The 47,697-nt window shown below is 71.4% G+C and carries 39 protein-coding genes and 3 pseudogenes (1 of these 42 cut by a window edge); 24 read left to right on the forward strand and 18 right to left on the reverse strand.

What is annotated here, in order from left to right; genetic code table 11:
* The 4 genes and pseudogenes from ACIBAG_RS44240 to ACIBAG_RS44255 all read right to left on the reverse strand — a co-directional run.
* Positions 1-347, reverse strand: partial view of a CitMHS family transporter gene (locus tag ACIBAG_RS44240; protein ID WP_399113634.1) — the beginning only. The gene continues 1,117 nt to the left of window position 1, outside the view; only the first 347 of its 1,464 coding nucleotides appear in the window; it begins with the start codon at positions 345-347; the stop codon falls past the left edge of the window.
* Between the two features lie 135 nt (positions 348-482).
* Positions 483-2,734 (reverse strand): annotated as a pseudogene (locus ACIBAG_RS44245) (molybdopterin oxidoreductase family protein).
* Between the two features lie 155 nt (positions 2,735-2,889).
* Positions 2,890-3,504 (reverse strand): TetR family transcriptional regulator, encoded by a 615-nt coding sequence (locus tag ACIBAG_RS44250; protein WP_399113635.1) that lies wholly within the window; start codon positions 3,502-3,504, stop codon positions 2,890-2,892.
* A complete protein-coding gene (locus tag ACIBAG_RS44255) occupies positions 3,501-4,118 on the reverse strand; it encodes a hypothetical protein (RefSeq protein ID WP_399113637.1) in 618 nt (205 codons plus the stop codon). Before ACIBAG_RS44255 ends, ACIBAG_RS44250 begins: the two co-directional genes overlap by 4 nt.
* A 161-nt stretch (positions 4,119-4,279) precedes the next feature.
* Between ACIBAG_RS44255 and hmgA the strand changes: the two genes are divergently transcribed.
* The 3 genes from hmgA to ACIBAG_RS44270 are packed head-to-tail and all read left to right on the forward strand — an operon-like array spanning position 4,280 to position 7,610.
* Complete coding sequence (gene hmgA, locus ACIBAG_RS44260; RefSeq protein ID WP_399113639.1) at positions 4,280-5,632, forward strand: homogentisate 1,2-dioxygenase; 1,353 nt, start codon at positions 4,280-4,282, stop codon at positions 5,630-5,632.
* 59 nt (positions 5,633-5,691) lie between these two features.
* Positions 5,692-6,441, forward strand: coding sequence for a GntR family transcriptional regulator (locus ACIBAG_RS44265; RefSeq protein ID WP_399113640.1), 750 nt, complete (start codon positions 5,692-5,694; stop codon positions 6,439-6,441).
* Positions 6,442-6,467: 26 nt separating this feature from the next.
* Complete coding sequence (locus ACIBAG_RS44270; protein WP_399113642.1) at positions 6,468-7,610, forward strand: type ISP restriction/modification enzyme; 1,143 nt, start codon at positions 6,468-6,470, stop codon at positions 7,608-7,610.
* On the opposite strand, the gene ACIBAG_RS44275 is transcribed toward ACIBAG_RS44270, so the two are convergent.
* On the reverse strand, positions 7,607-8,323 hold the full coding sequence (locus ACIBAG_RS44275; RefSeq protein ID WP_399113643.1) for a TetR/AcrR family transcriptional regulator C-terminal domain-containing protein: 717 nt from the start codon (positions 8,321-8,323) through the stop codon (positions 7,607-7,609). The genes ACIBAG_RS44270 and ACIBAG_RS44275 overlap by 4 nt on opposite strands.
* A 63-nt stretch (positions 8,324-8,386) precedes the next feature.
* On the opposite strand from ACIBAG_RS44275, the gene ACIBAG_RS44280 reads away from it, so the two are divergent.
* Both ACIBAG_RS44280 and ACIBAG_RS44285 read left to right on the forward strand, forming a co-directional pair.
* Entirely contained in the window at positions 8,387-9,340 is a 954-nt protein-coding gene (locus ACIBAG_RS44280; RefSeq protein WP_399113645.1) for an ATP-binding cassette domain-containing protein, read from the forward strand.
* On the forward strand, positions 9,337-10,119 hold the full coding sequence (locus ACIBAG_RS44285; RefSeq protein ID WP_399113646.1) for an ABC transporter permease: 783 nt from the start codon (positions 9,337-9,339) through the stop codon (positions 10,117-10,119). Before ACIBAG_RS44280 ends, ACIBAG_RS44285 begins: the two co-directional genes overlap by 4 nt.
* A gap of 170 nt (positions 10,120-10,289) precedes the next feature.
* Here the strand turns inward: ACIBAG_RS44285 and ACIBAG_RS44290 are convergent, their stop codons facing one another.
* The 3 genes from ACIBAG_RS44290 to ACIBAG_RS44300 form a co-directional block, all read right to left on the reverse strand.
* Entirely contained in the window at positions 10,290-10,559 is a 270-nt protein-coding gene (locus tag ACIBAG_RS44290) for a hypothetical protein (protein WP_031486171.1), read from the reverse strand.
* A gap of 126 nt (positions 10,560-10,685) precedes the next feature.
* Positions 10,686-11,504: an anti-sigma factor domain-containing protein gene (locus ACIBAG_RS44295; protein ID WP_399113647.1), complete on the reverse strand. Its 819-nt coding sequence runs from the start codon at positions 11,502-11,504 to the stop codon at positions 10,686-10,688.
* Complete coding sequence (locus ACIBAG_RS44300) at positions 11,501-12,043, reverse strand: sigma-70 family RNA polymerase sigma factor (protein ID WP_399113649.1); 543 nt, start codon at positions 12,041-12,043, stop codon at positions 11,501-11,503. Before ACIBAG_RS44300 ends, ACIBAG_RS44295 begins: the two co-directional genes overlap by 4 nt.
* A 230-nt stretch (positions 12,044-12,273) precedes the next feature.
* On the opposite strand from ACIBAG_RS44300, the gene ACIBAG_RS44305 reads away from it, so the two are divergent.
* The 4 genes from ACIBAG_RS44305 (at position 12,274) to ACIBAG_RS44320 (ending at position 18,963) form a co-directional block, all read left to right on the forward strand.
* Positions 12,274-13,809 (forward strand): DUF4331 domain-containing protein, encoded by a 1,536-nt coding sequence (locus ACIBAG_RS44305; RefSeq protein ID WP_399113651.1) that lies wholly within the window; start codon positions 12,274-12,276, stop codon positions 13,807-13,809.
* Positions 13,810-13,924: 115 nt separating this feature from the next.
* Positions 13,925-15,508, forward strand: coding sequence for a tetratricopeptide repeat protein (locus ACIBAG_RS44310; RefSeq protein ID WP_399113653.1), 1,584 nt, complete (start codon positions 13,925-13,927; stop codon positions 15,506-15,508).
* Entirely contained in the window at positions 15,505-17,271 is a 1,767-nt protein-coding gene (locus tag ACIBAG_RS44315; protein WP_399113655.1) for a nickel transporter, read from the forward strand. Before ACIBAG_RS44310 ends, ACIBAG_RS44315 begins: the two co-directional genes overlap by 4 nt.
* 63 nt (positions 17,272-17,334) lie before the next feature.
* Entirely contained in the window at positions 17,335-18,963 is a 1,629-nt protein-coding gene (locus ACIBAG_RS44320) for a serine/threonine-protein kinase (RefSeq protein WP_399113656.1), read from the forward strand.
* A gap of 17 nt (positions 18,964-18,980) precedes the next feature.
* Here ACIBAG_RS44320 and ACIBAG_RS44325 read toward each other — a convergent pair whose 3' ends face one another.
* The gene (locus ACIBAG_RS44325) at positions 18,981-19,790 is read right to left on the reverse strand and encodes an SGNH/GDSL hydrolase family protein (protein ID WP_399113657.1); all 810 of its coding nucleotides are present in this window, start codon (positions 19,788-19,790) and stop codon (positions 18,981-18,983) included.
* Positions 19,791-20,109: 319 nt separating this feature from the next.
* On the opposite strand from ACIBAG_RS44325, the gene ACIBAG_RS44330 reads away from it, so the two are divergent.
* The 7 genes from ACIBAG_RS44330 to ACIBAG_RS44360 all read left to right on the forward strand — a co-directional run bounded on the left by ACIBAG_RS44330 (position 20,110) and on the right by ACIBAG_RS44360 (position 29,938).
* On the forward strand, positions 20,110-21,315 hold the full coding sequence (locus ACIBAG_RS44330; protein WP_399113658.1) for a S8 family peptidase: 1,206 nt from the start codon (positions 20,110-20,112) through the stop codon (positions 21,313-21,315).
* 178 nt (positions 21,316-21,493) lie between these two features.
* The gene (locus ACIBAG_RS44335; protein WP_399113660.1) at positions 21,494-21,919 is read left to right on the forward strand and encodes a hypothetical protein; all 426 of its coding nucleotides are present in this window, start codon (positions 21,494-21,496) and stop codon (positions 21,917-21,919) included.
* A gap of 1 nt (position 21,920) precedes the next feature.
* Positions 21,921-23,018, forward strand: a complete 1,098-nt coding sequence (locus ACIBAG_RS44340; protein ID WP_399113661.1) for a GNAT family N-acetyltransferase — start codon at positions 21,921-21,923, stop codon at positions 23,016-23,018.
* 393 nt (positions 23,019-23,411) lie between these two features.
* Positions 23,412-24,239 carry a glycosyltransferase family 2 protein gene (locus ACIBAG_RS44345; protein ID WP_399113662.1) on the forward strand — a complete coding sequence of 276 codons (828 nt, stop codon included), beginning with the start codon at positions 23,412-23,414 and terminating at the stop codon, positions 24,237-24,239.
* Entirely contained in the window at positions 24,236-25,252 is a 1,017-nt protein-coding gene (locus ACIBAG_RS44350) for a glycosyltransferase family 2 protein (RefSeq protein WP_399113663.1), read from the forward strand. Before ACIBAG_RS44345 ends, ACIBAG_RS44350 begins: the two co-directional genes overlap by 4 nt.
* On the forward strand, positions 25,249-26,049 hold the full coding sequence (locus ACIBAG_RS44355; protein WP_399113665.1) for a polysaccharide deacetylase family protein: 801 nt from the start codon (positions 25,249-25,251) through the stop codon (positions 26,047-26,049). Before ACIBAG_RS44350 ends, ACIBAG_RS44355 begins: the two co-directional genes overlap by 4 nt.
* Entirely contained in the window at positions 26,042-29,938 is a 3,897-nt protein-coding gene (locus tag ACIBAG_RS44360; RefSeq protein ID WP_399113667.1) for a lipopolysaccharide biosynthesis protein, read from the forward strand. Before ACIBAG_RS44355 ends, ACIBAG_RS44360 begins: the two co-directional genes overlap by 8 nt.
* Positions 29,939-30,359: 421 nt before the next feature.
* On the opposite strand, the gene ACIBAG_RS44365 is transcribed toward ACIBAG_RS44360, so the two are convergent.
* Positions 30,360-31,772, reverse strand: coding sequence for a xylan 1,4-beta-xylosidase (locus tag ACIBAG_RS44365; protein ID WP_399113668.1), 1,413 nt, complete (start codon positions 31,770-31,772; stop codon positions 30,360-30,362).
* Positions 31,773-31,967: 195 nt separating this feature from the next.
* Between ACIBAG_RS44365 and ACIBAG_RS44370 the strand changes: the two genes are divergently transcribed.
* Together ACIBAG_RS44370 and ACIBAG_RS44375 are read left to right on the forward strand one after the other, a co-directional pair.
* A complete protein-coding gene (locus ACIBAG_RS44370) occupies positions 31,968-33,062 on the forward strand; it encodes a DUF5925 domain-containing protein (RefSeq protein WP_399113670.1) in 1,095 nt (364 codons plus the stop codon).
* A gap of 35 nt (positions 33,063-33,097) precedes the next feature.
* A complete protein-coding gene (locus tag ACIBAG_RS44375) occupies positions 33,098-33,871 on the forward strand; it encodes a DUF72 domain-containing protein (RefSeq protein WP_399113671.1) in 774 nt (257 codons plus the stop codon).
* A 42-nt stretch (positions 33,872-33,913) separates the two neighbouring features.
* Here ACIBAG_RS44375 and ACIBAG_RS44380 read toward each other — a convergent pair whose 3' ends face one another.
* Entirely contained in the window at positions 33,914-34,282 is a 369-nt protein-coding gene (locus ACIBAG_RS44380; RefSeq protein WP_399113673.1) for a GntR family transcriptional regulator, read from the reverse strand.
* A 71-nt stretch (positions 34,283-34,353) separates the two neighbouring features.
* On the opposite strand from ACIBAG_RS44380, the gene ACIBAG_RS44385 reads away from it, so the two are divergent.
* Both ACIBAG_RS44385 and ACIBAG_RS44390 read left to right on the forward strand, forming a co-directional pair.
* Positions 34,354-35,283 carry a GNAT family N-acetyltransferase gene (locus ACIBAG_RS44385; RefSeq protein ID WP_399113675.1) on the forward strand — a complete coding sequence of 310 codons (930 nt, stop codon included), beginning with the start codon at positions 34,354-34,356 and terminating at the stop codon, positions 35,281-35,283.
* On the forward strand, positions 35,264-35,767 hold the full coding sequence (locus ACIBAG_RS44390; protein WP_399113677.1) for a DUF402 domain-containing protein: 504 nt from the start codon (positions 35,264-35,266) through the stop codon (positions 35,765-35,767). Before ACIBAG_RS44385 ends, ACIBAG_RS44390 begins: the two co-directional genes overlap by 20 nt.
* A gap of 196 nt (positions 35,768-35,963) precedes the next feature.
* On the opposite strand, the pseudogene ACIBAG_RS44395 reads toward ACIBAG_RS44390, so the two are convergent.
* Positions 35,964-36,599, reverse strand: a pseudogene (locus ACIBAG_RS44395) (class I SAM-dependent methyltransferase); the annotation flags it as partial.
* A 149-nt stretch (positions 36,600-36,748) separates the two neighbouring features.
* Here ACIBAG_RS44395 and ACIBAG_RS44400 point away from each other — a divergent pair.
* Positions 36,749-36,886 (forward strand): hypothetical protein, encoded by a 138-nt coding sequence (locus tag ACIBAG_RS44400; protein WP_399113678.1) that lies wholly within the window; start codon positions 36,749-36,751, stop codon positions 36,884-36,886.
* A gap of 34 nt (positions 36,887-36,920) precedes the next feature.
* Here ACIBAG_RS44400 and ACIBAG_RS44405 read toward each other — a convergent pair whose 3' ends face one another.
* A complete protein-coding gene (locus ACIBAG_RS44405) occupies positions 36,921-37,370 on the reverse strand; it encodes a GNAT family N-acetyltransferase (protein ID WP_399113679.1) in 450 nt (149 codons plus the stop codon).
* Between the two features lie 180 nt (positions 37,371-37,550).
* Between ACIBAG_RS44405 and ACIBAG_RS44410 the strand changes: the two genes are divergently transcribed.
* A complete protein-coding gene (locus ACIBAG_RS44410; RefSeq protein ID WP_399113688.1) occupies positions 37,551-38,570 on the forward strand; it encodes a lytic polysaccharide monooxygenase in 1,020 nt (339 codons plus the stop codon).
* A 128-nt stretch (positions 38,571-38,698) separates the two neighbouring features.
* On the opposite strand, the gene ACIBAG_RS44415 is transcribed toward ACIBAG_RS44410, so the two are convergent.
* Together ACIBAG_RS44415 and ACIBAG_RS44420 are read right to left on the reverse strand one after the other, a co-directional pair.
* Positions 38,699-39,571 carry an esterase/lipase family protein gene (locus ACIBAG_RS44415; protein ID WP_399113680.1) on the reverse strand — a complete coding sequence of 291 codons (873 nt, stop codon included), beginning with the start codon at positions 39,569-39,571 and terminating at the stop codon, positions 38,699-38,701.
* Positions 39,572-39,744: 173 nt separating this feature from the next.
* The gene (locus ACIBAG_RS44420; RefSeq protein WP_399113682.1) at positions 39,745-40,191 is read right to left on the reverse strand and encodes a MarR family winged helix-turn-helix transcriptional regulator; all 447 of its coding nucleotides are present in this window, start codon (positions 40,189-40,191) and stop codon (positions 39,745-39,747) included.
* 100 nt (positions 40,192-40,291) lie between these two features.
* Between ACIBAG_RS44420 and ACIBAG_RS44425 the strand changes: the two genes are divergently transcribed.
* Positions 40,292-40,666 (forward strand): cupin domain-containing protein, encoded by a 375-nt coding sequence (locus ACIBAG_RS44425; protein ID WP_399113683.1) that lies wholly within the window; start codon positions 40,292-40,294, stop codon positions 40,664-40,666.
* Between the two features lie 15 nt (positions 40,667-40,681).
* Here the strand turns inward: ACIBAG_RS44425 and ACIBAG_RS44430 are convergent.
* From ACIBAG_RS44430 to ACIBAG_RS44440, 3 genes and pseudogenes are all read right to left on the reverse strand, one after another.
* Positions 40,682-41,557 (reverse strand): annotated as a pseudogene (locus ACIBAG_RS44430) (DNA polymerase thumb domain-containing protein); the annotation flags it as partial.
* A gap of 201 nt (positions 41,558-41,758) precedes the next feature.
* Positions 41,759-42,739, reverse strand: a complete 981-nt coding sequence (locus ACIBAG_RS44435) for a DNA polymerase thumb domain-containing protein (protein WP_399113684.1) — start codon at positions 42,737-42,739, stop codon at positions 41,759-41,761.
* Positions 42,736-46,188, reverse strand: coding sequence for a DNA polymerase III subunit alpha (locus ACIBAG_RS44440; RefSeq protein WP_399113685.1), 3,453 nt, complete (start codon positions 46,186-46,188; stop codon positions 42,736-42,738). The genes ACIBAG_RS44435 and ACIBAG_RS44440 overlap by 4 nt, the downstream gene beginning before the upstream one ends.
* Positions 46,189-46,455: 267 nt before the next feature.
* On the opposite strand from ACIBAG_RS44440, the gene ACIBAG_RS44445 reads away from it, so the two are divergent.
* Positions 46,456-47,502 carry a DUF3533 domain-containing protein gene (locus ACIBAG_RS44445; protein ID WP_399113686.1) on the forward strand — a complete coding sequence of 349 codons (1,047 nt, stop codon included), beginning with the start codon at positions 46,456-46,458 and terminating at the stop codon, positions 47,500-47,502.
* Positions 47,503-47,697 lie beyond the last annotated feature (195 nt).

The raw sequence follows: 47,697 nt of genomic DNA on the forward strand, positions 1-47,697 counted from the left end.
GTCGAGCCGTCGCCGTCGAGCGAGACGATCGCGGCGAGGATCGCCGTGCCGACGACGATCCGCATCGGGTCGGCCTTGGCGAACTTCAGAATCCCCCGGACGATCGGGTCGAAGAGGCCGACATCGATCATCACACCGAAGTAGACGATCGCGAACATCAGCATCGCCGCGGTGGGAGCGAGGCTGGTGACGCCTTCGATGACGTAGTCACCGAGCTTGGCGCCCTTTCCGACGAACACGCAGAACAGTGCCGGAATCAGCACGAGCGCCGCGATCGGCGACATCTTCTTCATCATGATCAGGACCAGGAAGGTCGCGATCATGGCGAAGCCAAGGATGGTCAGCATGAGTGGATACCTAACGTTCGCCCTTGAACGACCCCACCAGGGCCGGCGGTGGGACGACGTTAGGTCCCCTCAAACAGCGTTAACAAGACGTTGACATGCGAGCAATAAGCGCAAAACTCCAGGTCAGAGCTTTGCTCAGGTCAGAGGCGTGATCTTTTCGGCCATCGGGAGCAGTTCGACCGGCACCCCGTTGAGCACCGCATTGCCGGAGAGCGGGTCGAGCAGGCTGCCGTCGAGGAGCTGGTTGACGTTGACGCCGGGCTCCTTCAGCGCATGGTTCAGCCGGGTGCCGGGCCGGTCGTGTCCCCAGCCGTGCGGCAGGCTGACGACGCCGGTACGCACGCCGTCGGTGACCTCCGCGGGGCGGTGACCTCTCCGCCGGCGCCCTTGATCCGCACGGGCGCCCCGTCCGTGACGCCGAGCCGTTCGGCGTCCTCCGGGTGGATGTGCAGGGTGCAGCGGTTGGTCCCGCCGGTGAGGGCGGGCACGTTGTGCATCCAGCTGTTGTTGGACCGCAGATGGCGGCGGCCGACGAGGACGATGCCCTCGGGACGCTCGTGCAGGGCCTGCCTCAGGCGCGGCAGATCGTCGACGATGGGCCGCGGCAGCAGCTCGATCTTGCCGCTGGTCGTCTTCAGCGGCTGCGGCAGCCGGGGGCGGAGCGGGCCGAGGTCGATGCCGTGCGGATGCGCCAGCAGCGTCCGCAGGTTCAGCCCGTCGGGTCGTACGCCGAAGCCGTCGCCGTACGGGCCGAGGCGCAGCATCATGTCCAGTCGGCGCTCGGGGCCGGTGTCACCGTCGAGCCGCGCGGCGAGCTCCTGGGGGTCGCGGCCGTGCACCGGGGAGTGCGCTTCCTTCACCGCCTTGCCGAGGGTCTGCCCGATGACGAGGTCGTCGACGGCCGTCGGCTCGGCGCCGTGCATCCCGGTCGCGGCGAGGATCAGCCGCGCCAGGATCTCGGTCTCGGCCATGCGGCCGGGCTCCAGCGGGACGGCGGGCCGGTTGTAGCGGACCTGGTTGCGGACGGCGAGGGTGTTGAACGCGAAGTCGTGGTGCGGGCTCTGCGAGGGCGGGGGTGGCGGCAGCACGACGTGGGCGTGGCGCGAGGTCTCGTTGAGGTAGGGGTCGACGCTGACCATGAAGTCGAGCGAGTCGAGGGCCTTGTCGAGCCGGTCGCCGTCGGGCACCGACAGGACGGGGTTGGCGGCGACCGCGATGACGGCCCGGATCGGCTCGCCCTCCTCGGTCGCGGTGTCGATCTCCTCGGCCAGCGCGGAGATCGGCAGCTCGCCCTTGGCCTCGGGGTGCCGGCTGACCCTGGAGTGCCAGCGGCCGAGCGCGAAGCCGTGGCCGGGTCCGGCGGGGCGGGGTGTCCGGTCGGTGGCCGCCTGCGGGAAGAGGGCGCCGCCGGGGCGGTCTAGGTTGCCGGTCAGGATGTTCAGTACGTCGACCAGCCAGCTGGCGAGGGTGCCGTGCGGGACGGTGCAGCTGCCGATGCGGGCGTAGACGGCGGCGGTCGGCGCGGCGGCCAGTTCGCGGGCGAGGGTGCGGATCAGGACGGCCTCGACGTCACAGGCCTCGGCGACGGCCTCGGGGGTGAAGTCCCGTACGGCGTTGCGGAGTTCGTCCAGACCCTGCAGATGCGGGGTCAGCTCGCCCGGCTCCACCAGGCCTTCCTCGAAGAGCACGCACGCCATCGCCGCAAGGAGCAGGGCGTCCGTGCCGGGGCGGATCGCGATGTGCCGGTCGGCGAGCTTGGCGGTGCGGGTGCGGCGCGGGTCGATGACCGTGAGGGTGCCGCCGCGGGCCTTGAGCGCCTTGAGCTTGCCCGGGAAGTCGGGTGCGGTGCACAGGCTGCCGTTGGACTCCAGCGGGTTGGCGCCGATCAGCAGCAGGTGGTCCGTGTGGTCGAGGTCGGGTACGGGGATCGCCTTGGCGTCGCCGAAGAGCAGTCCGCTGGAGACGTGCTTGGGCATCTGGTCGACGGTGGACGCGGTGAAGATGCTGCGGGTGCCGAGGCCGGCGAGCAGCACCGGCGGGTAGAGGGCGCCGGCCATGGTGTGCACGTTGGGGTTGCCGAGGACGACACCCACCGAGTTCGGCCCGTACCGCTCGACGACGGGGCGGATCCCGGCGGCCACCGCGTCGAAGGCCTCCTCCCAGGTGGTCTCGCGCAGCTCGCCGTCCCTGCGCACGAGCGGGGTGCGCAGCCGGTCGGGGTCGCCGTCGACGGCGCCGAAGGAGGCGCCCTTGGGGCAGATGAACCCCTTGCTGAACACGTCGTCGCGATCGCCGCGGGCACCGGTGACCCGGGTTCCCTCGATGGTGAGGGTCAGGCCGCAGGTGGCCTCGCACAGAGGGCAGATGCGTAGTGCGGTGCGGGACACGGGTCCTCCCGAGGTGGCGGCGGCGGTGACGCGCGGACTCGGGGCCGAGCATACCGACCGGTATGCCTGGAGGGGAGTCCCCGCCGGGCGTGAGGTCGCGAATCCGCGAGCCGCCGTCCGAGAGGCTCAGCGACCGGGACGGTCACTGGGGACGGTCAGTCCAGTACACGCGCCAGATACGCCCGCAGCATCTCCCGCGCCTCCTCGATGATCCGCTCGTCGCCCTCCGGTGCCATCCGGAAAGCGAGGTGGACCAGCGTGTCGGCGGTCTCGACGGCGATGAGGAAGGTGCGGCGCAGATCGTCGTCCGGCTCGCGGTCGAGATAGCCCGAGAGCAGCTCGGTGAGGCGGTCGGCGACACGGCGGTTGGGTTCGCTGCGGGTGCCGACCGGGATCTGGTTGCCGAAGTCGACGAGGGAGAAGCCGGGCGCGGTGCGCTTCATGGCCAGGTACTCGTCGAGTACGACGTCCATGGCCGCACGCCAGCCGCCGTCCCCGCGCTCCTTGAGGCGCTCGGTGACGCGGGCGGTGAAGCGCTCGAGGTTGCGCTGGGCGAGGGCGTCGGCCATCTGCCGCTTGTTGCCGAAGAAGCGGTAGACCGAGCCGATGGGGACGCCGGCACGCTGGGCGACGGCCCGGGTGCTCAGGTCGTCGTAGCCGACCTCGTCGAGGAGGTCGGCGCACGCGTCGAGGATCCTGGTGAGCCGTTCGGCACTGCGCCGCTGCACGGGCGCCCGGCGAAGCGATGCTGGGTGGGGCACGGTGTTCATGATGCCTTTCCGGCTCGGTCCGGTGAACCCTGCCCCCCGGTACGGGAGCGGGCACCCGGCGCACTCAGTGCCGTTCGGGACGGATTCGATCCCGGCGCGGACGTCGCGGTCGTCTCCGCCTCCGACGCCGTGAGGGCGGCCGTGCTCTCGACGGGGTCGCCGTCCACGGCCCACACCGTGCCGTCGTCGGCGTACAGCCGGACGGTGACCTGGTGCGTGCCGCGCGGGACGAGGCCCTGCGCGAGGCGGTACTCGGGGGTGCGCAGCCTGGCGACGAGCCGGTCGTCCAGGAAGAGGTACGCCAGCCCGTGGCCGGCCACCGCGCGTGCTTTCGTGCCGGCGGGCGTGAGGCGGAAGCCGCGCAGGGTCAGCCGTACGTCCCAGCCGCCGGCCGGATCCGGCTGCACCTCTATGCCGACCTCGGGGGCGTCGCCCTCACCCGCCTCGCGGTAGTGCCGCCCCTCGTCGTCGGTGTCGTCGAGGACCTCGCCCACCGGGGAGGACGACACACCGTCCTCCTGTTCCCGGGCAGCACCGGAGTCGCAGCCCACGGCCCCGGACAGCAGCAGGACACAGACCGCGAGCGCGGCGAGCAGGGTCCGTGTCCACGACATGACCGGGAGACTAGAACACCCCTCCGACAGTCGGATCCACCTTGAGTCTGGTCGGGGTCGGGTTCCGGTCGTACCTCCAGAGGAGGACCGCCCGATCCCTTGCGCCCACGAAACCGCAATCCTACGGTGTTGCATAGGAATCAGATCTCAAGGGAGCGATCATGAGCGATGGGGGTACCTCCCGCGCCGGCGTGTCCGAGCGCGAGGGAGCGCGGAAGACCGCGGAAGGGCTGACCTACCTGTCCGGTTTCGGCAACGAGCACAGCTCGGAGGCGGTGCCCGGCGCCCTGCCCGAGGGCCGCAACTCACCCCAGCGGGCCCCGCTGGGCCTGTACGCGGAGCAGTTGAGCGGTACCGCTTTCACCGAGCCGAGGGCCCACAACCGCCGCTCGTGGCTGTACCGAATCCGCCCGTCGGCCGCCCACCCGGCGTTCACGCGCACGGACAACGGCGCGGTCCGTACCGCGCCCTTCACCGAGTCGGTGCCCGACCCGAACCGCCTGCGCTGGAACCCCCTGCCCGAGCCCGCCCCCGGCACCGACTTCCTCGCCGGCCTGTGGACCCTGGGCGGCAACGGCGACGCGACCCAGCGAACCGGGATGGCCGTGCACCTGTACCACGCCAACTCCTCGATGGAGCGCGTCTTCAGCGACGCGGACGGAGAGCTGCTGATCGTGCCGGAGCGCGGCGGGCTGCTGCTGCGTACGGAGTTCGGGCTGCTGCATGTGGAGCCGTCACATGTGGCGCTGATCCCTCGTGGGGTGCGCTTCCGTGTGGAGCTGCTGGATGCCTCGGCGCGCGGTTATGTGTGCGAGAACTATGGGGCGCCCTTCCACCTCCCCGACCTCGGCCCGATCGGCGCCAACGGCCTCGCGAACGCCCGTGACTTCATGGCGCCCGTGGCTGCGTACGAGGACGCCGAAGGGCCCGTGGAGGTGGTGAACAAGTTCTGCGGCAACCTCTGGACGGCGACGTACGACCACTCTCCCCTCGACGTGGTCGCCTGGCACGGCAACCATGTGCCGTACGTCTACGACCTTCGCCGTTTCAATGTGATCGGCACCATCTCCTACGACCACCCCGACCCGTCGATCTTCACGGTGCTGACGTCCCCGTCGGACACACCGGGCCTCGCGGGCGTCGACTTCGTGGTGTTCGCCCCGCGCTGGCTGGTGGGCGAGGACACCTTCCGGCCGCCGTACTTCCACCGCAACGTGATGAGCGAGTACATGGGCCTCATCGAGGGCGCCTACGACGCGAAAGCGGAGGGTTTCGTGCCGGGCGGCGGCTCGCTGCACAACATGATGTCGGCGCACGGCCCGGACCGGGAGACGTTCGACCGCGCGAGCGCGGCGGAGCTGAAGCCGCAGCGGATCGACGACGGTCTGGCCTTCATGTTCGAGACCCGCTGGCCGGTGACGCTGACCCCGCAGGCGGCGGGGGCGCAGCACCTGCAGCGCGGCTACGACGACGTCTGGCAGGGCCTGGAGCGCCACTTCCGCCCGTCGCACTGACCATCCGGTGCCCCGGCCACCCGTTGCACTGACCGATCCGCGAAAGGTACGGATAGCCCGTGACCTCCTTCGCCCCGGACTCGATCGTCCTGAACCGCAAGCTGCCGCTCTGGTACCAGGTGTCGCAGTCGCTGCGCGCCTCGATACTGGGCCGCCACCCGCACGACCCGCTGCGCCTGCCCACCGAGGAGCAACTGGCCGAGCACTACGGCGTGAGCGTGCTGACCATGCGGCAGGCGTTGAAGGAGCTGGAGGACGAGGGCCTGATCACGCGCCACCGCAGACGCGGCACGTTCATCGAGCCGGACGCCCGCCGGGGCGCCCCCGTGCGGCTGCTCGGCTCGGTGGACGCGATCGTGGCCCAGCAGTCCGGCATGACGACCGAACTGCTGGAACACGGCCACGCGCCGGTGCCGGGCGAACTCGCCGAGTACTTCCCGGACGTCGACGAGGTGGCGACGTACCACCGCCTGCGCAGCGACGAGAAGTCGGGCGAGCCGACCAACCACGCCCGTAACTACGTCCGCCCCGAACTGGCCGCGCGCATCGACCTGGACGACCTGGTCCGCTGGCCGATGACCAAGGTGCTGCGGGACGCCGTCGGGGCGGACATCAGCCGCATCACGGACACGGTCGAGGCCCGCCTGGCCGACCCGGAGACGGCACGCCTGCTCCAAGTCCCGCTGCTGAGCCCGATCCTGCACTACACGGGCGTGACATACGACTCGGACGGCCGGGTCCTGGACGCGGTGGTCATCCACTACCGGGGCGACCGCTTCTCCTTCACGGTGACCCTGGAGGCCAACTGACCCCGCTGTCGCACCCAGGTCGTACGATGCCCAGCGTGACGCACGACGACGCTCCGCTGCTCGCGGACCTCATGCCGTGGTCCGTCGCACCGCCGCGGCTGGGCCGGGGGTGGCCGACGGGCCCCGACGCGGCGTCCCTGAAGGCTCGCTGGGACGCCTTCGTGAAGGCCGAGGGCCCCGACCGGGAAGCCCTGCTGGAGCCGACGCGCTCGCGCACCCTGCACTCGGCGGTCGGGCAGTTGCCCGGCCAGTCATCCGGCACGGAGAAGCTGCTGCGCGCCTCGGGCCCCTGTCCTGAGCCGGTTCGCGTGCTGCACGCCCCCTTCGACGAGCAGTGGCTGATCCCGGACCACCGTCTGATCGACGCGGCCCGTCCCGAGCTGTGGCGGGTGGCGGACGAGCACCAGGTCTTCGTCCTTCAGGCGCCGGAGTCACCCCTGCTGGCGACCTCCCTGCTCCCGCTGGTCCGCCCGGGCCGTATCCACCCGCTGTACCGCCGCCCCGGCGGCACGGAACCCAACCTGGCTCCGGGTCTCCTGGAGCACCTCCGCGACCGGCTCGGCGCACCGGTCGAGCCGCTGGACTTCCTCGCCTGGACGCTGGCGGCCGTACGCCCGGATCTCACCGTTCCGCTCACCGGCGAGCCCGAACTCTGGGCCCGCGGCGTGGAGTCGGGCCACCGCGCGCTGTGGCTGATGCGCCGAAACGGCGACCGCCCGAAGCTTCCCGGCGGCCGCCGCCCGTACGTCCGCGCGCCGCTCCCCTCCCGTCCGCTGACGCTCGAGTACGACCGCGACGAGGAGGCCCTGCTGCTGGACGAGGGCCGCATCTCACCGGTCCCGCCGCAGGCCTGGGACTTCGAGGTGGCCGGCGTGAAGGTCCTGGAGCAGTGGTTCACCGCGCGCGTCCTGGAGCCCGAGCCGGGCACCCTGGTCGCCATCCGCCCGGCGACATGGCCGCAGACCTGGACGTCGGAGCTGCTGGAGCTGATCACGGTGCTGGCCCTGTTGGCGGAACTCCGGCCACTCCCCGAGGAGTTGACGAACCCGATCACGGCGACCGACCTCCACAAGGCGGGAGTCCTGCCGGCCCCGGCATCGGCCCGCAGGCCGGCGTCGGTGCTGGACGGGCCCGAGGAGGGGCCGGAGGGGCAACTCGCCCTGATCTAACGAGGGCCGGGGTCGAAGGCGTCCAGCACCCGCTCGATCGCCCGCCCGAATACCGCCTCCAGATCGATCGGCCCGCTGTCCTCCATGAAGGCCGCGGCGAGACGCGGATACTTGCCGGTGGCGACCTGACTGCCGAGATACGCGATGCGGACCGCGTTCTCCTCCTCCTCGGACCAGGGCATCGAGCGGGTGCGCTCGGCGGTGGCGATCTCGTTCGCGGTGTACGTCGTCACGACGCCGTTGAGCAGCGCGACCAGCTCCATCTTCACGCCGTACGGAACGTCGAGGGGTTCGAGGCAGGCGAGGCAGTGCTCCAGGTAGCGCAATGTGTTGGGACTGAAGCCGTACACCCCTGACATCAGCCGCGGCACCCAGGTGTGCCGGCGCATGATGGCGCGGGTCTCCCGTGCGTTGCGGACCATGTCGGCACGCCAGTCGCCCGAGGGCTCCCGGATCTCGTGCTCGGCGCCCACCGCGTCGATCATCAGCTCGTACAGGTCCTCCTTGCGGGGGACGTAATTGTACAGCGACATCGTCCCGCAGCCCAGCTCTGCCGCGACCTGCCGCATGGACACGGCGTCCAGCCCGCCGGCGTCGGCGATCTTCACCGCCGCGGCCGCGATGTCCGCACGCGTGAACGCGGGCCTGGGACCGCGCCCGGTCCGCTCGGGTCGCGCCCAGATCACCTGGGGTTCGGCCGCCTTGCCCGCCATCGATCATCACCTCGACCACCATCCTAGTTACGTACAGCGTACGTAGTGCGCTATGGTCGGGGCATGACTTCTACGTACGCTGTACTTAGTGAAGGTCTGGAGAAGCGGTTCGGCGAGGTCCACGCCCTGCGCGGGCTCGATCTGGCCGTCGCGCAGGGCACCGTCTGCGGGCTCCTGGGACCCAACGGCGCCGGCAAGACGACGGCCTTGAGGCTCCTCACCACCCTCCTGCGCCCGGACGCGGGCTCGGCCCGCATCGCCGGGCACGACCTGCTCCGGGACCCGGCGGCCGTCCGCCGCCGCATCGGCGTCACCGGCCAGTACGCCTCGGTCGACGGCGACCTCACCGGACGCGAGAACCTCCGGCTGTTCGCCCGGCTGCACCGGGTGCGGGGGCCCGCCGAGCGGGCCGGCGAGCTCCTGGACCGCTTCGGGCTGACCGAGGCGGCCGACCGGCCGGCGTCCACCTACTCGGGCGGCATGCGGCGCCGTCTCGACCTGGCGGCGAGCCTCGTCCGCCGCCCGGACGTGCTGTTCCTCGACGAGCCCACGACCGGCCTGGACCCCGCCAGCCGCAATCGGATCTGGGACGCCGTACGGGAGCTGACCGCCGACGGCACCACCGTGCTGCTGACCACGCAGTACCTGGAGGAGGCCGACCAACTCACCGACGACATCGCCCTGCTGGGCCGGGGGCGGGTCGCGCACACGGGTTCACCGGCCCAGTTCAAGGCGGTCATCGGCGCGCACGTCGAGGTCGTCGTGGCTGACGTCGACGTCATGGTGAAGGCGGCCGCGGTGCTGGATCAACTCACCGGGGCGGAACCGTCGTTGGATCACGAGCGGCGCGCCGTCGGTGCCGTCACCCGGGACGTCACGCTCACGCTTCCCCGCCTGGTGCGCGAACTCGACGCGGCGGGCGTGCCGTTGCTCGACGCGAGCCTCCAACCCCCCACCCTCGACGACGTGTTCCTGCGGCTCACCCAGGAAGACCAGGAAGAGGAGCGTGCGGCATGAGCACCCTGGCCTACGACGGCGGCGCGATGCTGGGCCGGCAGCTGCGGCGGATCCGGAACAACCCGGGTCTGCTGATCCTGACCCAGACGATGCCGATCACCATGCTGCTGTTCTTCGGCTACGTCTTCGGCAGCGCGCTGGCGATGCCCGGCGCGCAGTACCGGTCCTTCCTGGTGCCGGGGCTGCTGGTGGCGACCGCGGCGAACGGGATCATGACCGGCATGTTCCAGGCCGCCCAGGACACCCACCGGGGCGTGATGGACCGCTTCCGGACGCTGCCGATGAGCCGGGCCGCCGTACCGCTGGGGCAGGCCGCCGCCGACCTGGTCGTGACGGCAGCCGGGACCGTGCCGTTCCTGCTGGTCGGGCTCGCGGTGGGCTGGCGGATCGAGGGGTCCGCGTTCGAAGCGGGGGCCGCTCTGGGGCTGTTGCTGCTGTTCCGGTTCGCGACGACGTGGGTCGGGATCTTCCTCGGGCTGCTCACCCGGAACGAGGAGGCCGCCGGTCAGCTCGGCGGGGCGACCTTCCTGCTGCCGCTGCTGTCGAACGCGTACATCCCGGCCGACGGCCTGCCGGGCTGGTTGCGCACGCTCGCCGAGTGGAATCCGATCAGCGCGGTCACCACGGCCCTGCGGGACCTCTTCGGCAACGCACCCGTGCCGGACGGCGCCGCCTGGCCGGTCGCGCATCCCGTCGCCGGGTCACTGGTCTGGTGCGCGCTGCTGATCGGGGTGTTCGCACCGCTCGCGGTGCGCCGGTACGCGCGGGGCGAGCGGTGAAGCCGGAAGACTGAGGGGAGTTGAGGGATGTGCCCGCGCCCGGGTGGTGGCACAGTCCGGGCACCGCTGCCTGCCGTTGGGGATGACGGCGGCAGCGGCGGTACGGCGCCGGAGACAGTGTGAACTGTCGGGCGCGGGCCTGTGAGTCGGTCGAGGAACGCCGGTACGAGTCAGCGTCCGCCGAACAGCGAACGGCGGAGCCGACGCAGCGGGGCGAAGAGCGAGACGCGGCGCACCCGCGCACCCTGGTCGCTGCGCGCCTGGGTGGTGTCACGAGTGGTCAGCTCACGCATCAGCGAGGTCGCCTCGGCCGCCTCCGTCTGCGGCACGGCGGGACCCGCCAGCACCGACAGATGGCGGTCGAGGCGCGAACTGGTCGCGCTGCTCCCGCAGGTGATCGCAGGGACCCTGGCCCTGCTGCGCACTGTTATCTGATCCATGTCACTCCCCACCCGTACGAGTCCACCCGGCCCGGGCAGGTTAACCCTATCGCCCCGGCGGGGCACTCGTGTATCGCGGTCACAGGATTCACCTTCCCCGTAAGGGTGTTGACGACTCGTCTTTGATTACTCTCCGAATCCGACCGATTTCAGGGCGAGTTGGACAACGGGCTGGCCGGTGGGTTGCGGCGAGCCTCCGTTCGGCTCCACCGTCACAGCCAGTGACGTCGCCGATGTGTCGAGACCGGATGCGACCAAGGGCGTGTCGCCGTCGAAAAGCCCGAGAGAACGCGGTTGTACATCCGGGCGCATGAGCCAGAGCTGGTGCACTCGGCCGCTGGGCAGATCGCCGTATCCGCTGAGAGTGACGATCGCACGCCCCTCGGATGCGGAGGCGACCACTCCGATCGTCCGGCCCTCCGCGTCCTCACCGGAGGTCGCCCGGGCGTCGGGAGCCGCCAGAACGTTAGCGATCTCACTCGCCCGGGCCCGCTGGGCGTCCAGCTGGTCCTGCGTCCGGTTCGCCTGGACGGCGAAGAGGGAGGCGACGACGAGGGCCGCGGCGGCGGTGGCCGTGGCGAACGGCACGAGCAGCGGGCGCGTCCTGGTCGCACGGGTGCGCGGCGGCGGCTGGTTGCCCCACACGTGCGGCGGCAACTGCGTCGCACGCGCGCGTGCCGGTTCCCGCCCGGCGGACTCCTGCGGAGTCGTCCGTACGGCGGCCAGCACGCGGTCGCGCATCGCGGCCGGCGCCGGGGCGGCCGCGGACCAGGCGAGGCGGACGGCGTCCTCGGACAGGACCCGCACCTCGGCGGCACAGCTGTCACACTCCCGCAGGTGCTTCTCGAACCGGAGCCGCTCACCGGGTTCCAGGGCGTCGAGGGCGTACGGGGCGGCGAGGGAGTGCAGGTCCTCGCGCCGCAGAAGGCGGTCGACGAAGCTCACGCGGTACCTCCCAGACATTTGCGCAGCTGGGTGAGTCCGTCGCGCATTCGGGTCTTGACCGTGCCCAGCGGCAGGGAGAGCCGCTCGGCCACTTCACGGTAGGTGTAGCCCTCGTAGTAGGCGAGGGTGACGGACTGACGCTGCAGCGCGGTGAGACGGTCCAGGCAGCGGCGCACCCACTCGCGTTCGAGGCCGGCCTCGACCTCCTCGGCGACATGGTCGAAGGCCGGGTGGTTCGCGCGCAGGGCCTCGCGCTGCTCGCGCTCGCCGGCCGCGCGGGCGCTGCGCACCCGGTCGACGGCTCGGCGGTGGGCGAGGGTGAGGATCCACGACAGTGCGCTGCCCCGTCCCGGGTCGAACTTCGCGGCGGACCGCCACAGTTCGAGCAGCACCTCCTGCGCCACCTCCTCGGACTGCGCGGGATCGCGCACCACGCGCCGCACCAGCCCGTACACCGGCCCGGAGACCAGTCCGTACAGCTCCTCGAACGCCTTCTGGTCACCGCCCGCAACGAGCACCAACAGCTCGTCCGCCTCCAACTCGTCTCCCCCTCCCGCGAGGCCGCAGCGCGGCCGTCTCGTCCCACGAGGCATTCGCAACGAACCCACCTCCGGATGGGGTTACGGATCAGCGTGCCGAAAACGCGGGTCGTGCGCCGATGAAACAACTTTCCAGTTCCGCCGTAAGAACGCTTGGGATTCGACCAATCCACCCTGGCGACGGCTCCGAATCGGGTTCGTCAGGCAAGTTGGCACTGAGGACGGACGGCATGACACCTATTTCCAGGAGCGGTGCGGGACGCAAGGGCCTCGCGACCCTCGTATGTGGTGCGCTGGCCGCCGGAGGGCTCGCAGCCGCCGGCGTCGCCGCGCTGGCACCGGGGGCGGCCTCCGCCTCCAGCCACCGGGAGGCCCCCCTGATCTCGGGGACCCCGCAGTACGACAACACGGACGTGTACGCGTTCGTCAGCCCGGACAAGCCGGACACGACGACGATCATCGCGAACTGGATCCCGTTCGAGGAGCCGGCCGGCGGTCCGAACTTCTTCACGTTCGCCGAGGACGCGCAGTACGACATCCACATCGACAACAACGGTGACGCGCAGGGCGAGTTGCTCTACCGCTTCACCTTCGACACGCACATCAAGAACAAGAAGACGTTCCTGTACAACACGGGCCCGGTCGAGAGTCTGGACGACCCGGACCTCAACATCACGCAGACCTACGACATCGAGCTGATCAAGCTCAAGGACCAGTACCCGGTGTCGAAGACGAAGGTCGCCAACGACGTACCGGTGGCGCCGTCCAACGTCGGCAAGGCGTCCATGCCGGACTACGCCAAGCTGCGCGAACAGGCCGTCCACAAGCTCGCGGGCGACGCGACGTCGTTCGCCGGCCAGGCCGACGACCCGTTCTTCCTGGACCTCAGGGTCTTCGACCTCCTCTACGGCGGGAACCTCTCCGAGGTCGGCAACGACACGCTCAAGGGCTACAACGTCAACTCCATAGCCCTGCAGGTCCCGAACCACATGATCGCGGAGTCGGCGGACCAGCCGATCGTCGGCATCTGGTCGACGACCCAGCGCAAGAACGCCAAGGGCCACTTCGAGCAGGTCTCGCGCCTCGGCAGCCCGCTGGTGAACGAGGTCGTCAACCCGCTCAAGGACAAGGACAAGTTCAACGCGTCCGCGCCCTGGGACGACGCCCAGTTCCTGAAGAACGTCACCAACCCCGAGCTGCCGAAGCTCATCGAGGCGATCTACAAGATCCCGGCGCCCAAGGAGCCCCGCAACGACCTGGTGGATGTCTTCCTGAAGGGCGTCAAGGGCCTCAACCAGCCCCCGCACGTCACGCCCTCCGAGATGCTGCGCCTGAACACCTCGATCAAGCCGGCCGCCGAACCCAAGCGGCTCGGTGTCCTCGACGGCGACAACGCGGGCTTCCCGAACGGCCGCCGCCTCACCGACGACGTGATCGACGCCTCGCTCCAGGTCGTCGAGGGTGAACTCCTCGGCGCCAAGAACGACTTGGGCGACGCGGTCGACAAGAACGACAAGGACTTCGAGAAGGCCTTCCCGTACGTCGCCCTGCCGACCGAGGGTTCCCGCGGCCCGCTCGCCAAGGGCACGGACGGCGAGACCGACGTCCGCAGCCAGCTCGGCGACGCCCTGCAGCCGGCCGGCGCCGCCGGCAGCACCGACGACCGGACGCTGATCGCCGCGTCGGCGGGCGCCGGCGCGCTCGGAGTCCTGCTGATCGGCGCGGGCCTGGCCTGGTGGCGCCGGATGCGGGAGCGGGCGTACTAGGGCCTTCGGCCTCAACAGAGCTGGCGCGGCCCGCGAAGTACTCATCCCCCACGGCGCGGGCCGCGCCGCCGGTCCCGGCAACTTCAGTCAGCGGCAAGGCATTTGAGGAGAGGGAATGGTTCCGCGTACGAACGACAGCGCGCCGGAGAACGAGGAGACCGCCGATGAGCGCGTTGCCGCCGTGCGGCGGATCCAGCCCGTCCGGCGTTTGAGGACGAGGCCCCTCAAGGGCCGAAGCGGAGGTCCGGGGGCGGCAGCCCCCGGCGGGGTCGAAGGGGCAGCGCCCCTGGAGGACGGGAAGGGCAGGGGCGGCGGGGGCGAGAAAACCGGCCTTCAGCGCATCACCGCCGTACGCCGCGCCGCCGCAGCCGCACGCCGCCACCGCACCCTGCACCTCGCCGGATGCGCCGCCCTGCTGGCCGTAGCTCTCACCGCCGGATCCATAGCGTTCGGCGCCGTGAACGACAGCGGCCCGACCGACGTCGCCTCCGCCTCCGCCGCCGTCTCCCCGGGCCTCCTCGCAACCGGCGACCTCGACGCCGGCATCACCTCCCTCCAGGCCCACCTCCGCGACCAGCCAAGGGACTTCACCGGCTGGGCCACCCTCGGTCTCGCCTACGTCGAGCAGGCCCGCACCAAGGGCGACCCCTCCCGCTACCCCCAGGCCGCCCAGGCCTTCGAGCGGTCACTCGCACTGAAGGACGGCAACGACCAGGCCCTCGCCGGCCGCGCCGCCCTCGCCGCCGCCCGCCACGACTTCGAGGACGCCCTGAAGTACGCCGACCAGGCCCTGAAGGTGAACCCGTACAGCGAACGCGCCCTGTGCACCCGCGTCGACGCCCTCGTCGAACTCGGCCGCTACACCGACGCGTCCAAGGCCGCCGACACCGCCGACGACCGCCGCCCGGGCATCCCGGTCTTCACCAGGTACGCGTACGTCCACGAGCTGCGCGGCGACGTCCGTACGGCTCGACGCGTGCTCGACCAGGCACTCTCCTCCGCGGTCACCCCCGGCGACATCGCGTACGTCGCCACCCAGCTCGGCCAGCTCGCCTGGAACCAGGGCGACTACGACACGGCCCTCACCCACTACGCCCGCGCCCTCGCGGCGGACGAGAACTACGTCCCCGCCCTCGAAGGCCGCGCCCGCGCACAGGCGGCGAGCGGCGACAGGGCCGGCGCGCTCAAGGGTCTGAAGGACGTCGTCGCCCGCTACCCCCTCCCGGGTCCGCTCGTCGAACTGGGCGAGCTGTACGAGGCGTCCGGCGACCAGGCCGAGGCCGACGACCAGTACGCCCTCGTCGACGCCTGGACAGCCCTCGCCCGCGCCAACGGCGTCAACGCCGACCTCGACACCGCCCTCGCGGCCGCCGACCACGGCGACAAGGCGTCCGCCCTGCGCGCCGCCCGCGCCGAGTGGGAGCGCCGGCAGACCGTGCACACCGCGGACGCCCTCGCCTGGGCGCTGCACGTCAACGGCAAGGACGCCGAAGCCCTCCCCTACGCCCGAAGGGCCACGGCCACCGGCTACCGAAACGCCGCCTTCCACTACCACCGCGGCATCATCGAGCGCGCCACGGGCCACACCGAGGACGCCCGCGAGAACCTCCGAGCCGCGCTGGAGCTGAACCCCGGCTTCTCCCCGCTGGGCGCCCGGGAAGCCCGTACGGCACTCAAGGACCTGGAGGCGGCCAAGTGACCCCTCGTCGGCTGTTCGCCTCCGGCGCCGCCGTTCTCACGGCGGCCTGCGCGCTCACGCTGTTCCCCGCAACGAGCGCAAGCGCGCATCCCCTCGGCAACTTCACCGTCAACCGCTACGACGGCCTCGTCGCCGCCCCCGGCGAACTGCGCGTCCACCATGTCGAGGACCTCGCCGAGATCCCCGCGACCCAGGCCGGGCCGGACATCGAGAAGGCGGGCATGACGGCGTGGGCCCGGGAGCGCTGCGAGAAGGCGGCGCAGGGCAGCGAGGTCACCGTGGACGGCCGTACGGTCGATCTGACGCTGAACAGCAGCCACGCGCGCGTGCGGCCCGGTCAGGCGGGACTGGACACCCTCCGCGTGGAGTGCCGGCTGACGGCGCCGCTCCCCGAGGACGTCACCGACGCCATGACCGTCGGCTTCCGCGGCGCGGGCGCGGAAGCCGGCCCCGGCTGGCGGGAGATCACCGCACGCGGCGACCGTATGACACTCACCGCCTCGGACGTACCGAAGGAGTCGGTCTCCGGTGAACTGACCGAGTACCCCGAGGAGTTGCTCTCCTCCCCCGCCGACACCAAGGCCGCGTCCCTGCGGGTACGCCCCGGCGGGCCCGCCCTCGCCGAGTCCGAGCGGGACGCCCCCGCTTCCTCCGTCCTGCCGCGTGGCGCCGACCGCTGGACGCGGACCCTGGACGGCCTCGTCTCCCGCCAGGACCTCACCCTCGGTTTCGCCGCCCTCGCGCTGGTCGTCGCCGTCTTCCTCGGGGCGATGCACGCGCTCGCGCCGGGCCACGGCAAGACCCTGATGGCCGCGGTGGCGGCGGCCCGCGGCGGCCGGGCCCGCATGAAGGACGTGCTGCCGCTGGCCGCCTCGGTGACGGTCACCCACACCCTGGGCGTGGTCGCCCTCGGCCTCCTGGTCACGGCCGGTTCGGCGGCGGCGCCCTCGGTGATCACCTGGCTGGGCATCGCGAGTGGCGCCCTGGTGATCGTGGCGGGCGCGACCCTCGTACGCCGGGCCTGGCACATCCGCAGCCACGGGCACGGGCACGGGCACGGGCACGGGCACGGGCACTCACACGATCACGGCGACCACCCCCATCCGCACGAGCACCCCCACTCACACGACCACGCCCACGAGACCGACCAAGACCGCGAGACCGAACACGCCCACGACCGCCAACCGGTCCTGGTCGCCGCACACACGCACTCCACGACGGACACTCCCGCACCCACACCGCCCCAGGCCCGCACCCACGCCCAAGGACACGCCCCCGCGCATCACCACGACCACGGCCAGCGGCACGATGACGGCCACCACCACACCCACGATCACGATCACAGCCGCGGCCACACCCACACCCACGGCCTGCTGACCCACACCCACAACGGTTTCACCCACACCCACTCCACCGCCCCCACCCTCCGCGGCACGATCCTCCTCGGCTTCGCGGGCGGCCTCGTGCCCAGCCCGTCCGCGGTCGTCGTGCTCGTCGGTGCCGCGGCGCTCGGCAAGGCGTGGTTCGGACTGCTGCTCGTCGTGGCGTACGGCGTGGGGCTGGCGCTCACCCTCACCGCGGCCGGGTTCGCCGTGGTACGGCTGGGTACGGGGGCTATGCGGATGCTGGACAGGCGTCCCCGCTGGCTGACGCATCCCGTGACGGTCTTCGTCCGCCGGACCGCGCCACTGGGGTCCGCGGTGCTCGTCGTACTGATCGGGGCCGGATTGGTTCTCCAGGGGGCCGCATCCGCGCTCGGCTGAGCTACTTTTGGGAAGAAATAGCACGGAGTGGAGATTTCGCACGGATGCGAATGGGGGACGCCCGTGTCCGAAGAACCGGGCAGTGAACGTCTGATCGCGGGCCGCTACCGCCTCCTGTCCCCGCTCGGCGAGGGCGGCATGGGCACGGTGTGGCGGGCTCGTGACGAGGTGCTGCACCGTGAGGTCGCCGTCAAGGAGGTGCGCGCGCCGCACGGGCTGCCGGCCCCCGAGGTCGAGCGGATGTACGCCCGGCTGGAGCGCGAGGCGTGGGCAGCGGCGCGGGTCGCCAACCGCAATGTCGTCACGGTGTACGACGTCGCCGTGCAGGACGGCCGGCCCTGGATCGTGATGGAGCTGGTCCGCGGCATCTCGCTGGCCGAGCTGCTGGACGCCGAGGGCCCGCTGAGCCCGCAGCGCGCCGCGCACATCGGTGCCGAGGTGCTGGCGGCGCTGCGGGCCGCGCACGAGGCCGGGGTGCTGCACCGGGACGTGAAGCCGGCCAACGTGCTGATGTCGAACGACGGCCGGGTGGTGCTGACCGACTTCGGCATCGCCATGGTCGAGGGCAGCTCGGCGCTGACCATGACCGGCGAGGTCATCGGCTCCCCCGAGTTCCTGGCACCGGAGCGGGCGCTGGGCCGCACACCGGGCCCGGAGTCCGACCTGTGGTCCCTCGGCGTACTCCTCTACGCGGCCGTGGAGGGCAACTCCCCGTTCCGTCAGGACACCCCGCTCAGCACCCTGCGCGCGATCGTCGACGAGGAGTTGCCCCCGCCGCACCGGGCCGGCCCGCTCGCCCCCGTCATCGAAGGGCTGCTGCGCAAAGACCCGGCGCAGCGGCTGTCCGCCGACCGTGCCGAGCAGGACCTGCGGATCATCGGGGCGGGAGGCACACCGCGCGCGGACGCCGTGCGGGCGTCCCCGTACACCCCGACCGTCGCGGCCTTCCCGGCGCCGTCGCAGACCGCCCCGACGGCTCCGGTCCCCCCGCCCGCTCCGACGCGACCCGTCACCGGCACGGGCACCCCCGCCTCCGCCACGGCCCCCGTCCGCCCCGACCGCAACCGCCGGGCCGCCCTCGTCCTGATCGCCGGCATCGCCGCCCTGGCACTGGCCGTGGCAGGGCTGACGTACGCCCTCCTCAACGGCGGGGACGACGGCCGGAATGCGGGCGGCGGGGAAACCACCGGCCAGACGGGGGGCGGCACTTCGCCGACGGAGACCGAGGACGAGAAGCCCTCCGGAGGGGACCGGAGCCCGACACCGAGCCCGAGCGGCAGTGACACGCCCTCCGCGGCACCGCAGTCCGTGCGGGTGGCGCTGGCGGGCGCGAACACGGAGTACTCCGGGGCCTGTCCGCCGTCCCGGGAGGAGGCGCCCGCGTTCACGGCGACGTTCACCGTGGGGAAGCTGCCCGCACAGGTCACCTATCGCTGGGTGTCGGCGGACGGCAACGTCATGGACCAGGGCTGGAAGACCCTGTCGTTCCCTGAGGGCGAGGGGCGGACCAAGCAGGACAGGGCGTTCGTGACGACGTACGACGAGAGCGGGACCTTCGAGAACGAGATCAGTGTCGAGGTCCGCGATCCGGTGGAGACGAAGTCCAACTCGGTGCCGTTCTCGGTGACCTGTGTGACGGAGACCCCGACGGGCGGGGTCTCGCCATCGCCTACCGCGTCACCGAGTTCCTAGGTCGTGTCACCGGGCGTTCAGGCCGCGGCGTCCAGGACCGGCAGATAACCACCCGACTGGCCCGCGGCCGTCGGGTGGTACGACTCGGGGATGTTGAGCCAGTTCACGGCGTGCATCCACGAGCTGCCGGAGCAGATCTCGTGCCCGGTGAAGGTGGGCCGTACGTCGCCGAAGGTGAAGCCGTGGTCCAGGGCGCGCTTCTCGGTCGCGGCGTCGATGTAGTCGGCCGCGTCGTTGAGCGCCCTGCGCTTGGTCTCGGACAGGCCGAGGCACGAGGACACGCCCAGCTTGTAGAAGCGGGGGTAGCCGAGGACGACCACATGGGCGGACGGGGCCTTGGCCCGGATGGCCGAGTAGACGGTGTCGAGCCGGCCGGGCAGCGTCGAGTCGACGAACGCCTTCGCGGTGTTGATCCGGGAGACGCAGGCGCTGTCGGACTGGAGCACACAGGTCGTCATGATGTCGGCGAAACCGGCGTCGTTGCCGCCGATCGTGATGGACACCAGCGCGGTGGTGGCGTTGAGCGGGCCGAGCTGACTGGCGGTCACATCACCCGTTTGAGCGCCCGAGCAGGCCGTGAAGTCGAAGGACGAGGGTGAGTTCGCGGCCGCCCACAGGTACGGGTACGCCCTGGTGCTGCGTGCGCAGTCACCACTGGAGGAGATGTAGCTGCCCGCACCGAGACCGGAGGAGTACGAGTCGCCGAGGGCCACATAGCCGCCGGTGGCGGCGGTTTCGGCGGCCTGCGCGGCGCCGGCCCCGGTGAGGGCGGTGCCGACGGCGAGGAGGAGCGAGGCGACGTATGCGGAAAGTCGGGAACGTCTCATGGAACCTCCCTATAGCAGGATCTCTGCCTTAACCGTCGTACCAACTACGCGTGTTGACAGGAAGTGTCCATGCCAAGAATTTTCCGGGCATCACCACCCTCACCCTGTCGGCTTGCTGTGGGTTTTGTTGCGTGTTCATGACAGAGTTGTTGACAGATCGTCAACTCTCTTGTCGGTCACGCCGGGAGCACAGATCCTTTACTTCGGCTTTGGAACGGGAACGCGACGTTCCGAGGTCGTGCCCGCGATCACGCGTGCACCCCCCACATCGCGCGCATCCAACCCGTATGCGCGCTGCCTGGAGGAGGACTCCCTCGTAATGGCACAACTGCGTAGCAACAAGCTCAGGTTCGCCGCGATAACCAGCCTGGCGACCGCCGCCCTCGTGGGCGGGCTCACCTCCCTCCCCGCCCAGGCCGCCCCGGCCGAGGGCAAGGTCCTGGCCGCCGGCTCCCCCACGGCGATCAAGGACAGCTACATCGTCACGCTCAAGAAGAGCGCGGGCCTCAAGGCCGCCTCGGCCGCCGGCAAGGACCTGGTCGAGGAGTACGGCGGCACGGTGAACAAGACGTTCACCAAGGCGCTCAACGGCTACACCGCCACCCTCTCCGCGACGGAGGCGAGGAGACTCGCGGCCGACCCGGCCGTGGCGTCCGTCGAGCAGAACCAGCGGGTCCGGATGGACGCCACACAGTCCAGTGCCCCCTGGGGCCTGGACCGCATCGACCAGACCTCGCTTCCGCTCTCCGGCACCTACACCTACCCGGACAGCGCGGGCAGCGGAGTGACGGTGTACGTCATCGACACGGGCGTGCGCATCACGCACAGCGACTTCGGCGGCCGTGCCTCGTACGGCTACGACGCCGTCGACGGCGACACCACCGCGCAGGACGGCAACGGCCACGGCACCCATGTGGCCTCCACCATCGCGGGTTCCACCTACGGCGTCGCCAAGAAGGCGAACATCGTCGGCGTCCGGGTGCTGAACAACAGCGGCTCGGGCACCACGGCGGGCGTGGTCGCGGGCATCGACTGGGTGACCAACAACCACTCCGGTCCCTCGGTCGCCAACATGTCGCTCGGCGGCGGCGCCTCCACCGCGCTGGACACGGCCGTGCGCAACTCCATCGCCAGCGGCGTGACCTACGCGATCGCGGCCGGCAACAGCAGCGCCAACGCCTCCTCGTACTCCCCGGCCCGGGTCACCGAGGCCATCACCGTCGGCGCCACCACCAGCTCGGACGCCCGCGCCAGCTACTCCAACTACGGCTCGGTCCTGGACATCTTCGCGCCGGGTTCCTCGATCACGGCGGGCTGGTACACCAGCGACACCGCGACGAACACCATCTCCGGTACGTCGATGGCGACACCGCATGTCGCGGGCGCGGCCGCGGTCTACCTGGCGGGCCACACCTCGTCCACCCCGGCTCAGGTCGCCTCGGCCCTGACCGCCGGGGCCACCACGAACGTGGTCACCAGCCCCGGCAGCGGTTCGCCGAACCGGCTGCTGAAGCTCGTGTCGTAAGGCACTCGCGCACCATCTGAACGACGGTTCCCCGGAGGCCCCGCCGCCTCCGGGGAACGCGTGCTCCCGAGACCGGGAAACGAACAGGTGTCAAGGGGCCATTCGCATCTTGACGGCATACGCGGCGCTGAGCGACATTGAAGCCCGGCATCCGGCGCTTCGGGGGGAAACGTCGCCAATGCAGACCTTACGTATCAAGACAGCCTCGTCCGAGGACACCGAGAGAGCGCGACCAGGGCCGGGGAGGGACCTGACGCCGCTGCTCGCGGGTGCCGCGACGGCTGTGGGGGGAATCGGCGCGGTCCTCGCGCTCGTCGACTCGGGCTCGCCGCTGCGCGGCCCCTTCACTCTGTTCTTCCTGCTCGCGGCGCCGGCCGCGGCGATCGCCGCCGCACTGCGCGGGCTGGAACCCTTCGGCCGTGCCATCGCCTCGGTTGCGGGCGCGGTCGCCGTCAACATGCTGGTGACCCAGGGCATGCTGGCCGTGCACCGGTGGTCGGTACGCGGCGGGATCGTGGCGGTGACCGCGATCAGCGCCCTCATTCTCCTGCTGGTCCTGGTACGGCGACTGCGCGGCCGTACGACGCGAAGGCGGAACGACTGACGTGGACATCAGCGTGTACCGCCCCGGGGAGCTCAGCTCCGCCGACCGGGCGGCGTGGACATCGATGCAGTCCAAGGCCCATCTTCAGGGTTCGCCGGAACTGGGCAACCCCTTCCTCTCCCCCGAGTTCGCGCTGGCGGTCGGCCGTTGCCGGCGCGGGGTGCGGATCGCGGTGGTGCGGGAGGGCGGTGAGCCGGCCGCGTTCTTCCCGTTCCAGCGGACGGCGGCCGGCGTCGGCCGGGCCATCGGACTCGGCGTCTCGGACGCCCAGGGGGTGGTGCACCGGCCCGGGTTCACCTGGGATGCGCGGGAGCTGCTGAAGGCCTGCGGGCTCGCCGTCTGGGAGTTCGACCACCTGGTGGAGGGCCAGGCGGCGTTCGCCGCGGAGGCGTCCGGTACCTACCCGTCCCCGGTCATGGACGTCGACCAGGGCTACGACGCGTATCTCGCTCAACTCCGCGAGCAGTCACCGAAGTTCACCAAGTCGACACTCGCCAAGGAGCGGAAGCTGGGCCGGGACCACGACGGCGTGCGGTATGTGCACGACGAGCGCGATCCGGCCGCCCTGCGCACGCTGATGGGCTGGAAGTCCGCGCAGTACCGAAGGACGGGGCGCAGCGACCGGTTCGCGCACGAGTGGATCACCCGGCTCGTGGAGCAGCTGTTCCACACCCGCTCCGAGCCGTTCGCGGGGATCCTGTCGGTGCTGTACGCGGGCGGCAAGCCGATCGCCGCGCACTTCGGGCTGCGCTCCGAACGGGTCCTGGCGTGCTGGTTCCCGGCGTACGACCCGGCGTTCTCGAAGTACTCGCCGGGGCTGGTCCTGCATCTGCGGATGGCCGAGGCGGCCGCCGCCGACGGCATCGCCTATCTCGATCTCGGCCGGGGCCAGAAGGAGTACAAGGACTCCCTGAAGACACGCGAGCTGACGGTGTCGGAGGGGTGGGTGACCAGGCGTCACCCGGTCGCGTTCGGACACCGGGCACGGCGTGCCCCGGTCCGGGCGCTGCGCAACACCGTGCAGGCACGGCCGGAGCTGTTCGAACCGGCGGACCGGCTCCTCAAGAGCATGGGGAAGATCCGCTCGGGTCGGCGGTGACGACCGAAGCGAAAGGACCGGTTACGGTCAAACCAACAAAAACGTGAGAGCTCGTTCCAGCTCTTGCCATACAGTCTCAATCATCAATACCGTCGTACATCTCACCCGCATCGGACGGTCGACGAACGGCTCCAGGGGAGGGCTCAGGGACCGCGACAGGTCCGGCGCGGGACGCGGTAGGGGGGTGCTCGGTGAAGGTGTCCGCACTTGCTATCGAGTCGTGCCGCGCGACCGGCTGCCGATCTTCTGGTGGCCGGCCAGAAATGCCAGCTCACCGCACGCGCACGGAGATCCGCTTATCCGTGCCGTGAGTGAGATACCCCCCTTTCGAACCGGACCAAGAGCCGGGCCGCCCAGGGGCGGGCGGTCCACCGGACGAGAGGGACCAGACTCATGAGTTCTGTTCTGCGCCCGGCGGTCGCGGACCAAGATCCGTCACCGGTCGGCAAGTACCGGCCCGTCTCCACCCACCTGGCCATCGCGCCGCCGGTGAGCGTGGTGATCCCGGCCATGAACGAGGCGGAGAACCTTCCGTACGTCTTCAAGACCCTGCCGGACTGGATACACGAAGTGGTCCTGGTGGACGGCAACTCCACCGACGACACCGTCGAAGTGGCCCGTGAGCTGTGGCCGGACGTCAAGGTCGTGCGGCAGCGCGGCAAGGGCAAGGGGGATGCCCTGATCACCGGGTTCGAGGCGGCCACCGGCGACATCATCGTGATGGTCGACGCGGACGGCTCGGCCGACGGCCAGGAGATCGTGTCGTACGTGTCCGCCCTGGTCTCGGGCGCGGACTTCGCCAAGGGGTCCCGCTTCGCCAACGGCGGCGGCACCGACGACATGACGCCGATCCGCAAGCTGGGCAACTGGGCGCTGTGCACGGCCGTCAACCGCAAGTTCGGCGCCCGCTACACCGATCTCTGCTATGGATACAACGCGTTCTGGCGGCACTGCCTGGACAAGATCGACCTCGACTGCACCGGCTTCGAGGTGGAGACCCTGATGAACATCCGGGTCGTCAAGGCGGGGCTCAAGGTGCAGGAGATACCGAGCCACGAGTACCTCCGCATCCACGGCACCAGCAATCTGCGCGCCGTGCGGGACGGGCTGCGGGTGCTCAAGGTGATCCTCAAGGAGCGCTCCAACCGGCGCGCCCTGCGCCGCCGCAGTGCGGCCGCGCACTCCCCCATGCTCGACACCGTGCGGGGAGAGGCGTCTTGAGCGGTCCCGACATCTCCGTCGTGATCTGCGTGTACACCGAGGACCGCTGGGAGGACATCCTCGCGGCGGTCTCCTCGGTGCGGGCGCAGGCGTATCCGGCCCTGGAGACGCTGCTGGTCGTCGACCACAACGAGGCGCTCCTGGACCGGCTGACCAAGGAGTACAAGGAAGCGACCGATGTGCGGGTGCTCGCCAACGCGGGCCCCCGCGGTCTGTCCGCCGGCCGCAACACCGGCATCGCCGCCTCCTACGGCGAGGTCATCGCGTTCCTCGACGACGACGCCGTGGCCGAGCGGGACTGGTTGCGGCACTTCGCGGCGGGGTACGCCGACCCGCACGTGATGGCCGTCGGCGGTCGTACGGAGCCCATCTGGGCGTCGGGACGGCGGCCCCACTGGTTCCCGGAGGAGTTCGACTGGGTGGTCGGCTGCACCTACCGGGGGCTGCCGCACGGCCGGGTGAAGGTGCGCAACGTCCTCGGCGGCAACGCCTCCTTCCGGCGCACGGCGTTCGACTTCGCGGGCGGCTTCGCCAGCGGCATCGGGCGGGACGGCGACCGGCTGCCGCTGGGCTGCGAGGAGACGGAGCTGTGCATCCGGCTCACGCGGGCGAGGCCCGACGCGGTGCTGCTGATCGACGACCGCGCGGTGATCCACCACCGGGTGCCGGAGGCGCGTGAGCACTTCGGGTACTTCCGCACGCGGACGTACGCCGAAGGGCTGTCCAAGGCGCTGGTGGCCCGAAGTGTCGGCGCCGACAAGGGACTTGAGTCCGAGCGCCGGTACACCACCCGGGTCCTGCCGGCCGGGGTGGCGCGCGGGCTGCGGGACGCCCTGCTGGCCCGGCCGGGCGGTGCGGGGCGGGCCGGTGCGATCGTCGCCGGGGTGCTGACCGCGGCCGGTGGGTACGTGGTCGGGAGTGTCCGGGCGCGCCGGGGCGGTGCCACGTACTCGGTGGCGGGGCTCGAAGCGGGCGCCGGGGGGGAACCGGGCATCGAGGGGGGAAGCAGATGACCGACGCGCGTGTGCCGATCCTGATGTACCACGCCGTGTCCACCTCGCCGAACGACGCCACCCGTGACCTGTCGGTGGCGCCGGAGGCGTTCGCGGAACAGATGGCGCTGATCGGCGACCTGGGCCTCACGCCCGTGAAGACGGCCGATCTCGCGGCGCGCTGGCGCTCCGGCAAACCGCTGCCGGAGCGGCCGGTGCTGATCACCTTCGACGACGGCTACGAGGGCGTGCACCGGCACGCCCTGCCCGTGCTCGCCAAGCACGGCTTCCCGGCCACGGTGTTCGTCTCCACGGGCTGGCTGAAGGGGCCCCACGACATGGGCGGCGGCCTGGACACCATGCTCGACTGGGACCAGGTCCGCGAACTCGCCGACGCGGACGTCGAGATCGGCGGCCACAGCCACACGCATCCGCAGCTCGACCAGCTCCCGGACAGGAGGCTGCGCTCCGAGCTGATCCTGTGCAAGGAGATCATCAGCGATCAGCTCGGGACCGTCCCGGCCTCGTTCGCCTACCCGTACGGCTACTCCAGCCGCCGGGTGCGCGAGGCGGTGCGCGAGACCGGGTACGCCCAGGCGCTCGCCGTCAACAACGGCCTGGCGCGGCGCCGGCAGGGCCCGTACGCCCTGACCCGCCTGACCGTGCGCCGCACCACCGGCATCGAGGAGTTCGCGCGGATGGTCGAGGGCCGTGCCATCGCCCGCACCTTCGCCAGGGACCGTGCCCTCACCAAGGGGTACGCCGTGGTCCGCAGAGCCCGACAGGTCCGCCGGAAGGCCATCCGTTCCCGTGTCTGACACGACGACCACGACCGAGCCCGCCTCGACCGACGCGACGGCGCCCGAGCGGTCGGGGCGCCGCCTTCGCCTGCCCGGCATGGGCGGGCCCTCCGGGGGAAGCCAGCTGTTCCGCAACGCCTACGCCCTGATGATCAACACGGGCATCTCCGCCGTGCTGGGGCTCGGGTTCTGGCTGGCCGCGGCCCGCTACTACTCCGAGTCCGCGGTCGGCCAGGGGTCCGCCGCGATCGCCGCGATGAAGTTCCTCGCGGGACTGACCGCGGTGACGCTGACGGGGGCGCTGGCCCGGTTCATCCCGGTGGCGGGCCGCAGGAGCGGCCGGCTGATCTTCCGGACGTACGCGGGCAGTTGTGTGGTGGTGGCGCTGGCCGCGGGCGTCTTCCTGCTGACGCTGGACCTGTGGGGGCCGTCGTACCGGTTCCTGAACGGGGCGGCGGGCGGGCTCTTCTTCGTCGTGGCCGTCATCGCCTGGAACCTGCTCACGCTCCAGGACGGTGTGCTGACCGGGCTGCGCAGCGCGGTGTGGGTGCCGGTCGGCAACACCGTGTTCTCCGCGGTCAAGCTGGGGTTGCTGGTGGCCTTCGCGGTGGCGATTCCCACGGCCGGGGTCTTCGTGTCGTGGGTCGCGGCCATCGCGGTGTCGGTGCTGCCGCTGGGCTGGCTGGTGTTCCGGCGTCTGGTGCCGCGCCATGTGAAGGCGACCGAGGACAACGCCGACCCGCCGTCCCTGAAGGAGATCGGGAAGTTCCTGGCGGGCGACTACACCGGCTCCCTGTTCTCGCTCGCCGTGGTCTATCTGATCCCCGTGATCGTGGCCGCGCAGGTGTCCGCCGAGGACAACGCGTACTTCTACATCACGGCCACCATCGGCGGCACCGTCAATCTGCTCGCCATCAACATGGGCGCCTCCCTCACGGTCGAGGGCTCGCACGACCCGGGGCGGCTTGCCGCCAACACCCGCGCGGCGCTCAGGCGCATGGCGCGGATCATGGTGCCGGTCGCCGCGATCCTGTTCTTCGGAGCGCCCTGGATCCTGGGCGTCTTCGGCCAGGGTTACGCGGACGCGGCGACCCCGCTGCTGCGCTGGTTCGCCGTCGGGGCGCTGCTGCGGGTCGTCATGGAGACGTACTTCGCCGTCCTGCGCGCGCAGAGCCGTACCGCCGGACTGGCCTGGCTGCAGGGCCTGTTGTGTGCCCTGGTGCTCGGTCTGACGCTGCTGCTGCTCCCCCGCATGGGCCTGACCGGCGCCGGCGTCGCCGAGATCGCCGCTCTCGCGGTGATCGTCGCGATCGCCGCGCCCAAGCTGTACCGGACGGCCCGTGCGACCTCGGCCGAGGTCCCGGAGGACGCGGCTCCCGACGGTGACCTCGCCGACCTGGGGGCGCGCGAGGTGCCCGAGGGGGCGCGTAAGCGCATGCCTGGCTGGGCGCTCGACACCGACACCCTCGCCCTCGGCGTCCATGTCGACTTCGACCACCTGGAACGCCGGCCGGACGTCCGCCCGGGCCCGGGCACACCGCCCACGGGAACACCGCTGGTCCACCCGGACCACCGGCCGGCCTGGGCGCGCAAGCCGGAGGTCGGGTTGCCGGTGGAGATGGGGGTCCCCCCGCTCGAACGTATTCGAGAGTGGGGGAGCGAGCCGGGTTCGGAGGCGTCGACGGGGCCCGCGGAGGTGGACGCGCCGTTCGAAGCGGACTTCAAGGCGGACTTCAAGGCGGACTTCGACGCGGGCGAGGGCGAGGAGGCCGTACCGGAAGAGCGCGAGGAGGCCGTCGTACGGCCGGAACCTGCCGTACGGGAAGAGCCGCCGATGCCCGAAGAGCCCGTACGACCGCCCGTCGTGCCCTCGCCGACCTGGCGCGAGCAGCTGATGCCCACCCGTCTCGGGGTGGTCCTCGGCTGTCTGCTGATCGCCGCGCTGCTGCTGTACTGGGTACCCGCGCTGCGGCTCGGCGAGGCCGACCTCGACGGCATGGGCGGGCTCGGGCTGGTCTCCGTGCTGCCGCTGCCGACGCTGGTCGGGGCCGCGCTGCTGGCGGTGGTGTTCGCCTCGCTGCTGTGGCTGGGCCGCGAGCACAAGGCGTTGCTGCTGGTCACCCTGCTGGCGACGGTCGTGTCCCTGCACTCCCTGCCCGCGCTGATCGAGGCGGAGCCGAGGTTCGCCACGGCCTGGCAGCACCTCGGCTTCCTCGACTACATCGACCGCACCGGATCGGCCGTGCCCGACCTGGACGCGCGCTGGAGCTGGCCGGGCTTCTTCGCGGTGACCGCGTTCGTCGCGAAGGCGTGCGGGGTCACCGACCTGACCGAGGTCATCCGCTGGTGGCCGCTGGCCATGCAACTGCTGTACCTGGTGCCGATGTTCCTGCTGGTGCGCTCGATGCGGGCGAGCTGGCGCGCCAAGTGGACCGGCATCTGGGTGTTCGTGCTCAGCGGCTGGGTCGGCCAGGACTACTTCTCCCCGCAGGGCTTCACGTACCTGCTGTACCTCGTCTTCGCGGCGATCCTGCTGGTCTGGTTCCGCGCGCCGCGCGTGATCTGGACGAAGCGGCGGCCCGGCGAGGTCGAGGTCGAGCCCACGGACCGGCGGCAGCGGGCCGTGCTGCTGATGGTCGTGACCGGACTGTTCGCGGCGAGCGTCCCGGCCCACCAGCTCACGCCGTTCGTGATGCTGGGCGTGCTGACGGCGCTCGTCCTGATCGGCAAGTCCGAACTGCGCGGCCTGCCCGTCCTGTTCGGTGTCATGGTGACGGTGTGGATCGGCTTCATGGCCGAGCCGTACTGGTCCGGGCACTTCGACGAGCTCTTCGGCGGGGTCGGCGGCGTGGGCGGCAATGTGTCGTCCTCGGTCTCCGGCCGTATCGAGGGCGGCAGCTCCACCCACAAGCTCGTCCTCTACACGCGTGTGCTGCTGGCCGGCGGAGTGATGGCCTTCGCCTGCTGGGGCTGGTGGCGCCGACGCTTCCACCACTACCGGGAGCGTTCGCTGCTCGTCCTCACCTTCGTGCCGTTCCTGGGCTTCGGCATGCAGTCGTACGGCGGTGAGATGGCGCTGCGGGTCTTCATGTTCGCCCTGCCCGGCGCGGCCCTGCTCACCGGCCTCGCCTTCTTCCCGCGTACCGGTGTCACCGCCAAGGAGCGCGACAAGGACCGGGTGAGCCTCGCCCCGCTGGCCGCGCTCATGGCGGGCCTGGTGCTGATGGGCGGCTTCCTGGTGGCCCGTTGGGGCAACGAGCCGTTCGAGCGGGTGCGGCCCGGCGAGGTCGCCGCCATGGAGTACGTGTACGCCCATGACGATCCGAGCGTGCGGCTGCTGTGGCTGAGCGACGACCCGGTCAACGTCGTGACGCCGTCGATGCCGTGGGGCTCGCGGGACATGGAGAAGGTGGAGTACCTGCCGACGCTCGCGCCGGCCGACCCGGTGCTGGTGTCAGGGCTGGTGAAGGCGCTCAAGGACGCCGGCCCGAACTCGTATCTGATGATCAACCGCAGCCAGGTGACCTATCTCCGGCTGGACGTCGGCTATTCGGCGACCTGGGAGTCGCGGCTGATCCAGAACCTGGACAAGCGGCAGGAGCTGAAGAAGGTCTTCGTCAACGAGGACGCGACGATGTACGCGCTCAGGAAGCAGCCGGCGGGCGGGGTGCCCAAGGCCGATCCCGGTCCGATCGGGCCTCGGGTGACCTGGACGCCGTGGTCGGTGGTCGGCGGGCTCGCGGCGGTCGCGTTGATCGTGCTGCTGATGGCCCGCGAGATCGTCCGGGTGGCGATGGCGCCGAGCGTGCGGCAACTGCGATGGCTGCAGAGCAGCTTCTGGTTCTCGCTGCCGCTGCTGGCGGTGCTGCTGGCCTCGCTGGCGCAGCGGTTCCTGACGATCAAATAGGAGCTCGCCCCGGTTGGGAACCAGGCCCTGTCGTCTGGATCAGGCCGGCTGTGAGGTGCGGCGCCCTTCAGCCGACCCGAGCCGGGTCGATGGGGGTGCCCCCGCGCGAGCCGGGCGAAGCCGGTTCGAGCGTGGGGGAGCGTGCAGCTGCAAGGCGGAGGAGGCTGTGACATCAGCCGCTACCGCGGCGGGCGACGCGATGGGGGTGCCCCCGCGCGAGGAGGTTCGAGCGGGTGAGTCGGCGAGTGACGACAACGCGGCTGGGGAACCCCCTGCTCGAAGAGCTTGGGGGAGCGCGTGCCAGGGCCCGCGACGCCGGGATGATCCAAACGACAGGGCCTTGGCCGTGTCCGCAAAGTCCCGCCTGCCCCGCGGCGGACGACGGGACTTTGCGGACACGACCTGGCCCCGGTCAAGTGGCTCAGCGCCCCAGCCACTTGACCTCGTACGCCTGGAACTCGACCTTCTCGCCGTCGATCTTCGCGCTGGTCTGCCGGTCGAGGGTGTTCACGGCCAGGATGACCTTGCCGGTGGCCAGGACCCGCACGTCGGGCTTGTCCACCGACACCGACGCGTGCTCGGTCCCCGGCCGGAACTCCTTGGCGAACCGGGCGACCAGGTCGTACATGGGCAGCTTCTCGCCGCCGCCCGCGGTGTCGGTCGGCGTCCACAGACAGCCGGCGCACTCGGTGCCCTTCTCCTCCTCCGGGTTCCAGTAGAAGCCGGAGGTGGTCCCGCCCTTGGCCAGCGCCATCATGCCGGCGGCCTGGACGGCGACCCGGCGGGCCTCGGACCAGCCCTTGCGGTCGTCGTTGCCGTCGGCGGGCTCGACGTAGTACTCGGCCCACCACAGCGGCAGGTCGCCGGTCTGCCCCCGCACCCACCGGCTCACGGCCGTGAACTTGTCGGTGGCCGTGAACTCGTCGGGCAGGAGCTCGTCGTCCCGGGTGTAGCTGGAGCCGTCCACGACGACGAAGTCGGCGCCGGCCTTGTGCTCGTTCCAGTAACCGAAGGCGTCGACGATGCGCTGGTCCAGGGCGCCCCAGGAGCCCTTGAGGGCCGTCGAGGCCTCCTCCGCGCGCGGGTCGACGCTGTCCATCACGAGGTACGGCCCGCCGACCATGATCTCCGGGTTGACCTTCTTCAACGCCCGGTAGACGAGGTTGTACAGCTCGGTGTAGCCCTCGTGGTCCCAGCGGGCCTCGGCATCGTTCCAGAAGCCCTTGAACTCGTTCCAGACGATGAAGTGCCGTACGTCCGGGTAGCGCTTGGCGACCGTGACGGCGAGCGCGGCGAAGTCGTCGAAGTGCTCGGGGTCGGGCGCCGTCTCCAGGGCGGCCTGGCTCCAGTCGGTGTTGTCGACGCCGGCCTTCCCGCCCTTCATCCAGTCGGGGGCGCAGCACAGGGTGACGACCGGGGTGCTGCCGGAGGCGCGCATGAAATCGATACGGCGGTCCATCGCCTCGAAGTCGTAACGCCCCTCGACCGGCTCGGGGTTGTCGGCGCCCCAGCCCATGATGTGCTGGATCTGCGGCAGCCCCCCGGCGTCCGCGAGCCGTCCCTCGACGCGCTTCACGGCGGCCGGGGCGCCCTCGTCGGCGCTGTACTGGGTGTGGGTGAACCCCCAGCCCACCTCCGGATCGGTCGCGTCCGGCGTCGCGGTCGGGGTGCCGTGCACCTTGTCGCCGTCGCGTGAGGTGCCGTCCGTGTTCACGCCGTTGCCCGGAAGCGTGGTGAACAGGGTCACCACTAGGGCCAGAGCCACCGCGCCCACGCCGAGCAGCGCGGTGAGCCGCCACCGCCGCGCCCCCGAATTCCACCCATGACGTCCCATCAAGGACAACGGTAACGGGGGTGCCCGCCGCGCGGGCGGGTTTCGCACGTACCCGGTGTGCGACAGGGCGGAGGGGAGCCGGAGGGGGAGCGGGGGCGCATCGGGCACGGCCCCCGGCCCTCGGGCGTGCACCGTTGGCGGGACGTGCCACGGAAACCGGGTGCAGAGGGGCGGCTCGTGCCGGATCATGGCCGCATGTCTGCGAACCCACACGACGCTCTGCCGATCCGGCTCAACGTCGACGACAGCGACTCGCCGTCCGACGTCGTCGACGCGCTGTTCCTCGGCCGCTTCGCGACGGGCGAGCAGCCGTACTCGCACGCGGTGAACATCGACCGCGTACGGTCCGGGGCGACACTCCTGCCGCCGGGCGCCCGCGTGCTGCGCGCCGCCCGCGACGACGACCGCAGCGCCACGCTGGCGGAGGGCGACGGCTGGACGCTGCTGATCTCCCGCTGGAACCGGGGCGCCGACGTCACGGTGACCGCGACCAGCGAGGAACTCGCGGCGCGCGTGCTGGGCGAGGCGACGGACGGCGCGGCGGACGAGCCCGAGCCGCAGCCGGAGAACGTGACCATGGGCTTCTGGTACGTCTCCCCCAGGCGCGGCCCGCACCGCACCACCCGGCAGATCTCGGCGGGCACCTGGGACGAGGTGCGGGCCAACTACACCGCGCCGGTCGCGGACGCGATGGACCGCCTGATGAAGACGACCCCGGAGGACATCGCGGGCCGGCTGCTCCTGCTGCACGGCCCGCCGGGCACCGGCAAGACGTCGGCGCTGCGGACGCTGGCCCGCTCCTGGCGGGACTGGTGCCAGGTGGACTGCGTACTGGACCCGGAGCGCCTGTTCTCCGACGTCGGCTATCTGATGGACATCGCGATCGGCGAGGAGGACGGGGCGGGCAAGGGACGCTGGCGGCTGCTGCTCCTGGAGGACTGCGACGAGCTGATCCGGGGAGAGGCGAAGCACACGGCGGGGCAGGCCCTGTCGAGGCTGCTGAACCTGACCGACGGCCTGCTCGGCCAGGGCCGCAACGTCCTGGTCGGCGTGACGACCAACGAGGACCTGGAGCGCCTGCACCCGGCCGTCGTCCGCCCCGGCCGCTGTCTGGCCCGCATCGAGGTGGGGCCGCTGACCCGCCGGGAGGCGGTGAACTGGCTGGGCACCGAGGAGGGCGTCGGCCGCGACGGCGCCACGCTGGCGGAGCTGTACGCGCTGCAGCGGGGTACGTCTCCGACGTCGCTGCCGGAGCCTCGGGAAGGTGCGGACTCCGGGCTGTATCTGTAGTGCTTTGATGGAATCTGCAGTGCTTTGATGGACGTATGACCCTGTTCGTCGGCACGTCGGGGTGGCAGTACCGGGACTGGCGGGACGTCCTGTATCCGTCCGGCGTCCCCATGCGCCTGTGGCTGGAGGAGTACACGGCGGCCTTCGCCACGGTCGAGATCAACAACGCCTTCTACCGGCTGCCCTCCCGGGAGAACTTCGAGGCGTGGCGGGACCGAGTGCCGGGTGACTTCGTGGTCGCGGTGAAGGCGAGCCGCTACCTGACCCACATCAAGCGGCTACGTGATCCCGAGGAGCCGGTGACCCGCCTGATGACGCACGCGGAGGGCCTGGGCCCCCGCCTGGGCCCGGTGCTCCTCCAGCTGCCGCCCACCCTGCGGGCGGACACCGACCTGCTGGACGCCTGCCTGGCGTGCTTCCCCGCGCGTACCCGAGTCGCCGTCGAACCCCGGCACGACAGCTGGTGGACGCCCGAGGTGCGCGAGGTGCTGGAGTCCCGGGGCGCGGCCCTGTGCTGGGCCGACGTCGAGTCCCGCCCCGTGACCCCGCTGTGGCGCACCACCGACTGGGGCTACGTCCGCTTCCACCAGGGCCGCGCCCGACGCTGGCCGCACTACGGCCGCCAGGCCCTGGACACCTGGGCCCACCGCATCGCGGACACCTGGTCCGGCGCGGAGGACGTGTACGCGTACTTCAACAACGACCCGACGGGGGCGGCGGTGGAGGACGCGATGACGTTCGCGGGGGTGGCGGCAAGGGCGGGCCTGGAACCGACGCGCACGCCACAGCAGCTCCCGTCACCTGCCTAGCAACGGTGCCCAACCCTGCTCAACCCCCGACAGGGCAACGCCCTACTCCCCGTAAGCCGCCCGCAGGGCATCCCGCACAGCGGCCAACGCAGCCGCCTCCGTGAGCCCGAGCCGCCGAGCCCGCTCCGCGTACGTCTGCGCGGCCGCCGCCAGCTCACGCTCCGCGGCCGAGCCGGCGGCCGCCACGAACGTGCCGTGGCGCCCCCGTGTCTCGATCACCCCGTCGCTCTCCAGCGCCCGGTACGCCTTGGCGACCGTGTTGGCCGCCAGCCCCAGCGACTCCGCCAACCCCCGCACGGTCGGCAGCCGGTACCCCACCGGCAGCACGCCCGACCGCGCCTGCTCGGAGATCTGCGCCCGCACCTGCTCGTACGGCGCGGCACTGTCGTCGATGTGGATCTTCAAGGTCACAGGCCGATTGTCCCGTACCCGCCGGAAAATGAGAGGCATCCTCCGCGCATCCCCACGTAGCGTGCGCCTTCATGACAGTGACCGTGCGCGACCTCCGCCCCGAAGTGCCCGCCGATGTCGAGCGCTTCGCCCACAGCCGCCACCTCGCTCTCCCCTACGTCCTGTGGACGCCGGAAGCCATCACCCACCGCCAGGCCCACACCCACCCCGACGCCCACTACCGCTCCCTCGTCGCGGAGGAGGACGGCGAGACGATCGGCACGGCCCAGGTCGGCATCGCGTACGACAGCCCGGAGCCGGGACAGGGCTACCTCAACATCTATGTGCGGCCGGACCGCACGCGCCGTGGCGCCGGCGCGCTCCTGGTCCGGGCCGCCGAGGAGCACCTGACCGCGCTGGGTGCGAGCAAGCTGTTCTCCTGGGTTCTCGACGAGCCGGGCAATCGCGCGTTCGCCGAGCGGCACGGCTACCGCGCGAGCCGCTCCGCCCACTTCCTGTGCCTGGACCTGGCGGGCGGGGCGCTGCCCCCGCTCCCGGAGCTCCCGGCGGGCGTCGAGCTGCGCACGGCCGCCGACTTCGCGGACGACCCGCGCCCGATGTTCGAGCTGGACGCGGAGACGACGTCGGACGAACCGAGCGACGTCGGCGCCGAGTTCACCGACTACGGCATCTGGGTCGAGGAGACCTGGAAGCACCCCCTCCTCGACCTGGACCTGACGTCGGTCGCCGTGGTCGACGGCCGCCCCGTCGCCTTCAGCGCCGCCTATACGGACCGCGCCACCCGCTACTCCACGGCGATGACCGGCACCGCGCGCGCCTTCCGCGGCCGGGGCCTGGCCAAGCTCGCCAAGAACGACTCCCTGCACCGCGCCCGGGCCGCCGGCTACAGGGAGGCGTTCACCGGCAACGACGCCGACAACGAACCTATGCTGGCGATCAACAAGTGGTTCGGCTACGAGATCTGCGCGACGGAGGTGCGGTATGTCCGCGAACTCGGCTGACCGGTCGAGCCGGCTGGACGTGGTGCTCGTCAAGGGCGGCCGTACGAAGATCCGTTACGCGGCCGAACTGCTCAACGACGACGGTACCCGCATCGTCGTCCGCGCCCCCTGGTCCGGCGCCGGAGTCCGCGACTTCGGCTTCGTCCGTTTCGAGCCGGGCGACGTCTTCACCGAGTACTACTGGCGCGACCGCTGGTACGCCGTGAAGGAGGTCCGCGACGCCGTGGGCGCCCTCAAGGGCTGGTACTGCGACGTCACCCGCCCGGCCACGCTGTCCGGCGGCGAGCTGGTCGTCGAGGACCTCGACCTGGACCTGTGGCGCTCCGCGGACGGCACGGACGTACGACGCCTGGACGAGGACGAGTTCGCCGAGAGCGGCCTGGCGGAGACGGATCCCGAGGCCGCCGCGGCGGCGGTGACGGCGCTGGACGAGCTGGAGGTGTTCGCCACCGCCGACGGCGGCCTGGAGTCGCTGCTGGACTAGGGCCTGTCGTTTGGATCAGGTCGGCTGAGAGGTACTGCGCTTTTCAGCCGACCCGAGCCGGGGGCGATGGGGGTGCCCCCGCGCGAGGTTGTTCGAGCGTGGGGGAGTCGGCAACCGACGACAACGCGGCTGGGGGTACCCCCTGCTCGAAGAGCTTGGGGGAGCGCGTGCCAGGGCCCGCGACGCAGGCGAGATCGGCCACCACGGCGTACCGCTCGTCGTCCACGGCCCTCCCCCACAGCAGTTCGTCGTCCGACAGCCGCTCCACGCGCACGCGCTCCGTCAGCGGGGCCAGGAGCTCGGTGAGCCGGTCCGCCGGTATGCCGACCGGGGTGACCGTCCCCCACACGCCCTGGACCAGCACCAGCCGCGCTCCGGGGCGCAGCAGCCCCGCCCAGTGCCACAGCACGCGCGCGGGGTCGGGCAACGCCCACAGCACATGCCGTACCAGCACCACGTCGAACCGCTCCTCCCCCACCGGCGGGGCCGCCGCGTCACCGACGAGGAACACCGCGTGACGTCCGGCGAGCTTGGCGCGGGCGAGGTCCACCATCGCCGGGGACAGATCCACTCCGGTGACCCGGTGCCCCTGCTCGGCGGCGAGGAGCGACATGCTGCCGGTGCCGCAGCCGAGGTCGAGGACGTCGGACGGGCGCTCGGGCAGCCAGGACCGCAGCCGGGCGGCCCAGGCGCGGCGCACCTCGGGGTCGCGCAGGCCGTGGTCCGGCTCGTCGTCGAAGGAGGCGGCCGCCGCGTCCCAGTCCAGGTCCGCCCCGGTCGTGCCCGCCCCGTCCATGTCCGTCCCTGTGACGGCGTCCTCACCATTCGTCATGTCGGTCATGCGGCCAAGAGTGACACCCGCCACTGACAGTCGAATGGTGACAACCGCCACTGACAGGACCAGCGGCGATGAGGAACTCTCCGCAAAAGGGTCTACCTCCACGAGAACGAGGAACTCGGTGGACCCTGAAGGAGGCAGCCATGCGCCGTGTGACCGTGCAGAAGCCCCTGAAGCGGAAGTCGGATGCCCGCCGGGTCCGGGAGGAGGCCGACGAGCGCCCCTCGGGACGACCGGAGGTCCGCGAGGACATCGCACGAACCTGGTGGCCGGACGGCTGAAACGCCCCGCCGGTCGAAAAAAATCGGAGACGCGTCAGGCAAGCCGCTTGCGGTAGTGGATACGGTCGTACGGCCCGTCCTCGCGACGCTCGGTCAACTCGTAGCCGAACTTCGGGTAGATCTTCTGGTTCTCCCACATCATCGCGTTCGTATAGAGCCTGACTTCGTGCAGACCCAGTGCACGCGCGCGTGCGTCCACGAAGTGCAGCAGCCGCCGCCCCACGCCCCTGCCATGTGCGTCGGGGTGGACGGCGATGCTGTCGAGGAACAAATGGTCCTCGCGTGCCTCGACCACGACGAGCCCGGTCACGGGATCGCCCGTCACGAACACCTTCCCCGCGGCCACGTTCGCCGCGTGGTCCGCCTCCATGGGCACCGGGACCACGCCGATGCGCTCGATGTAGGGCGTGAAGGCCGCGTCCGTCACGGCCTTCACGGCCGGTACGTCGGCGGCCGTGGCGGGCCGGATCTCCTCGCTCGTCATGGCCTGAACGCTACCTACCTGATCTCAGTCTGAGCACTCCCTTAAGGCGACCCTAAAGATCGCCTCGAACCCCCTGCGACAGGCGATTTCACGGTTTCTTGGATCCGGCACCCACCAGTTCCGGTTCCGAGGAGATCCCCCATGCCCTTCCCCAAGCTCTCAACCGCGTTCGAGCAGGGGATGCCCCGACGCCGCAGGGCCGCCGCGGTCGCCGTCGTCGGCCTGACCCCGCTCGCCCTGACCGCCCTCGCCGCCGCGCCCGCCTCGGCGCACGGTTCGATGGGCGACCCGGTCAGCCGGGTCTCGCAGTGCTACGCGGAGGGCCCCGAGAGCCCGAAGTCCGACGCGTGCAAGGCGGCGGTCGCCGCGGGCGGCACGCAGGCCCTCTACGACTGGAACGGCATCCGCATCGGCGACGCGGCCGGCCGCCACCAGGAGCTGATCCCGGACGGCAGGCTGTGCAGCGCGAACAGCGAGGAGTTCAAGGGCCTCGACCTGGCCCGCGCCGACTGGCCGGCGACGAGCGTGAGCAGTGGGTCGTACACCTTCAAGTACCGCGTGACCGCCCCGCACAAGGGCACGTTCAAGGTCTACATCACCAAGCCGGGCTACGACCCCACGAAGCCGCCGGCCTGGGACGACCTGGACCTGGCGAACCCGGTGGCGACGGCCACCGACCCGGCGGCCTCGGGCGGTTTCTACACGTTCTCCGGCACCCTGCCCGAGCGCTCCGGCAAGCAGCTGCTGTACGCGGTCTGGCAGCGCTCGGACAGCCCGGAGGCGTTCTACTCCTGCTCGGACGTCACCTTCGGCGGTGGCGGCGACGGCTCGGGCGGCGGCACCGACAGCTCAGGCAGCTCCGGCAGTGGCGGCAACGGCGACGAGGCCGAGGCGGCCCCGAGCGCCTCGGCGCCCTCTGAAGAACAGATCGAGGCCGGTACCGACAAGTCGACGATCGAGCACAACGGCCACGGTGACCAGGACGCCGGTACGTCGGCGGAGCCGGCCGCGGCGGCCGGGGAGGTGCGGTCCGCCAACCAGCCGAAGGCCGCCGGCGCCACCGAGAACCTCGCCGAGACGGGCGGGGACAGCGGCACGGCGTATCTGGCGATGGGCGGTGCGGCGACGTTGGCGCTCGGCTCGGCGGTCCTGTTCGCGTCGGTGCGCAGGCGCGCGGCCGCAGGCCGGCACGGCCGCTGATCCGGCTGCTCCAAAGGCTCCGGGGCCTGACCGGCGGCTCAGGCCGGTCAGGCCCCGGTGGTGTGTCCGTACTCAAACGCTCGCGTGCTCAAGGCCTCGAGGCCCCATGTATTCAGGAACTGACGTGCTCAGCCGATCGCCGACGCGCAGGTGGTGGGGGTGGCGCGGGCCGGGTCGAGCGCGTTGGCCACCTCGTGGAAGGCGATCCGGTCGGTCAGGCCCAGGAACGCGTGCTCGGACAGATCGACCGCGCACAGATCCTGGATCAGGACGTTCTTCACGTCGGGCCCGCTCAGGAACTGACTCCGGTATGGCGTGACCACCTCGTCGTACTTGGTGGCGATGACCGTGTAGCGGACGCCGGGGACGGTGTCGCCGCCGGCGTTGAGCCTGGTCATGAAGTCGGATCCGACGACCTGCTGGGCGAGGGCGGGCGTGGCGGTGGAGAGCAGGTCCTCGGCGCCGGGGAAGTAGGGCAGCAGGTTGGTGAGCCCGGCCAGGGTGGTGCCGTGGTTGTTGGGCGCGATGCCGACCAGGGCGTTCACCTTGGCGGCGCCGCCGAGGAACTTGAGGTAGTAGCGGGGCATCATGCCGCCCTGCGAGTGGCCGACCAGGTCGGCCTCGGCGGCGCCGGTCGCGGCGAGCACCTTGTCGACGTAGGCGGACAGTTGCTCCGCCGACTTGTCGATGGGGCCGAGCGCATGGAAGAACGGCACGCCCGGCAGCTGGCCGTAGTCGAGGGAGAAGACGCAGTAGCCCCGGTTCTTCAAGTAGGGGGCGAGGCCCAGCCAGTTGTCGACGGAGTTGGCGAAGGTGCCGTGCACGAGGACGACGGGGCGGGGGTGGGCGGCGGACGGCTTGCAGGAGTAGTCGTTCCAGCCACTGTTCGAGGTCGCCGTCGCTTCGGCCGCCTGGGCGGTGGTGGCGGCGGGGACGACGGCGACCGCGGCGGTCAGCAGCAGCGCGGCCAGGGGTCTGAGCACTCGTTTCCAGGGCAGCATCGGGTGATCTCCTTGCGGCTCAAGGGAGGTGCGACTGCCTTACGCCCTGTGATCCGGATCACGAGGATGCTGTTCACTCGTCAAGTTACGGGCGAGTAGTAGACGTGTGAAGTTACGCGTCAGTAAAAACTTCCAGTGATAGTCAGCGGCGGGACATCATCACTGACGGACCGTCACCAGGCGGGCCTGATGGGCCCATTGGGAGAGATGCGCGCCAATTGCTCGAGCAGCGCCCGCATTTCACCCTCACCCAGCACCTCACCCCACGCCCGCACAGCGTCCGCGGCCGCCTCCTCGGCCGCACGGGTGCAGGCCCGCCCTCGCTCGGTCAGCACGATCAGACGGGCACGTGCGTCCCCCGGATGCGGCCGGCGCTCGGCGTACCCCTTGCGCACGATCTCGTCGACGAGCTGACTGGCGGCCTGCTTGGTCACGCCGAGATGGACGGCGAGGTCGGTGACCGTGGCACCGTCCGGGGCGAGCCGGGCGAACGCAAAGCCGTGGGCGGGCCGCAGCCCCTCGAAGCCACGGGCGACCACGCCGTCATGGATGCGTTGCGTGAGCTCACCGGCGACGGCGAGCAGGGCTGCGGACAGGGCCATGGCTTCGGAGTTGCGCACGCAGGCATTGAAACACCCTTGACGAATTGGTCAAGCGGCTTGACCATAGCTCTAGCCCGCATAGTCAAGCTGCTTGACTACTTCATGAACAGAAGTCCAGATGCCCGTGATCCGCGCGTCCGAAGCCGTCACCCATGAAATCCACGGCGCCCGCTTCGTCTCGTACGCCACCCCTCGCACCGGTAGCAAGGAGCTGTGCGCCTGGCGCGGCGAGATCCCGGCCGGCACCAAGGCGCCCGCGCACACCGTCAGCCGGGAGGAGATCCTCCACCTGCTCGACGGTGAGCTGCTGATCACGCTCGACGACCGCACCGAGCGGATCGGTTCAGGCGACACCCTGATCGTCAATGCGGGCGCGACCCTGACCGTCGAGAACCCGGCCGACCGGACCGCCGTCACCTGGGTCACCACGTCCACAGGCCTGACGGCGGAGCTGGCCGACGGCACGCGGATCACGCCGCCGTGGGCGAACTGAACCCTGGGCGGCGAGCGGGTCGAAGGTGAGCCGACCGGCGGCCCGCTCGGCGAGGTCGAGGTCCTCGGCGCGCAGGGCGAGGGCACGGACGCGGGTGTGCCGGGGGCCGAGGACGTCGTACATGTCGTACGCGGCCCTGGTCAGCACGGCCGGGGCGGCCGTCGGTTCCGTCAAGCCACGACTGCGGGTCGCCGCGGAGCGGTCGGTGTAGCGCACGGTGAGGGTCAGAGCGCGGCAGACCTTGCCGAGGGCACGCAGCCGGGCGCCCAGCTCCTCGGCGGCCGAGAGGAGGACGTGGCGGTGCCCGGCGGAGTCCGGCTCCTCGCGGGTGAAGGGGCGTTCCGTGACCAGCGAGCGCGACACGGCGTTCGGGACGACCCGGCCCCGGTCGATCCCGCTCGCCTTCTCGCGCAACTCACGGCCGACCCCCGAGCCGAGCAGGCGTTGGAGCGTGGACAGGGGTGCGGCGGCGACCAGGCCGAGGGTGTCGAGGCCGGACTCGCGCAGAGTGCGGGCCGTCGCGGCGCCGACGCCGGGCAGCGCGGCCACGGGCTTCCCGGCGAGGAACTCCGCGACGGCGCCCTCGGGGACGGCACATGTCTCCCCCGGCCCGGCCTCCCGCAGCGCCACGCGGGCCAGCATCGGCCCCGGCCCGGCGCCGATCGCGCAGTCGACCCCGTGCTGGGCGAGCGCACGTGCCCGGATCACCGAGGCCAGCTCGACCACACCGCGCCCGAAGTGCCGCTCGGCACCCCGCAGATCGGCCAGCGCGCCGTCCGGCGGCAGCGCCTCCACGACCGGCGTGAAGTCCTCCAGTAACCGGAGCAGCCCCGGCAGGGTCGCCGCCTCGCCCGCCGGCGGCAGCTGGAAACGTACGCAGAGGATGGTCATCCCGCACTCCCCGGGCTCTGGTGCCACAACTTCCGTACTCGTAAAGGCGTTCGACCCGCCGGTCGCGGATCGGCCCACGGGTTCGGTTCGTATCCCGCGGGCCTTTTGGATTCACCCGGCCCGGGCCCTTTCCCGTGATTCCCGACCGCCGGACAGGCCTTGGCGTCAGGCGTCGGCGGACGGCGTTCCCGGCGCATGTGATCAGTCCGCGAGCGTCGCGGGCCGTACGGCCTGCGGTCCGAAGCGCCGTCGGGCGCGGTCCGCGGCGGCTTCGGCCGCGCGGGCCCGGGCGTCACCGGGATCCAGGGAGAGTTGCCAGTAGGCGCTCTCGGCCGGCAGCAGACCGTCGGCGCGGATCGCGTAGGCGCGAACGCGTGCCCGCTGCAGTCCGAGGGAGGTCAGCAGACCGAGTGCGGTCGCGGCGAGGGCGGGTGAGTGGTGGGTGGGTTCCGGCAGCGCACGCGTGCGCGTGCTGGAGCTGCGGTCGGCGTACCGCACCGTGAGGGTGAGCCGGCTCGCGATCCGCCCTTCGCCGCGCAGGCGCCCGCCGAGCTGCTCGGCGAGCCCCAGGACCGCACGGTGATGCCCTGCGGGATCGAGGCAGTCCCGTTCCAGCACCAGGTCGGCGACCAGGTGCTCCGCGGGTTCCGATGGGGTGACCGGGCGGGGGTCGTGGCCGCGGGCGCGCTCGGCCAGCAGCCGGGCCTGGCCGGCGCCGAGGAGCCGTTGCAGGGTCGCCGAGGGCAGTTCGGTGATCTGGCCGATGGTGTGCAGGCCGTATCTGCCGAGGGTCGACGCCGTGGCGCGGCCGATACCGGGCAGCGCGGTGACCGGGCGGGGGTGGAGCCAGTCGGCGGCCCGCTCGGCGGGGACCCAGGTGGTCTCGCCCGGCGCGGACGCGTCGGCCGCCATCGCCGCCAGCATCCGATTGCCCGCGAGCCCGGCGCTGCAGTCGATGCCGTAGAGGAGCTTCAGTCTCATCATCGTCGTCTGGACCAGGTCGTAGGGAGAGAGGCCGAAGTACCTGAGCGCCGACGTCAGGTCGAGCTGGACGGCGTCGGGCGGAACGGCCTGCACATGAGGCGTGACACCGGACATCAGTTCGATTACATCACCGTACTGGGCCTCGGTGAGCGCCGCGTGCAGATGGAGGTGGGCGATGTGCCGCTGACGTGTGCTCATCCCGCACTCCCCGAGCTGCGGTGGCCGAACTTCTTCAGGTCGGCCGAGCCGGTGCCGGCGGGCTGCAGGTCGGCGTACGGATGCAGCCGGGCCCCTGTCGTGCCGTTGACCAGGGTGCGGTGCGGCTGGGCGGGGGTCGGGTGCGGGCGGGTCTCGCCGAGGAGGGCGAGCGCGGCCTCGGGACCGTTGTCGCGACGGGCGGCGGCGATCTCGTCCAGGTCCCAGGCCATGGCGCCGACGACGGTACGGCGGGTGCCGCGCACCTGGACCGTGCCGCGCACCAGCAGCAGCCCGCTGTGGAAGACGGTGTGCGCGCAGGCCGGGTGCGAGTCCTCGAAGAAGGCCAGGTCGACCAGGCCGGAGCCGTCCTCCAGGGTGACGAAGATGATGCGCTTGCCGCTCGCGATCGGCGGGGTCTGGGTCGAGGCCCGCACACCGGCGACCAGCACCTGCTGACCGGCCCGCAGTCCGGCCAGATGCGCCGCGTCGGTCGCGCCGATCTCCCGCAGCAGCCGGTGGTGGTGCTCCATCAGATGCCTGGAGACATCGATGCCGAGGGTGCTCAGCTCCGCGCTCAGCGCCTCCCGCCCGGTCATCTCCGGCAGCCCGCTGGGCTCCGCCCCGCCGACGGCGCCCGCGACGATGGGCAACTGGCCCTCGTGCGCGGACCGGGACCGGGACTGCCGGTGCAACTCGGCGATCTGGAGCAGCAGATCACGCCGGGTGAGCCGGCCGTCGTGCAGAGGGTTCAGGGCGCCGATCTCCGCGAGACGCTCGGCGACGGGCCTGCTGGGCCGGGCCCGCTGCCAGAAGTCCGACAGCGATCCGTACGGCTGCCCCTCCTCGATCCGCGCGCACTCGTCCTCGCTGATGCCGTGCACCGCGGACAGGGCGAGCCGTACGCCCCACTGGTCCCCGTCGGCCTTCTCCACGGTGTGCTTCACCCGGGAGCGGTTGACGTCGACCGGCAGCACGGGCACCCCACTGCGACGGGCGTCGGAGACGAGGACCCGCTTGGGCCACATCCCGGGGTCGTGTTCGAGCAGGCCCGCCAGCAGGAACGCCGGATAGTGCGCCTTGAGCCAGGCGCTCTGCAGCGCCGGTACGGCGAACGCGACCGCGTGGGCGCGGCAGAAGCCGTACGCCCCGAAGGCCTCGACGGTCTTCCAGACCTCGTCCAGGACGGCCGCGCTGTAGCCACGCGCGCGTGCCCGCTCGTGGAACCAGTCCTTGATCCTGGGCAGTTGCCCCTTGTCGCCGAGGGCCCGCCTGGTGATCTCCGCGAAGGCCCGGTCGCAGCCGGTCATCACCGACAGCGTCTCGATGATCTGCTCGTGCCAGATGGTCACGCCGTAGGTGTCGGCGAGCACCGGCTCCAGGTCCGGATGGGCGTACGACGGTCTGCCGCCGTGCCGGGCGGCGATGTACCGCTCGGGCATGCCGCCGGCGACCGGCCCGGGCCGGAAGAGGCTGATGTCGGCGATGACGTCCTGCACATCGCGCGGCTGCAGCCGGGACAGCAGGTCCTGCTGGCCGGGCGACTCGAGCTGGAACAGGCCCAGGGTCCGGCTCTCCTGGATGAGCTTGAACGCGAAGACGTCGTCGAGCGGCACCTGCCCGGGGTCGTCCAGGTCGATGCGGTTGCCGGTGGTCCGTTCGATCTCGGCGACGGCGTGGGCCATCGCGGACTGCATGCGCACGCCCAGGACATCCAGCTTGATGTTGCCCAGCGCCTCGATCTCCTCCTTCGCGGCCATGGCCATGGGGTAGTCGCCCTGCGGGGTGGGCTGCACCGGCAGCCGGTCCAGGAGGGTGGCGTCGCTGATGACCACGCCGCAGGGGTGCATGGCCATGCCGTGGACCAGGGAGTCGAGGCCCTCGGCGAGCTCCCACAACGGCCCGTACCGGCCCGCCTCACCCGCCAGCTGCCTCAGCTCGGGCAGTTCGGCGAGGGCGGCGGTGATGTCGGAGGCGGGCAGGTGCGGGAAGCTCTTGGCGATCCGGTCGACGTCCGCCGGCTCGATCCCCAGCGCGAGACCGGTGTCCCGCAGGGCCCGGCGGGCCCGGTAGGTCTCGGGCATGGCGGTGACCGCCACCCGTTCCTTGCCGAACCGCTCGAAGATCGTGTCGTAGCACTCCAGGCGCCGGGCGGACTCCACGTCGATGTCGATGTCGGGCAGCGAGGCCCGGCGCACGCTCAGGAAGCGTTCGAACAGCAACCGGTGGTCGAGCGGGTTGGCGGTGGCGATGTCCAGCGCGTGGCAGACCATCGACCCGGCGCCGGAGCCGCGGGCCGCGACCCGGATGCCCTTGGCCCGGATGTCGGCCACGACCTGTCCTATGGCGAGGAAGTACGAGTCGTAGTCCAGCGTGGAAATCACCTTGAGCTCTTCGTCCAGCCGGTCGAGCGCCGTCCGGTCGCGGTCGAGGCCCCGCCGGGCCATGCCGGCCTCGCACTGCCGGCGCAGCAGCTGGGCGGCTCCTCCTGTTCCGGGCCCGGCGCCGAAGAGCGACGGTTCCGGGAAGTGCGGCGTGCCCAGCCCGAGGTCCGCTCCGGGGTCGACGGTGCACGCGGCCGCCGTGGCGGCGGTGTCCGCCAGCAGCCGGCGGGCCCGCCGGGCGTCCCCTCCGGCGCACTCGGCGACCATCCGCGCGACGACCGCCATCGCCCTGTCGTCCTTGAGCCAGCGCTGCCCGCTGTCCAGGTGGCGTCGGTCGATGGGGCGCAGCAGCCGCGCGGCGTCCAGGACATCGGCAAGCCGATGCTGTTCGGGATCGGCGTAGCGGACGGCGTTGGAGAGCACCGCGGTCGTGCGGGTGCGATCGGCCAGCGCCAGGGTTCGGGCAGCCAGCCGAAGCGACCCCGGATCTGTGCCAAAACGTTTCTGCGCCACAGCCTCCAGCCGGACCCCCGTCCCGAAGATCTCCTTCCACGGCGCCAGCAGCTTCACCGCGACGTCCTCCCGCCCCACCGACAGCGCCCGCACCGGCTCCGACAGCGGCCCGAGCAGGACCACCAGCCCCGGACCGCCGTACTCACGCAACGCCTCCCACGGCACCACCGGCGGCGTACCGGACAGAGCGCCGACATGGGCGGCCGACGTGATACGGCACAGCCGCGCCCACCCCTCCCTGTTCCGCGCGAGCAGCACGAACCGCAGCGGCGGCTCGATGACGTACGCACCACCGCGCGCCGGGGTACGGCGACGCCGGCCGGGCGGCGGGGGCGCAAGGGCCTCCACCGCCAGGTCGATGCCGAAAACCGGCCGGACCCCGTCCTTCGCACACGCCTGCGCGAACCGCACGGCCCCGGTGACCGTGTCCCGGTCGGTGAGCGCCAGCACGGCCATACCCCGCTCGGCGGCCCGCCGGACGAGCTGTTCGGGGTGGGATGCGCCATAGCGGGCGGAGTAACCGGACGCGACGTGCACGTGGGCGAAACCCTCCATGCCGCACCTCCATCACTCCACCCCTTTTAAGCCATAAGCCCGATATGTTCATCGTACTCGCGTTCGATTACTCTAACCCCATCAACCCCGGTCAGCGACCCAAATTCGAACACATCATCGACCCCCAGGGACTCGAACAGCGATCGAAACAAGCCCCGCCCCCTCGACTCCCCAGCCGGCCGGAGCAGTTGGGGCAGAACATCCGTACGACATCCATTCGGCCGCCTCCCACCTGCACGAACACCACAGGCCCCAGACGGTGGGGGCATGACGCAGACCACCGGCACCGGCACTCCGCGCAGCCCCTTCCTCGCCGAGGTGAAGGACGCGGTCACTCCACGAGCCACCCTGCTCGTGACCGGTGTGGTGATCCTCCACCTGCTCTTCATCGCCTCCTATGTGGGCGCACTCCACGACCCGAAGCCCAAGGACGTGCCCTTCGGAGTCGTGGCCCCCCAGGCCGCCGCCCAGCAGTCGGTGACCCACCTGGAGAACCTCCCCGGCGACCCGCTCGACCCACGCGCCCTGCCAGACGAACGAACGGCTCGCGAGCAGATCCTGAACCGGGAGATCGACGGCGCCCTGCTGATCAACCCGGCCGGCACCACCGACACCCTCCTGGTGGCCACCGGCGGCGGAAGGGTGCTGGCCACCACCCTGGAGACCCTCGTCACCACCCTGGAGAAATCCGAGGCACGCACCCTGCGCACCCTCGACGCGGCCCCCGCCGACCCGCACGACGCCAACGGGCTCACGTCCTTCTACGTGACCGTGGGCTGGTGCGTGGGCGGCTACCTGTGCGCGTCGATCATGACGATCAGCTCGGGCGCCGGCCGCCCCACCCCCAGACGCTCGGCGATCCGCCTCATCGCCATGGCCGTGGTCGCATTCGTCGGCGGCCTCGGCGGCGCCCTGATCGTGGGCCCCGTCCTCAGCGCCCTGCCGGGCAGCATCGCCGCCCTCTGGGGCCTGGGCGCCCTGATCATCTTCGCGGTCGGCGCGGCCACGCTCGCCTTCCAGGCCATCTTCGGCATGGCCGGCATCGGCCTGGTCATCCTGATCGTCGTCATCCTGGGCAACCCGAGCGCGGGCGGCGCCCTCCCACCCCCACTGCTCCCACCGTTCTGGCGAGACATCGGCCCAGCACTACCGCCCGGCGCGGGCACCTGGGCAACACGCTCGATCGCCTACTTCGACGGCAACGACATGACCGCATCACTCCTGGTGCTGTCGGCGTGGGCGGCGGCGGGGATCGCCGTCACACTCCTGGCGGCGACACTGCGAGCGGGCGGCAGGGCGCCCAGGATGCCGTAATCACCCAAAGGGATGGGGGACGCACCGGCACGCGCGTACGGCGGGAAGGGGACGGGCCGGGGGGGTGTCCGCCCGCAGTGGCCGGCGTCAAGAAACAGCACCTCCCGCGCAACCCCAGCCGCCGGTCCGAGGACGGACACCCCCCGCCCCCGCCCCCCCCCCCCCCCCCCCCCCGCCCGCCCCCCGGCCCCCCCC

The organism is Streptomyces sp. NPDC051243 (genome assembly GCF_044455405.1).
Lineage (GTDB): Bacteria > Actinomycetota > Actinomycetes > Streptomycetales > Streptomycetaceae > Streptomyces.

What these genes read in the sequence shown, in the direction of transcription:
- ACIBAG_RS44405 (WP_399113679.1), bottom strand. Translation starts at nt 37,370, where the DNA reads ATGACGAGCGAGGAGATCCGGCCCGCCACGGCCGCCGACGTACCGGCC.
- ACIBAG_RS44330 (WP_399113658.1), top strand. Translation starts at nt 20,110, where the DNA reads ATGGCACAACTGCGTAGCAACAAGCTCAGGTTCGCCGCGATAACCAGC.
- ACIBAG_RS44305 (WP_399113651.1), top strand. Translation starts at nt 12,274, where the DNA reads ATGACACCTATTTCCAGGAGCGGTGCGGGACGCAAGGGCCTCGCGACC.
- ACIBAG_RS44425 (WP_399113683.1), top strand. Translation starts at nt 40,292, where the DNA reads ATGCCCGTGATCCGCGCGTCCGAAGCCGTCACCCATGAAATCCACGGC.
- ACIBAG_RS44325 (WP_399113657.1), bottom strand. Translation starts at nt 19,790, where the DNA reads ATGAGACGTTCCCGACTTTCCGCATACGTCGCCTCGCTCCTCCTCGCC.
- ACIBAG_RS44415 (WP_399113680.1), bottom strand. Translation starts at nt 39,571, where the DNA reads ATGCTGCCCTGGAAACGAGTGCTCAGACCCCTGGCCGCGCTGCTGCTG.
- ACIBAG_RS44280 (WP_399113645.1), top strand. Translation starts at nt 8,387, where the DNA reads ATGACTTCTACGTACGCTGTACTTAGTGAAGGTCTGGAGAAGCGGTTC.
- ACIBAG_RS44440 (WP_399113685.1), bottom strand. Translation starts at nt 46,188, where the DNA reads ATGGAGGGTTTCGCCCACGTGCACGTCGCGTCCGGTTACTCCGCCCGC.
- ACIBAG_RS44435 (WP_399113684.1), bottom strand. Translation starts at nt 42,739, where the DNA reads ATGAGCACACGTCAGCGGCACATCGCCCACCTCCATCTGCACGCGGCG.
- ACIBAG_RS44310 (WP_399113653.1), top strand. Translation starts at nt 13,925, where the DNA reads ATGGTTCCGCGTACGAACGACAGCGCGCCGGAGAACGAGGAGACCGCC.
- ACIBAG_RS44255 (WP_399113637.1), bottom strand. Translation starts at nt 4,118, where the DNA reads ATGTCGTGGACACGGACCCTGCTCGCCGCGCTCGCGGTCTGTGTCCTG.
- ACIBAG_RS44370 (WP_399113670.1), top strand. Translation starts at nt 31,968, where the DNA reads ATGTCTGCGAACCCACACGACGCTCTGCCGATCCGGCTCAACGTCGAC.
- hmgA (WP_399113639.1), top strand. Translation starts at nt 4,280, where the DNA reads ATGAGCGATGGGGGTACCTCCCGCGCCGGCGTGTCCGAGCGCGAGGGA.
- ACIBAG_RS44250 (WP_399113635.1), bottom strand. Translation starts at nt 3,504, where the DNA reads ATGAACACCGTGCCCCACCCAGCATCGCTTCGCCGGGCGCCCGTGCAG.
- ACIBAG_RS44290 (WP_031486171.1), bottom strand. Translation starts at nt 10,559, where the DNA reads ATGGATCAGATAACAGTGCGCAGCAGGGCCAGGGTCCCTGCGATCACC.
- ACIBAG_RS44400 (WP_399113678.1), top strand. Translation starts at nt 36,749, where the DNA reads ATGCGCCGTGTGACCGTGCAGAAGCCCCTGAAGCGGAAGTCGGATGCC.
- ACIBAG_RS44355 (WP_399113665.1), top strand. Translation starts at nt 25,249, where the DNA reads ATGACCGACGCGCGTGTGCCGATCCTGATGTACCACGCCGTGTCCACC.
- ACIBAG_RS44375 (WP_399113671.1), top strand. Translation starts at nt 33,098, where the DNA reads ATGACCCTGTTCGTCGGCACGTCGGGGTGGCAGTACCGGGACTGGCGG.
- ACIBAG_RS44365 (WP_399113668.1), bottom strand. Translation starts at nt 31,772, where the DNA reads ATGGGACGTCATGGGTGGAATTCGGGGGCGCGGCGGTGGCGGCTCACC.
- ACIBAG_RS44285 (WP_399113646.1), top strand. Translation starts at nt 9,337, where the DNA reads ATGAGCACCCTGGCCTACGACGGCGGCGCGATGCTGGGCCGGCAGCTG.
- ACIBAG_RS44410 (WP_399113688.1), top strand. Translation starts at nt 37,551, where the DNA reads ATGCCCCGACGCCGCAGGGCCGCCGCGGTCGCCGTCGTCGGCCTGACC.
- ACIBAG_RS44385 (WP_399113675.1), top strand. Translation starts at nt 34,354, where the DNA reads ATGACAGTGACCGTGCGCGACCTCCGCCCCGAAGTGCCCGCCGATGTC.
- ACIBAG_RS44390 (WP_399113677.1), top strand. Translation starts at nt 35,264, where the DNA reads ATGTCCGCGAACTCGGCTGACCGGTCGAGCCGGCTGGACGTGGTGCTC.
- ACIBAG_RS44270 (WP_399113642.1), top strand. Translation starts at nt 6,468, where the DNA reads ATGCCCAGCGTGACGCACGACGACGCTCCGCTGCTCGCGGACCTCATG.
- ACIBAG_RS44275 (WP_399113643.1), bottom strand. Translation starts at nt 8,323, where the DNA reads ATGGCGGGCAAGGCGGCCGAACCCCAGGTGATCTGGGCGCGACCCGAG.
- ACIBAG_RS44335 (WP_399113660.1), top strand. Translation starts at nt 21,494, where the DNA reads ATGCAGACCTTACGTATCAAGACAGCCTCGTCCGAGGACACCGAGAGA.
- ACIBAG_RS44345 (WP_399113662.1), top strand. Translation starts at nt 23,412, where the DNA reads ATGAGTTCTGTTCTGCGCCCGGCGGTCGCGGACCAAGATCCGTCACCG.
- ACIBAG_RS44445 (WP_399113686.1), top strand. Translation starts at nt 46,456, where the DNA reads ATGACGCAGACCACCGGCACCGGCACTCCGCGCAGCCCCTTCCTCGCC.